At 73.5% G+C, this 57235-nt stretch carries 49 protein-coding genes and 1 tRNA gene (1 of these 50 cut by a window edge); 23 read left to right on the forward strand and 27 right to left on the reverse strand.

From position 1 onward, the window contains the following. Together AB4Y76_RS12775 and AB4Y76_RS12780 are read right to left on the reverse strand one after the other, a co-directional pair. Positions 1–835 (reverse strand): DUF222 domain-containing protein (locus AB4Y76_RS12775; protein WP_441925794.1); only part of this gene is annotated, 835 nt, incomplete at its 3' end. 179 nt (positions 836–1014) lie between these two features. Continuing rightward, the gene (locus AB4Y76_RS12780; protein ID WP_441925796.1) at positions 1015–1917 is read right to left on the reverse strand and encodes a LysR family transcriptional regulator; all 903 of its coding nucleotides are present in this window, start codon (positions 1915–1917) and stop codon (positions 1015–1017) included. Between the two features lie 77 nt (positions 1918–1994). Here AB4Y76_RS12780 and AB4Y76_RS12785 point away from each other — a divergent pair, with 77 nt between their 5' ends. After that, positions 1995–2903: a DMT family transporter gene (locus tag AB4Y76_RS12785; protein WP_441925798.1), complete on the forward strand. Its 909-nt coding sequence runs from the start codon at positions 1995–1997 to the stop codon at positions 2901–2903. Between the two features lie 34 nt (positions 2904–2937). On the opposite strand, the gene AB4Y76_RS12790 is transcribed toward AB4Y76_RS12785, so the two are convergent. Then, positions 2938–5289, reverse strand: a complete 2352-nt coding sequence (locus AB4Y76_RS12790) for a lysylphosphatidylglycerol synthase domain-containing protein (protein ID WP_441925800.1) — start codon at positions 5287–5289, stop codon at positions 2938–2940. Positions 5290–5390: 101 nt separating this feature from the next. Further along, positions 5391–8198, reverse strand: a complete 2808-nt coding sequence (locus AB4Y76_RS12795; protein ID WP_441925802.1) for an ATP-binding protein — start codon at positions 8196–8198, stop codon at positions 5391–5393. A gap of 201 nt (positions 8199–8399) precedes the next feature. Between AB4Y76_RS12795 and AB4Y76_RS12800 the strand changes: the two genes are divergently transcribed. The 5 genes from AB4Y76_RS12800 to AB4Y76_RS12820 are packed head-to-tail and all read left to right on the forward strand — an operon-like array spanning position 8400 to position 15641. Further along, on the forward strand, positions 8400–10556 hold the full coding sequence (locus AB4Y76_RS12800) for a beta-glucosidase (RefSeq protein WP_441925804.1): 2157 nt from the start codon (positions 8400–8402) through the stop codon (positions 10554–10556). A gap of 5 nt (positions 10557–10561) precedes the next feature. Further along, a complete protein-coding gene (locus AB4Y76_RS12805) occupies positions 10562–11437 on the forward strand; it encodes a bile acid:sodium symporter (protein ID WP_441925806.1) in 876 nt (291 codons plus the stop codon). Beyond that, positions 11434–12819: a GH1 family beta-glucosidase gene (locus AB4Y76_RS12810; protein WP_441925808.1), complete on the forward strand. Its 1386-nt coding sequence runs from the start codon at positions 11434–11436 to the stop codon at positions 12817–12819. Before AB4Y76_RS12805 ends, AB4Y76_RS12810 begins: the two co-directional genes overlap by 4 nt. Then, positions 12820–14625 carry a lipase family protein gene (locus tag AB4Y76_RS12815; RefSeq protein WP_441925810.1) on the forward strand — a complete coding sequence of 602 codons (1806 nt, stop codon included), beginning with the start codon at positions 12820–12822 and terminating at the stop codon, positions 14623–14625. Further along, on the forward strand, positions 14625–15641 hold the full coding sequence (locus AB4Y76_RS12820; protein WP_441925812.1) for a mechanosensitive ion channel family protein: 1017 nt from the start codon (positions 14625–14627) through the stop codon (positions 15639–15641). Before AB4Y76_RS12815 ends, AB4Y76_RS12820 begins: the two co-directional genes overlap by 1 nt. Here AB4Y76_RS12820 and AB4Y76_RS12825 read toward each other — a convergent pair. The 4 genes from AB4Y76_RS12825 to AB4Y76_RS12840 form a co-directional block, all read right to left on the reverse strand. After that, positions 15638–17968, reverse strand: a complete 2331-nt coding sequence (locus AB4Y76_RS12825; protein WP_441925814.1) for an enoyl-CoA hydratase-related protein — start codon at positions 17966–17968, stop codon at positions 15638–15640. The genes AB4Y76_RS12820 and AB4Y76_RS12825 overlap by 4 nt on opposite strands. A 90-nt stretch (positions 17969–18058) precedes the next feature. Continuing rightward, positions 18059–20803 carry a helix-turn-helix transcriptional regulator gene (locus AB4Y76_RS12830; protein WP_441925816.1) on the reverse strand — a complete coding sequence of 915 codons (2745 nt, stop codon included), beginning with the start codon at positions 20801–20803 and terminating at the stop codon, positions 18059–18061. Between the two features lie 56 nt (positions 20804–20859). Then, positions 20860–21405: a hypothetical protein gene (locus tag AB4Y76_RS12835; RefSeq protein WP_441925818.1), complete on the reverse strand. Its 546-nt coding sequence runs from the start codon at positions 21403–21405 to the stop codon at positions 20860–20862. Between the two features lie 10 nt (positions 21406–21415). Next, positions 21416–22153, reverse strand: coding sequence for a glucose 1-dehydrogenase (locus AB4Y76_RS12840; RefSeq protein ID WP_441925820.1), 738 nt, complete (start codon positions 22151–22153; stop codon positions 21416–21418). A gap of 60 nt (positions 22154–22213) precedes the next feature. On the opposite strand from AB4Y76_RS12840, the gene AB4Y76_RS12845 reads away from it, so the two are divergent. From AB4Y76_RS12845 to AB4Y76_RS12870, 6 genes are all read left to right on the forward strand, one after another. After that, on the forward strand, positions 22214–23302 hold the full coding sequence (locus tag AB4Y76_RS12845) for an NAD(P)H-dependent amine dehydrogenase family protein (RefSeq protein WP_441925822.1): 1089 nt from the start codon (positions 22214–22216) through the stop codon (positions 23300–23302). 46 nt (positions 23303–23348) lie between these two features. Beyond that, positions 23349–24062, forward strand: coding sequence for a flavodoxin family protein (locus tag AB4Y76_RS12850; protein WP_441925824.1), 714 nt, complete (start codon positions 23349–23351; stop codon positions 24060–24062). Between the two features lies 1 nt (position 24063). Next, positions 24064–24597, forward strand: coding sequence for a COG4315 family predicted lipoprotein (locus AB4Y76_RS12855; protein WP_441925825.1), 534 nt, complete (start codon positions 24064–24066; stop codon positions 24595–24597). A gap of 74 nt (positions 24598–24671) precedes the next feature. After that, complete coding sequence (locus AB4Y76_RS12860) at positions 24672–25376, forward strand: response regulator transcription factor (protein ID WP_441925827.1); 705 nt, start codon at positions 24672–24674, stop codon at positions 25374–25376. Further along, a complete protein-coding gene (locus AB4Y76_RS12865) occupies positions 25366–26487 on the forward strand; it encodes a sensor histidine kinase (RefSeq protein ID WP_441925829.1) in 1122 nt (373 codons plus the stop codon). The genes AB4Y76_RS12860 and AB4Y76_RS12865 overlap by 11 nt, the downstream gene beginning before the upstream one ends. A gap of 71 nt (positions 26488–26558) precedes the next feature. Then, positions 26559–26951, forward strand: a complete 393-nt coding sequence (locus AB4Y76_RS12870; protein ID WP_441925831.1) for a universal stress protein — start codon at positions 26559–26561, stop codon at positions 26949–26951. On the opposite strand, the gene smpB is transcribed toward AB4Y76_RS12870, so the two are convergent. The 13 genes from smpB to AB4Y76_RS12935 are packed head-to-tail and all read right to left on the reverse strand — an operon-like array spanning position 26948 to position 42851. After that, positions 26948–27427, reverse strand: a complete 480-nt coding sequence (gene smpB, locus AB4Y76_RS12875) for an SsrA-binding protein SmpB (protein ID WP_441925833.1) — start codon at positions 27425–27427, stop codon at positions 26948–26950. The genes AB4Y76_RS12870 and smpB overlap by 4 nt on opposite strands. A gap of 25 nt (positions 27428–27452) precedes the next feature. Continuing rightward, on the reverse strand, positions 27453–30203 hold the full coding sequence (gene ppc, locus AB4Y76_RS12880; protein WP_441925835.1) for a phosphoenolpyruvate carboxylase: 2751 nt from the start codon (positions 30201–30203) through the stop codon (positions 27453–27455). Continuing rightward, on the reverse strand, positions 30200–30802 hold the full coding sequence (locus AB4Y76_RS12885; RefSeq protein ID WP_441925837.1) for a LutC/YkgG family protein: 603 nt from the start codon (positions 30800–30802) through the stop codon (positions 30200–30202). The genes ppc and AB4Y76_RS12885 overlap by 4 nt, the downstream gene beginning before the upstream one ends. A gap of 32 nt (positions 30803–30834) precedes the next feature. Beyond that, on the reverse strand, positions 30835–32286 hold the full coding sequence (locus tag AB4Y76_RS12890) for a lactate utilization protein B (protein WP_441925839.1): 1452 nt from the start codon (positions 32284–32286) through the stop codon (positions 30835–30837). A gap of 10 nt (positions 32287–32296) precedes the next feature. After that, entirely contained in the window at positions 32297–33049 is a 753-nt protein-coding gene (locus AB4Y76_RS12895) for a (Fe-S)-binding protein (RefSeq protein ID WP_441925841.1), read from the reverse strand. Beyond that, entirely contained in the window at positions 33046–34497 is a 1452-nt protein-coding gene (locus tag AB4Y76_RS12900) for a rhamnulokinase (protein WP_441925843.1), read from the reverse strand. The genes AB4Y76_RS12895 and AB4Y76_RS12900 overlap by 4 nt, the downstream gene beginning before the upstream one ends. A 16-nt stretch (positions 34498–34513) precedes the next feature. Continuing rightward, on the reverse strand, positions 34514–36601 hold the full coding sequence (locus tag AB4Y76_RS12905) for a bifunctional aldolase/short-chain dehydrogenase (RefSeq protein WP_441925845.1): 2088 nt from the start codon (positions 36599–36601) through the stop codon (positions 34514–34516). A 4-nt stretch (positions 36602–36605) separates the two neighbouring features. Then, positions 36606–37769: an L-rhamnose isomerase gene (rhaI, locus tag AB4Y76_RS12910; RefSeq protein ID WP_441925847.1), complete on the reverse strand. Its 1164-nt coding sequence runs from the start codon at positions 37767–37769 to the stop codon at positions 36606–36608. 4 nt (positions 37770–37773) lie between these two features. Continuing rightward, a complete protein-coding gene (locus AB4Y76_RS12915) occupies positions 37774–38118 on the reverse strand; it encodes an L-rhamnose mutarotase (protein ID WP_441925849.1) in 345 nt (114 codons plus the stop codon). A 28-nt stretch (positions 38119–38146) separates the two neighbouring features. Further along, on the reverse strand, positions 38147–39181 hold the full coding sequence (gene rhaS / locus AB4Y76_RS12920; RefSeq protein ID WP_441925851.1) for a rhamnose ABC transporter substrate-binding protein: 1035 nt from the start codon (positions 39179–39181) through the stop codon (positions 38147–38149). A 21-nt stretch (positions 39182–39202) separates the two neighbouring features. Further along, positions 39203–40270, reverse strand: a complete 1068-nt coding sequence (locus AB4Y76_RS12925; RefSeq protein WP_441925853.1) for an ABC transporter permease — start codon at positions 40268–40270, stop codon at positions 39203–39205. Continuing rightward, positions 40270–41340, reverse strand: coding sequence for an ABC transporter permease (locus tag AB4Y76_RS12930; protein WP_441925855.1), 1071 nt, complete (start codon positions 41338–41340; stop codon positions 40270–40272). The genes AB4Y76_RS12925 and AB4Y76_RS12930 overlap by 1 nt, the downstream gene beginning before the upstream one ends. Continuing rightward, positions 41337–42851 (reverse strand): sugar ABC transporter ATP-binding protein, encoded by a 1515-nt coding sequence (locus tag AB4Y76_RS12935; protein WP_441925857.1) that lies wholly within the window; start codon positions 42849–42851, stop codon positions 41337–41339. Before AB4Y76_RS12935 ends, AB4Y76_RS12930 begins: the two co-directional genes overlap by 4 nt. 176 nt (positions 42852–43027) lie before the next feature. Here AB4Y76_RS12935 and AB4Y76_RS12940 point away from each other — a divergent pair, with 176 nt between their 5' ends. The 4 genes from AB4Y76_RS12940 to adhP all read left to right on the forward strand — a co-directional run bounded on the left by AB4Y76_RS12940 (position 43028) and on the right by adhP (position 46284). Next, positions 43028–44071: a LacI family DNA-binding transcriptional regulator gene (locus tag AB4Y76_RS12940; protein WP_441925859.1), complete on the forward strand. Its 1044-nt coding sequence runs from the start codon at positions 43028–43030 to the stop codon at positions 44069–44071. A gap of 128 nt (positions 44072–44199) precedes the next feature. Further along, a tRNA-Cys gene (locus AB4Y76_RS12945) sits at positions 44200–44270 on the forward strand. A gap of 56 nt (positions 44271–44326) precedes the next feature. Beyond that, the gene (locus AB4Y76_RS12950) at positions 44327–45157 is read left to right on the forward strand and encodes a universal stress protein (protein ID WP_441925861.1); all 831 of its coding nucleotides are present in this window, start codon (positions 44327–44329) and stop codon (positions 45155–45157) included. A gap of 110 nt (positions 45158–45267) precedes the next feature. Next, the gene (gene adhP / locus AB4Y76_RS12955; protein ID WP_441925862.1) at positions 45268–46284 is read left to right on the forward strand and encodes an alcohol dehydrogenase AdhP; all 1017 of its coding nucleotides are present in this window, start codon (positions 45268–45270) and stop codon (positions 46282–46284) included. A 147-nt stretch (positions 46285–46431) separates the two neighbouring features. On the opposite strand, the gene AB4Y76_RS12960 is transcribed toward adhP, so the two are convergent. Further along, positions 46432–47043, reverse strand: coding sequence for a hypothetical protein (locus tag AB4Y76_RS12960; protein ID WP_441925864.1), 612 nt, complete (start codon positions 47041–47043; stop codon positions 46432–46434). Positions 47044–47105: 62 nt separating this feature from the next. Next, a complete protein-coding gene (locus tag AB4Y76_RS12965) occupies positions 47106–47582 on the reverse strand; it encodes a pyridoxamine 5'-phosphate oxidase family protein (RefSeq protein ID WP_441925866.1) in 477 nt (158 codons plus the stop codon). Between the two features lie 171 nt (positions 47583–47753). Here AB4Y76_RS12965 and AB4Y76_RS12970 point away from each other — a divergent pair, with 171 nt between their 5' ends. After that, positions 47754–48248: a universal stress protein gene (locus tag AB4Y76_RS12970; protein ID WP_441925868.1), complete on the forward strand. Its 495-nt coding sequence runs from the start codon at positions 47754–47756 to the stop codon at positions 48246–48248. 4 nt (positions 48249–48252) lie between these two features. Here AB4Y76_RS12970 and AB4Y76_RS12975 read toward each other — a convergent pair whose 3' ends face one another. Beyond that, positions 48253–49974: a GAF domain-containing protein gene (locus AB4Y76_RS12975; RefSeq protein WP_441925870.1), complete on the reverse strand. Its 1722-nt coding sequence runs from the start codon at positions 49972–49974 to the stop codon at positions 48253–48255. 35 nt (positions 49975–50009) lie between these two features. After that, positions 50010–50609, reverse strand: a complete 600-nt coding sequence (locus tag AB4Y76_RS12980; protein WP_441925872.1) for a CBS domain-containing protein — start codon at positions 50607–50609, stop codon at positions 50010–50012. A gap of 145 nt (positions 50610–50754) precedes the next feature. Here AB4Y76_RS12980 and AB4Y76_RS12985 point away from each other — a divergent pair, with 145 nt between their 5' ends. Both AB4Y76_RS12985 and AB4Y76_RS12990 read left to right on the forward strand, forming a co-directional pair. After that, on the forward strand, positions 50755–51204 hold the full coding sequence (locus AB4Y76_RS12985) for a pyridoxamine 5'-phosphate oxidase family protein (RefSeq protein ID WP_441925874.1): 450 nt from the start codon (positions 50755–50757) through the stop codon (positions 51202–51204). Next, on the forward strand, positions 51201–52277 hold the full coding sequence (locus AB4Y76_RS12990; RefSeq protein ID WP_441925876.1) for a GAF domain-containing protein: 1077 nt from the start codon (positions 51201–51203) through the stop codon (positions 52275–52277). Before AB4Y76_RS12985 ends, AB4Y76_RS12990 begins: the two co-directional genes overlap by 4 nt. Positions 52278–52280: 3 nt before the next feature. Here AB4Y76_RS12990 and AB4Y76_RS12995 read toward each other — a convergent pair whose 3' ends face one another. Together AB4Y76_RS12995 and AB4Y76_RS13000 are read right to left on the reverse strand one after the other, a co-directional pair. Next, a complete protein-coding gene (locus AB4Y76_RS12995) occupies positions 52281–52925 on the reverse strand; it encodes a response regulator (RefSeq protein ID WP_441925878.1) in 645 nt (214 codons plus the stop codon). An 88-nt stretch (positions 52926–53013) separates the two neighbouring features. Then, a complete protein-coding gene (locus tag AB4Y76_RS13000; RefSeq protein ID WP_441925880.1) occupies positions 53014–53877 on the reverse strand; it encodes a universal stress protein in 864 nt (287 codons plus the stop codon). Between the two features lie 129 nt (positions 53878–54006). Here AB4Y76_RS13000 and AB4Y76_RS13005 point away from each other — a divergent pair, with 129 nt between their 5' ends. From AB4Y76_RS13005 to cydB, 4 genes are all read left to right on the forward strand, one after another. After that, the gene (locus AB4Y76_RS13005) at positions 54007–54900 is read left to right on the forward strand and encodes a universal stress protein (protein WP_441925882.1); all 894 of its coding nucleotides are present in this window, start codon (positions 54007–54009) and stop codon (positions 54898–54900) included. Between the two features lie 17 nt (positions 54901–54917). Next, entirely contained in the window at positions 54918–55439 is a 522-nt protein-coding gene (locus AB4Y76_RS13010) for a flavodoxin family protein (RefSeq protein ID WP_441925884.1), read from the forward strand. Positions 55440–55606: 167 nt separating this feature from the next. Next, the gene (locus AB4Y76_RS13015) at positions 55607–57040 is read left to right on the forward strand and encodes a cytochrome ubiquinol oxidase subunit I (protein ID WP_441925886.1); all 1434 of its coding nucleotides are present in this window, start codon (positions 55607–55609) and stop codon (positions 57038–57040) included. A 16-nt stretch (positions 57041–57056) separates the two neighbouring features. Continuing rightward, positions 57057–57235: the beginning of a cytochrome d ubiquinol oxidase subunit II gene (cydB, locus tag AB4Y76_RS13020; protein WP_441925888.1), read on the forward strand. 862 nt of this gene lie beyond the right edge of the window; the window shows 179 of its 1041 coding nt (coding positions 1–179); it begins with the start codon at positions 57057–57059; its stop codon lies beyond the right edge, outside the window.

Below are 57235 nucleotides of genomic sequence, written 5' to 3' on the forward strand. Positions count from 1 at the left end.
TCGTCATCGTGACCACGACGGTGGCGGCGATGCCGCCTGCTTTCGGGGCGTCGCGGCGGGTCTCGACGTACTCGATGAACGCCTGGCCCAGGCGGATCGGGCGGGCGACCTTCTCCCCGGCGGTGCCCTCGACCGCGGCCCGGTGCTTGGGAGCGGCCAGGGCTTCGAGGTGGCGGGCCAGCATCTGCCCGACCAGGACCGGGAGCTTGAACCGGCCCACCATGGAGCCGTGCCCGTCGGGGTTCATCGTCAGGGACGCCGTCTCCCGTGCCCGGCGCTCCTCGGACTCCAGCAGCTTGCGTTCGTGGTCTTCGGCGACCTCGGGGGCGACGACCTCCAGGATCCGACGGCCCAGGAACCGCAGCTCTTTGGGGTCGTGGTGCTCGGCCAGGGCGACCAGATGTGCTTCGGCTTCGGCCTTCGCGCTCGGCAACGCCTCGACCGCGTCGAGGATCACTGCTGCCTGCTCGACCGACACGGTCCCGGCGCTCATCGCGTCCGCGGTGGTGTCGTGAGAGTCCAGGCGACCGGCCAGCTTTACGGCCCGGTGCGCGGCGGGCTTGGTCGTACGGGTCGCGTTGGCCCACCAGCCCGCGGTGTTCGCCGCACCCAACGGGTCACCGACCTGGTGCCGGTCGGCCTCGGCCAGCAGCCGCAGTTCCAGGGCGTCCAGACGGCGCTTAGCGACTGCGAGCGCAGGCAGGAGATCGGTGAGGTCGGCGGGGGTCAGGGACCAGGTCGGAGCAGCGCCGTGTTCGTCGAGCAGCTCCCCCAGGGCAGAGACCAGCTGCGCCACCGGATGCGGTGGCGCAGAGGTCAGAGAGCCCGAGGTCATGAGTACAGATTAGGAACGAGCGTCGACAGTTTCGGACCGGTTTTCGCCCTATCCACAGGTGGTTTCGAGACAGGCGCTGCGCGCCTTCCTCAACCAGCGGCGGTGGGGGCCGGGGGTGGGGGCCGGGGGGTGGGTTTCGAGACAGGCGCTGCGCGCCTTCCTCAACCTCCGAGGGCACCTCACGCCTCCCGCGCCGCCTGCTGGATCGCCGCCGCGACCGCGTGCACCGCCGGCGTCGAGCTGCGTCGGGTGAGCACGTAGACGTCGCGGCCCACTGCTCCCCCGGCGGCCGGGCGGACCGTGACGCCGGCGGCCTCGTGGGCGCGGGCGAGCTGCGGGAGCAGGGCGGCGGCGCCGGTCGTGCGGACGAGCTCGAGGAGGATGACGAAGTCGTCGGAGGTGTAGCGGATGTCGGGTTCGAATCCGCCGTGCTGGCGGCAGACCCGCAGCTGCATCTGGTGATGCCCGGTGCCCGGCTGGCAGGCGGCCCACGGGCTGGTCGCGAGGTCGGCGAGCGCCACCTCCGGGCCGGCGGCCGCCGGGTGCCCCTCGGGCAGGACGACCATCAGCGACTCGTGGAGCAGGATCTCGCGGTGCAGGTCGTCGTGGACGGGGTGCGGCTGGTCGACGTACTCGTCGCCGAGGACCAGGTCGAGCTGCTGGAGCCGGAGCGCCGGCACGGACTGCTCGACCTCGGCCTCGGTGGCCTCGACCCGGATGTCGGGGTGGGTCTCGGCGAGGGCACGGATGGCCGGCGCGACGATCCGGAGCACCGCCGACTGGAAGGCGGCGACCCGGACGACGCCCGCGACCCGGCCGGCGGCGACCGCGGCGAGCTCTGCCTCGGCCGCCTCGACGCCTTCGAGGATGGTCGCGGCGTGGGCGACCAGGACGTCGCCGGCCGCGGTCAGCCGGACGTTGCGCCCGACCCGTTCGAGCAGCGGGACCCCGGCTTCGCGCTCGAGGACGGCGAGCTGCTGCGAGATGGCGCTGGGCGAGTACCCGAGGGCCCGGGCGGTGGCGTGCACGGTGCCGCGCTCGCGGACCTCGCGCAGCAGGCGGAGGCGGTGGAGGTCGAGCATCCGTTCAGATTACCTGAACGGATATGTGCATGAATGCGCGATGGACCTGAACGGTTGACGTCCCGCACGCTTGTCCCGTGGGTTCCCTCTACTGTCTCCTCTCCGCCGCCGGCTTCGGTGTGATGGCGATCTTCGCGAAGCTCTCGTACGGCGCGGGTGTGAGCGTCGGGGCCCTGCTCGTCGTCCGCTTCGGGCTCGCCGCGCTGATCCTCCTCGCCGTCGTGGCCCTGACCGGCGGACTGGCGCGGCTGGACCGGCGGACCACGCTGGTCGGCCTGGCGATGGGCGCCTGCGGGTACGCCGTCCAGGCGGGCCTCTACCTGGCCGCGGTCAGCCGGGTGGACGCGTCCCAGGTCGCCCTGGTGTTCTCGGTCTACCCGGTCCTGGTGATGGTGGCGGCCGTGCTCACCCGGCGCGAACCCGCCTCCCGGCGTCGCTCGCTGGCCCTGGCCGTGGCGATCGCCGGCCTGGTCTTCGTCGTCAACGGCGCCACCGCCGGATCCTTCGACCTCACCGGCGCGCTGCTCTCCTTCGCGGCCGCCGTCGTCTACACCGCCTACATCCTGGTCGGCGACCGGGCGACCGCCGGGACCGACCCGGTGCCGCTGACCGCGATGGTCTGCCTGGGCGCGTTCCTCAGCTGCCTGGTCGGCACCTCGCTCCTCGGCGGCGTCGACCTCGGGTTCGGGATCGAGGGCTGGTTCTGGCTCGTCGTGCTCGTCGGCGTCAGCACCGTCGCCGCGATCCTGCTCTTCTTCGCCGGGCTGGCCCGGGTCGGCCCGACGGTGACCTCGCTGCTCTCCGTCACCGAGCCGGTCGTGACGGTGGCGGTCGCGGCGCTGGTGTTCGCCGACGCGCTCAGCACGGTGCAGGTGCTCGGCGGCCTGCTCGTGCTCGTTGCCGTCGTCATCGTCCAGTGGCCGACCGCGGCGCGACTGCCTCAGATCGTGGAGCCCGACGACCGCGCGCTCGTGCCGACCGCCTGAGCGGCCCTCACCTCGGGGCACCGAAGAGCGACCCTCAGAGGAACCCGCCGGCGCGCAGCCAGCGCAGCGAGAAGTACCCCCACAGCGGGGGCAGGTAGTTGGTGCAGAGCCGGTGGGTGATCGCGATCGCGAACGCGGTCGAGTCGTCCACGCCGCAGGCGATCAGGCCGGCGGACAGGGTCGCCTCGGCGGCCCCGACCCCGCCGGGCACCGGGATCAGGCTGGCCAGGACCGAGGCGCCGACGTTGACGAGCACGAGCTGCGGCAGCGTGAGCGAGACGCCGTAGCCGAGGCAGACGGCGCCGAGCGCGAGGGCGAAGACGACCTCGCCGAGCAGGTTCCCGCCGAAAAGCTGGAGCCGCTTGGACCGGTCCCGGAGCACCCGCAGCGCCTCGATCCCGGACCGCAGCTGCGGCAGCACCTTCTCCCGGATCGCGGGGACCGCCACGACCAGGACCACGCTGACCACCACGGCCGCCAGGATGGCCACCACGAGTCGGCTGTCCGGGGCGCCGAGGTGGAAGCCGCCGGTGTCGGGGCGGACGTCCGCGAGCGGGAGCAGCAGGAGGACCAGCGCCAGCTGGACGAGCTTCTCGGCGAGGTCGTCGATCGCCCCCGACGCGACCGCCTCCGCGGACGTCCCGCCCTGGCGCTGGACGAACCGCACCGTCGCGGCGACCGAGCCCGCCGAGCCGGGCACGGACAGGTTGATGAACTTCATCGCCGACTTGAGCGCCACGCACGCCTGCAGCGGGAGCGGGGTCCGCACGGCACCGCGCAGGGACGCGGCCTCCGGCAGGAAGCCGACCTGGGCGAGCAGCAGCGCGACGAGCAGCCAGACCGGGTCCGCGGTGCGCAGGTTCCGCCAGATCGTCGCGAACCCGATGTCGGCGAGCTGGCTGATCAGCAGGTAGACGGAGAACCCGACCGCGGCGGTGACCAGGAGGTCGCGCACCCGGACCCGGCGCAGCGGCGCGATCTCGACCGCGTCGGACCCGGTGGCCTTCGCGGCCGCGCTCCGGAGCTCGTCGAGCTCGACCTCCGAGTGCCGCGCCGCGTCCCGGGTCGCCGGGCTCAGCGCGCCGCGCTGGAGGTACGGCAGCGCCGCGACCACGAGCTCGGGGCCCGCGCCCCGTACGGCAGCCGCGAGCGCGCGGTCGGCGCCGACGCGCACCGTCGAGGAGACCAGCAGCTCGGCCGCGTCGACCGCCTTCGAGGTCGCCGGCGCCCCGAGCGTGGCCGCGTGGAACCCGACCAGCTCGGGGTAGCCGTGCGCGACCACCACGTGGCCCAGGTGGAGCCGGCCGTGGGCGATCCCGGCGTCGTGCAGGCGTCGTACCTGGCGCCAGACCTCGACCAGCACCTCGTCGGAGGGGCAGTCGGCCTCGTCCAGGGTCCCGGTCCCGGGCCGCCGGGTGACGATCCCCGCGTGCCCGCCCTGCCCGAGCGCCGCGATCACCACCTCGGGGACGCGGACCCCGGCCTGCGCCGCCAGCAGCGTGGCGAGCGCCTCGTGCTCGACCTGCTCCAGCCGTCCCACCGGCGCGCTCCGCGGCGGGTCCCGGTAGGCGAGCAGCCGCCACCGCCGGGCGAGCCGCTGCGCGTCCTGGGAGTCGCGGCCGAGCACGCGGACGTGCACGACCCGGCCGTCCGGCTGAGTGCCCTCGTACGCCGACGCCCCCGGCTCCTGACGACGCAGCGGGTGCACCTCGGCGAGGGGTACGCCGAGCGCCTCGACCGAGGCACGGACGTCCGCCGACGGCGGGAACCCGGCCGCCGAGCCGAGCAGGACGCGCGTCGTGGTGCCGGCCGCGAGCCCGAGCGCGAGCGCCCCGAGAACCTCCGAGGGCAGCGCGGCACCGAGCGCGACCAGCCCGGCCGCCGATGCGACGACGGCCCAGCCCAGCGCCCGCCGGACGCCGGTGACCAGCTCGGCCCCGGCGACGACCGCCAGCGCCACGACCACGCCGAGCCGCTGGTCCGGGAAGCCCCAGCGGCCCCAGGGGGTACCCGCGGTCCACCAATCGTCCGCGACGACCCGGGAGAGCACGGCGCCGAGGCCCAGCAGCAGCCCGAGCGCGACGCCGACGTCCCGCAGCAGGAGCCAGCGGCGCTGCACCAGCGCGGCGACCACGATCGCCAGGCACCCCGCCGCGGTGCCCAGCAGGACCAGGTGCCAGACGGCCGGTGCCCAGCCGAGGACGGTCACGACGGCGTCGGCGACCGCACGGTCCTGCTCCCCCGCCCCGCGGGCGACCAGCGCCGCGGTCCCGGCCAGCACGGTCGTCGCGACGCCGAGCACGGCGTCCAGCGTCCGCCGGTTGCGCCGGCCGGACTCGGCGGTGAGCAGGATCCCGGGACGTACCGTTCGGCCTGCTCCGGCCACGATCCCTCCTCGGTGCGGGTGGGCGGCGAGCTCACAGACTCTCGACGTTAGGAGCCGCCCGGCACCGGTTGCACCACGAGATCGCGTAGTCCGCGGGCGCGTCAGCCGCCCGGGTGCCCGCCCGGGGGCCGGCCCGGGGGCCGGTCCGGATCGCGCAGCGCGAGGTGGAGCTGCGTGCGCGAGGTGACGTCGAGCTTCCGGAAGATCTTGCGCAGGTGGTAGTCGACCGTGCTCGCCGAGATGAACATGACCGTGGCGATCTCCGCGTTCGACAGCCCGGTGCTGGCCAGCTCGGCGATCCGTGCCTCCTGGGCCGACAGCCGCGCCCGGCCGTTCGCGTGGTCGCCGCGGGGCGCCCGGGCTCCGGTCGCGGAGAGCTCCCGCACGGCCCGCTCGGCGAACCCCGTCGCGCCCATCCCCGCGAACACCTCGTACGCCGCGGTCAGCTCGCGGCGCGCGTCCAGGCGGCGTCGCTGGCGGCGCAGCCACTCGCCGTAGACCAGCCGGCTGCGGGCGAGCTCGGCGCGCATCCGGCTGCCCTCGAGATGGGCGACCGACTGCTGGTACCAGTCCTCGGCCGTCTCCTCGTCCGCGAGCAGCGCCCGCGCGCGGGTCTCGATGCCCCGTGCCCAGCCGGTCCCGGACGCGGTGCACGCCGCGAGGCTCTCCAGCGCCGCGCGGCCCCGCTCGACCTCGCCGCAGCGCGCCGCGGCCTCGACCGCCTCGGACAGCGCCCAGCCGACGTACGGGACGCCGCGGGGGAAGCGGCTGGCGGTCTCGGCCTGCTCCAGCGCCTCGGCGTAGCGGCCGCGGCTGTTGCAGAGGACGGCCCGCGACCAGTGCACCATCGCCAGGCCGATGCCCTCGCCGCGCTCGCGGAGCAGCGGCTCCGCGGTCGCGTACAGCTCCTCGGCGGCGGCCTCGTCGCCGAACCAGGCCGCGAGGATGCCCGCCGCGTACTGCGGCGGCCGGATCCCGATCGACTCCCAGATCTGCTCGCCCTCGCGGGTCGCGCCGACGGCAGCGCCGAGGTCGCCGGTGAACGCGTGGAAGGCCGCGTGCGACGACAGCGTCGCCCCGAGTGCGACGAAGGAGCCGGACTCCCGGGCGAGCGCGCCGCCCCGGTCCAGCAGGGCGAGCCAGCCGTCCTCGTCGTAGGCGATGATCGAGAGCCGGCAGGCCAGCCACATCCAGCGCAAGGAGATCTCGGCCGGGACCGCGTCGTCGTCCAGGGCCCGGACCGCTCCCTTGATCGGCCCGGCCGCCGCCGCCGGCCCGAGGGCGAGCAGGGTCGCGAGCGCGTCGAGCACCGCGTCGGGCGCGGTGGCGTCGCCCGGGGCGGGGCGGGGGATCTCCAGGGCCGCGCGGGCGAGGCCGACGGCGCGGACACCCTCGGTCAGGTCCCCCATGAAGACCGCGGCGGTGAGTGCCTCGAGGTGGATCTCCCGAGCCCGGCTCGCGTCGTGCTCGGCCATCAGCTCGGCGGCCGCGAGCAGCTGCCGCGCCGCGCCCGGGCCACGTTCGACGGTGAGCGCGACCCGGCCGCGCAGGTGCAGGGCAGYGGCGCGGTCGGTCGCGTCGAGCGGGCTCGCCTCGGCGATCCGGACCAGCTCCAGCGCGGAGTCCTGCCCGCCCGCGAGGTCCTTGACCTGCGCGGCGAGGAGCGCGCGGCGACCGCGCAGCCGCGGGTCCAGCGTCAGGTCGACGGCCCGCTCCAGGAACGCCGCGGCGGCGAACAGTCCGCCCCGGGCCTGGGCGCGCGCCGCCGACCGCTCGAGCTCCTGGGCGACCTCCTCGTCGGGCCCGGCGGCCGCGAACGCCCGGTGCCACGCCCGGCGGTCGGGGTCGTGCTCCGGGTCGGTCGCCTCGGCGAGCGCCCGGTGCGCGGCGCGGCGCTCGTCCGGGGTGGCGACCCGGTAGGCGGCCGACCGGACCAGCGGGTGCCGGAACCGGACGAGCGAGGTGACCGCGATGAGCCCGTCCTCCTCGGCCGCGAGCAGCGACGCCGCCGGGATCTCCCGCAGCGCGGCGGCGCGCCACAGCAGCGAGGAGTCGCCGGTCGGGTCCGCCGCCGCCAACAGCATCAGGCCGCGCGCCTTCCACGGCAGCGCCAGGATCCGCTGCGCGAAGGTCCGCTCGACCGGGCCGACGACGGAGAGACCGCCCGCGAGGCCGAACCCGCCCGCGAGCACGTCCGGCAGCGCCCCGCGGGGCAGCTCGAGCAGCGCCAGCGGGTTGCCGTGCGCCTCCGCGACCAGCCGGGTGATGATCTCCTCGTCGAGACGCCCCGGCACCGCTTCGCGGAGGAGCGCGCGGGCGGCGTCGCCGTTCAGCCCCTCGACCACGAGCTCGTCCAGCCCCTCCGTCTCGTCGACCGCCGCTCCCCCGGTGCGGCGCGCGAAGACCAGGGCGACCGACTCCGCCCGCAACCGGCGGGCGACGAACGCCAGCGCCTGCACGGTCGCCCGGTCCAGCCACTGGGCGTCGTCCACGACGCAGACCAGCGGCTTCTCCCGGGCCACCTCGGCGAACAGGGTGAGGGCGGCCAGGTCCACCAGGTAGCGGTTGTGGCCGACCCCGGAGGTCAGTCCGAACGCCGCGCCGAGGGCGGCACGCTGCGGCTCGGGCAGGGCGTCGGTCCGGTCGGGCAGCTGGGCGACGAGCTGCTGGAGCCCGGCGTACGGGAGCTCCATCTCCGACTGGACCCCGGCGATGCAGGCGACGCGGCAGTCCGCCGCCGCGTCGACGAGGTGGTCCAGGAGCGCGCTCTTGCCGACGCCGGCCTCGCCGCGCAGCACGAGCGCGCCGCTGGTGCCGGCGCGGACGTCGGCGAGCACACGGTCGAGCACCGCGCACTCGTGCTCTCTCCCGAGCAGGACGTCCCGGTGGTCTGCGAGCAGCCGCTTCAACCTGATGTTCCCCCTGTGTCTTCACGCCCAGGACTGCCCGAGCGGAGCAGATGGTCCAGGACGCCGTCGACGCGTGGCAAGGGATCTGGTCACGGACTACGCGATCGCGGGATTCGGGTCACCGGCAGACGGTCCTACGTTCGTGCCGTTACGCCTGCCCAGACCGTTCCAGGGCCCGACCACGACGGAGCAGGTACTCCGATGAACCAGAGCGAACCGCACGATGCGGCCTCCCCCGACGCGCGCGCCGCCGCGATCGAGGAGCAGCTGACCGACGACGAGCGGTTCGGGCTGCTGGTCAGCATGATGGGCACGAACACGGTCAACCCGCACCGCGACCCGCGGATCCCCGAGGGCGTCCCGATGAGCGCCGGCTACGTGCCCGGTGTCCCCCGCCTCGGCGTCCCCGCCCTGACCATGAGCGACGCGAGCCTCGGCGTGACCAACCCCGGCTACCGCGAGGGCGACACCGCCACCGCGCTCCCCGCCGGGATCGCGCTCGGCGCCACCTTCAACCCCGACCTCGCCCGCGCCGCCGGTCACCTGCTCGGCCGGGAGGCCCGGGCGCGCGGCTTCAACGTCCAGCTCGCCGGCGGCATCAACCTGGCCCGCGACCCCCGGAACGGACGCAACTTCGAGTACCTCTCCGAGGACCCGCTGCTCAGCGCCGTGCTGGCCGCCGCGTCCATCGACGGCATCCAGGCCGAGCAGGTGATCTCGACGGTCAAGCACTTCTCGCTCAACTGCAACGAGACCAACCGGCACTGGCTGGACGCGGTCATCGACCCGGCCGCGCACCGCGAGTCCGACCTGCTCGCCTTCGAGATCGCGATCGAGCGGTCCCGGCCCGGGGCCGTGATGACCGGCTACAACAAGGTCAACGGCGAGTACGCCGGCGGCAACGCGCACCTGCTCCAGGACGTCCTCAAGGGCGCCTGGGGCTACCCCGGCTGGGTGATGTCGGACTGGGGCGCCACCCCGGACTGGGAGTTCGCGCTGGCCGGGCTCGACCAGGAGTCCGGGGTCCAGATGGACCGGCTGATGTGGGGCGCCGAGGCGTTCCCGGAGAACCTGCGGGCGGCGTACGAGGACGGGCGGCTCCCCCGCGAGCGGCTCGCCGAGATGGTCCGGCGGATCCTCCGCTCGATGTTCGACGTCGGGATCGACGCCTGGGCCGGGACCGGGACACCTGCCGACCCGGTCGACCGGGACGAGCACCACCAGGTCGCCCTGGAGACGGCACGCCAGGGCATCGTGCTGCTCACCAACGACGGCATCCTGCCGCTGGACGTGGCGGACCCGCCCGCGACGATCGCGGTGATCGGCGGCTTCGCCCAGCTCGGCGTCCCGCTCGGCACCGGCTCCAGCGCGGTGACCCCGGAGGGCGGCTTCGCCGGCGTCGTCCGGGTCGGCGGTCCCGGGATCATGGGCGCCTCGCGCAACCTCTACCTGCACCCGTCCTCGCCGCTGACCGCCCTGCGCGCGGCGTTCCCGGACGCCGAGATCGAGTTCGACCCGGGCATGAACCCTGCCGAGTCCGTCCTGCTCGCGCGCCGGTGCGACGTGGCGATCGTCTTCGCGCTGCGCCTCGAGGGCGAGAGCTTCGACCTGCCCGACCTCGCCCTGCCCTGGGGGCAGGACGCCGTCATCGAGCGGGTGGCCGAGGCCAACCCGAACACGGTCGTCGTGCTGGAGACCGGCAACCCGGTCGCGATGCCGTGGCGCGACCGGGTCCGGGCGATCGTCCAGGCCTGGTACCCGGGCCAGGCCGGCGGCCAGGCGATCGCGGACGTCCTCAGCGGCGCGGTGAACCCGTCCGGCCGGCTGCCGGTCACGTTCCCCGCCGACCTCGCCGACACCCCGCGCCCCGAGCTCCCCGGCCTCGGCACCCGGTGGGGCACACCCACGACGATCCGGTACGACGAGGGCGCCGAGGTCGGACACCGCTGGTTCGCCCAGCAGGGCCGCGCCCCGCTCTTCGGCTTCGGGCACGGCCTCAGCTACACCTCCTTCGACCATGCCGACCTCAGCGTCGAGGGCGGCGCGGGGGTGACCGCGACCTTCACCGTGACCAACACCGGGGACCGCGCCGGAACCGTGGTGCCGCAGGTCTACCTGACCGCCGCGCCCGACGGACCCCGCACCCGGCTGCTCGGCTTCGAGCGCGTCGAGCTCGACCCGGGCGAGTCCCGCACCGTGACCGTCGTGGCCGACCCGCGGCTGCTCGCCCGCTACTCGACCGAGGCCGGCGCCTGGGTCCTCACCGCGGGCCCGTACGACATCGTGCTCGCCCGGTCCAGCACCGACCCGGTCGCCACGGCCACGGTGCACCTCGACGGACGCACCTTCGGGAGCTGACCGCGATGGGGACCGGGGAGCTGCTGGGCCTGATGTTCCAGGCCAGCATCGTGCTGACCACGCTCGGCTACGGGCTGGTCGCCCGCACCGAGGACATCCTGTTCGTGTTCCGCGACCCGCGGCTGCTCGTGGTCTCGATGCTGGCGATGTTCGTGGTGATGCCGGCCGTCGCGCTCGCCCTCGACCTGTACTTCGACTTCCCCTACGCCGCCCGGGTCGCCCTGGTCGTGCTCGCGCTCACGCCGGTCTCGGCCGGCCTGCCGAAGCAGGAGATCGCCTCCGGCGGGCGGCAGTCCTACGCCTACGGCCTGTCCTTCGCGATCGCGGCCCTGGGCTGCGTGATCGTGCCGTTCCAGATCGACCTCCTCGGCCGGATCATGGACCGGCCGTTCCGGGCGCCGCAGGACACCCTGACGCTGCAGCTCCTCGGCCTCATCCTGCTGCCGCTCGTCGTCGGCCTGCTGCTGCAGACGGTGCTGCCGAAGGTCGCCGGGGTCCTGCGCGACCCGGTCGTGAAGGTCGCCGGGGTGCTCCTCTGGGTCGCGCTCGTCGTCGCCCTGGTGGCCGTCCTCCCCGCGGTCGTCGAGGTCACCACCTGGCGCACGGTCGCCGCGATGGCCGTCTTCATCGCCTCCGGCCTGGCCGTCGGTCACTTCATCGGCGGCCCGCGTCCGGACCACGCGATCGTGCTCGCGATCGCGTGCGCCAACCGCAACCCCGGCATGGCGATCGGCATCGCCGCGCTCAACTTCCCGGCGCAGAGCTTCGTCGCCACGATGGTGCTGTACGGCGTCCTCGTCGGCCTGGTCTCCAAGCCCTACATCGCCTGGCAGCTGCGCCGCGCTGCCCGCCCCGACCCCGACCGAGGAGCCCTCGCATGACCACGCCTCAGCGCGTCCCCCTGGCCGTCCCCCTGCCCGTCCCGGGGGCGCGCCCGTTCCCCGACGGCTTCCGCTGGGGCACCGCGACCGCCGCCTACCAGATCGAGGGGGCCGTCGAGGAGGACGGCCGCGGCCGGTCGATCTGGGACACCTTCGTCCGCACCCCGGGGGCGATGCTCGTCGAGGGCGACGCCGACGTCGCCTGCGACCACTACCACCGCTACCGCGAGGACGTGGCGCTGATGCGGGACCTCGGCGCGACGACGTACCGGTTCTCGATCTCGTGGCCGCGGATCTTCCCCGACGGCACCGGCAGGCCGAACAGCCGCGGCCTCGACTTCTACCGCCGCCTGGTCGACGCGCTGCTCGAGGCCGGGATCGCGCCGTACGCGACGCTCTACCACTGGGACCTGCCGCAGACCCTCGAGGACGGCGGGGGCTGGCGGACCCGGAGCACGGTCGACGCGTTCGGCGACTACGCCGGGTACGTCGCCGAGCAGCTCGGCGACCGCGTCGAGCACTTCTTCACCATCAACGAGTTCTCCAACATCGTCGACAACGGCTACGGCACCGGGGCGATGGCGCCCGGCCTCAAGCTCGACCGGGCCGCCGTCAACCAGGTCCGCCACCACGTCGTGCTCGCGCACGGCACCGCCCTGAACGCGATCCGGGCGGCGCACCCGGGCGCCAAGGTCGGCCTCGCCGAGAACGTCAACGTCCCGGTCCCGCTGAGCGACCGCCCCGAGGACGTGCGGGCCGCCTGCAACGCGCTGCGCGACCTCAACGCCGGCTACCTCACGGTGATGATGGAGGGCCGCTACCCGGACGCCTTCCTGGAGCGGGAGGGCGCGGCCGCACCGGTGCACACCGACGACGAGCTCGCCGTGATCGGGGCGCCGATGGACTTCCTCGGCGTGAACATCTACCGGGCGGCGGCGTACGTGCGCGCGGCCGAGGACCCGGACGGCTACGAGTCCGCCGCCTTCGCCGGGACGCACCCGCACGCCGCCTCCTGGCACCTGATCAGCCCGGAGTCCATGTACTGGGGTCCGGTGCTGTTGAACCACGTCTGGACCCCGGCCTCGATCTACATCACCGAGAACGGGTGCAACTCCCTGAGCGGCGCGGACGGGCACCCGCTCGACGACACCGACCGGGTCACCTTCCTGCGCAGCTACCTCGGGGAGCTGCAACGGGCCTGCGCCGACGGCGCCCCTGTCGCCGGCTACTTCCACTGGAGCGTGATGGACAACTTCGAATGGATCGCGGCGTACGCGAACCGCTACGGCCTGTACCACGTCGACTACGAGACCCAGGAACGCACAGCGAAGCTCAGCGCGGGCTACTTCCGCGAGGTCGCGACCCGGAACGCGGTGGTCTGAGTGAGCAGCCACGAAGCCAGGCACGACACCCGGCTCGACACCAGGCTCGACACCAGGCTCGGCGCCCGCAGCCGGGTGCTGGCGACCGTCGTCGGCGTGGCGTGCGTCGTCCTCGGCGCCTTCCTCGTCTTCAACCCCTTCGTCTCGGTCTCCGCCCTCGTCCTCACCCTGGTGCTGGCGCTCGGGCTCGCCGGTTTCAGCGAGCTGCTGGGCGCCCGTGACTCCGGGAACCGGACCGGGCAGCTCGTGGTCGGCGGCGCGTACGTCGTCGCGGCGCTCGCGCTCGCGTTCTGGCCCGGCGTCACCATCGGCGCGATCGCCGTGCTGCTCGGGGTGCTGCTGATCCTGGACGGCGCCACCCGGGCCTGGGACGCGTTCCGCGGCCGCGGCGACCAGCGGATCACGGCCCTGATCCTGGCCGCGGCGCTCCTCGTCCTCGGCGTCCTCGCCCTGCTCTGGCCGGACATCAGCGTCTTCGTCGTCGGGGTGATCGTCGGCATCCGGGTGCTCGCCTTCGGCCTCGGCCAGCTGTGGTCGGCCGTCCGCGGCCGACGCGCCCGGAGGCACGACGGCCCGGACGAGGACTCGGTCCTGGAGCGGTTCGGCCGCACCGTCGGCGCGGTCCTCGCCCTCGGCGTGGCCCTCGTCCTGGTGGCGGTCAGCTCGACGCTGCACGAGGGCGAGCCGGTGCCGGACGCGTTCTACGACGCCCCCGCCGCGGCGTCCGACGCGGCGTCCGACGCGGCGCCCGGCAAGCTCCTGCGCACCGAGCCGTTCACCCGGGACGTGCCGGCCGGCGCGAACGCGTGGCGGATCCTCTACACCACCACCCGCGGCAGCGGCGAACCCACGGTCGCGAGCGCCCTGGTCCTGCTCGCCGAGAACGCCCCGAGCGGGCCGCGTCCGGTGATCGCCTGGGCGCACGGCACCACCGGGTACGAGCCCGGCTGCGCGCCGACCCTGCTGAAGCACCCGCTGGCCGCCGGCGCGACGCCGGCGCTGGGCCAGGTCGTCGAGAAGGGCTGGGCGCTGGTCGCCACCGACTACATCGGCCTGGGGACCTCCGGCCCGCACCCGTACCTGATCGGGGACGGCCAGGCGCACTCGGTGCTCGACGCCGTGCGGGCCGCCCGCCAGATGAGCGAGCTGGACCTGTCGGACCAGACCGTGGTCTGGGGCCACTCCCAGGGTGGCAACGCCGCGCTGTGGACCGGCATCGACCAGCCGTCGTACGCCGCGGACGTGCCGCTGGCCGGGGTGGCCGCGCTCGCCCCGGCGAGCAACCTGCCGGGGCTGGTGAAGAACCTCGACGACGTCAAGGGCGGGGCGCTCTTCGCCTCCTTCGTCCTGCAGGCGTACGCCGACACCTACGACGACGTGAAGTTCTCCCGCTACGTGCGCCCGACCGCCCAGGTCCAGATCCACGAGATGGCGCACCGCTGCCTGGCCGAACCGGAGGTCTTCGTGTCGGTCGTCGAGTCGTTGCTGTTCGGGCAGTCGATCTTCGGTGACGACCCCACCACCGGGCCGCTCGGCAAGCGGCTGGAGGAGAACACCCCGACGGGCCCGATCAAGGTCCCGCTCCTGATCGGTCAGGGCGAGGCCGACGAGCTGGTGCTGCCCACCGCGCAGGCGGACTACGTGCGGCAGCGCTGCGGGTCCGGCGGCCAGGTCGAGTACCGCACCTACCCGGGCCGGGATCACGTCGGCGTCGTCGCGGACGACTCGGCGCTGATCCCCGACCTGGTGCAGTGGACCCAGGACCGGCTCGACGGGAAGCCGGCTCCGTCGAACTGCCCGGGCTGATGACGCCGCTGGCGCTCGCCGCTGTCGCCGTCGTCGTCGCGGCGGCGACCGGGCTGCTCCTGGTGATCGGGTTGCGGCGGCTGGCGCGACGGCTCGGGGTGACCGTGCTGCAGGGGCGCCTCTGGCAGTCCCCGGTCGTCGCGCTCACGGTGCTCGTCGTGCTCCGCGTGATCGTGCTCCGGGCCGACCAGGACTGGAGCCGGCCGGTCGACCACCTGCTCTGGGCCGCCCAGGTCGGCGCGGTCGCGTGGCTGTTGATCGTGCTGGTGCTCACCGTCGAGAAGGGCGCGCTGGCCAAGCACCCGGACACCGGGCTGGCGGCGGCCGGCTCCCGGCACGTCCGCACCAAGGTCACCCTGCTCCGCCGGGTCTCGGTCGCCGCCATCGTCACCGTGGCGATCGGGGTGCTGCTCTGGTCGATCCCGGAGGTGCGCTCGCTCGGTGTCACGGTGCTCGCCTCCGCCGGGGTGGTCGGCATCATCGCGGGCCTGGCGGCGCAGACGTCGCTGGCGAACATCTTCGCCGGCGTGCAGATCGCCTTCACCGACGGCATCCGGGTCGGCGACATCGTCGCGATCGAGGACACCTGGGGCCGGATCGACGAGATCACGCTGACCTACGTCGCCGTCGAGGTCTGGGACGGCACCAGCCTGATCCTGCCGTGCACGTTCTTCAACACCACCCCGTTCCGCAACTGGACGCACTCGGGCGCGGCCGTCCAGGGAACCGTGGCGATCGCGGCGGACTGGGCCGTGGACGTCCCGCGGGTGCGCCTCGAGCTCGAGCGCCTGCTGCGGGCCTCGCCCCGGTGGGACGGGCAGCACGGCACCCTGGTCGTGGACGACGCCGCCGGGCCCACCCTCACCCTGACGGCGATCGTGAGCGCCGCCGACGGCGACACCCTCGCCGCACTGCGCTGGGACGTCCGCGAAGGCCTGGTCCGGCACCTGCAGGTCGAGCAGCCGGCCGCGCTGCCCCGGGCGCGGCTGGAGAACGTCGAACCGCGGGAAACCTAGTTGCCGCGCCAGTACGGCGCGCGGCCCTCGGTGGTCGCGGTGTACGCCTCGGTGGCGTCGCTGGTGACCAGCAGCGCGTCCAGGGCCTCAGCGGTCCGGGCGGGTACGTCCGGGTCGCCGGCCTCGTCCGCGGCCAGGATCGCGAGCGTGCGCTCCAGCGCCTCGGGCGCGCAGGCGAGCAGGTCCGCGGCGAGCTCCCGGGCCGACTCCAGCGCTCCCCCGCGCGGTGCGACCCGGGCGACCAGGCCCCAGCGCTCGGCCTCGGCGGCACCGATCGGCCGTCCGGTGAGCAGCATCCGCATGCTCACCTGCCGGGGCAGCACCCGTGGCAGCCGGACCAGGCCGCCGGCGGCCGGGAGCAGCCCGGCGCGCGCCTGCGGGAGCCCGAGCCGGGTGTCCTCGTCGACGACCAGGAGGTGGCACGCCAGGGCCGCCTCGAACGCCGACCCCAGGAGGTCGCCGTCGACCGCGGCGATGACCGGCTTCGTCAGGGTCCGCGCGGTCAGCCCGGCGGTGCCCGTCGGCGGCAGCACCCGGCCGATGGTGAAGGCGGGCAGGGTGACCTCGTCGGCCCACCAGCCGCGGGCGTCCCCGGTCACGATCGCGACCCGGAGCGCCGGGTCCGCCTCGTACGCGTCGAGGACGCCGGCGAGCTCGTGGTGCGCGGCGGCCGGCAGCACGCGCCGGTCGTCGGTCCCGGTGATCCGCACCTCGAGCAGCCCGTCGGCGCCGACCGTGACGTCGAGGTGGTCGTAGGAGTCGCGCAGGCCCACCGGCGGAACCGGGGCGAGCTCGTCCATCCGGGCCTCGGTCAGCGTGACCCGGTTGCCCTCGGGCAGGGACCGGACGAACACGCGCGCGCCGGGACCGTCCTCGCCGAGGAGCAGGGCGCGGACCTCCTCGTCGGCCGGGAAGTCGTTGGCGATGAAGCGCTCGCCGGACGCGGTCCGGCCGATGACGACGGCCACCGGGAACGGACCCTGGTGCTTCACCGTCCAGGTCTCGACGGTGGCCCAGCCGTCCGGGTGCACCGTCACCGGGACGTCGGCCGGCGCGTCGAGCTCCGCCTGGAGCGCGGCGTCGTCGCCCTCGACCCACGGGCCCGGGGCGACCGAGTAGACGCCGACGGAGTACTTGCTCAGCATGCCCCCGTTGGCGCCGACCAGGCCCCAGGCCGCCGGGTCGCGGCGGCAGCGCTCGACGACCTCGACGATCGGGTGCAGCGAGTAGCCGTTGCCCGGTCCGCCGAAGAACGGCAGCCCGCCGGTGACGGTGAGCCGGCGCGGGTCCTCGGGCTGCAGCCCCAGCTCCTCGGCGACGACGCTGACGGCCACCGGGAAGCAGCTGTAGAGGTCGAGGTCGGTGACGTCGTCGAGCCCGATGCCGGCCATCTCCAGGGCGGCCCGGACGGCGGCCACCGACGGAGCCGACCGGCTCAGGTCGGGCCGCCGGGTGAGCTCGCGGTCGTGCAGGTCGCTGTGCCCGCGCAGGTAGACCCACTGGGAGCGCGGGATGCCGAGCTCCGCGGCGACCTCGTCGGAGGTGAGCACGACGGCGGCGGACTGGTTGACCTTCTCCCGCGCCACGACGGCCTTCGGGTACGGGTCGGCGATCACCCGGTTCGCCCCCGTGGGGCCCGAGGGGGTGGTCAGCTCCGCGCCGGTCGCGGCGGTGCGGACCGCGGCGTACGGGTTGGCGGCGGCGACCTCGGTGAACGGCGCGAACCAGCGGCCGATGTCGGCGGCCTGCTCGGCCCGGGTCATCCCGAGGCGGACGCGGCGGGCGTTCTCGAAGATCGCGTACTGGGTCGGCGCGTCGGTGAGCTGGTGGACGACCTGGGTCGCCGCGAGGATGCCCTCGAGGCCGACACCACGGTCCTCGTCACGCACCCCGGTGACCTCGGTGAAGTCCGGCCGCTCCGGCTGCCCGGACAGGTGCAGCACCGTCGAGATCGCCTCGGCCGCGGTCACCAGGGCGACCCCGAGCCGCCCGGCCGCGATCTCGCCGGCCAGCTCGGTGACCAGCTGCTGCGGCGAGTTGCCGCCGGCGGTCCCGTAGATGCAGCGCGCCGTGTCGGCGCCGAGGCGGTTCGCGAGCGCGCGCGGGAAGTTGTCCGGCCGGCCCAGCGCGGACGGGAGCCCCGGGACGGACTCGTCGAACTGCCGGGTGCAGGCGACCACGCCGACCCGGTCGGCCGGGATCCCGGCGTCACCGAGGGCGAGCCGGGCGGCGCGCTCGGCGATCGCGACCGGCGACAGCGCCTCGTAGCCGTCGTCCTCGATCCGCTCGGAGAACTGCCCGACTCCGACGAGCACCGGCGTGCCCATGACCCACCTCATCTCCCCCGCCGGGGGCCGACGGGCGAGGACACCCCATCACAGTTCGCCGGCGCGCGACGGCGTTGTCCAGAAGCGGGATCAGGTCCCGCGCCGGCCGTCGGCGCCGAGCACGAGGTGCAGCTGGGTGCGCGAGGTGATGTCGAGCTTCCGGAAGACCTTGCGCAGGTGGTAGTCGACGGTGGAGGCCGAGATGAACATCGTGGCCCCGATCTCGGCGTTCGACAGGCCGGAGCTGGCGAGCTCGGCGATCCGGGCCTCCTGGGTCGAGAGCTGGTCCCGCTCGCGGGGCGCCGCCGTACGGGCCGGAGCCCCGGTCGCGGCCAGCTCCCGAGCGGCCCGGTCCGCGAAGCCGGCGGCGCCCATCGCGACGAACAGGTCGTGGGCCGCGGACAGCTGCACGCGCGCGTCCTGACGCCGGCGCCGCCGCCGCAGCCACTCGCCGTAGACCAGGCGCGTCCGGGCCAGCTCGGCTTTCATCGCGGTCCGCTCCAGGTGCGCGACCGAGCCCCGGAAGTGCTCCTCGGCGTCCTCGGCGGCCACCAGCGCCCGGGCGCGGAGCTCGACGCCGCACGCCCAGTCGGTGGCGAAGGCGGACGTCCAGCGGCGCAGCCGCTCGTAGGCCTCCTCGGCGCGCTGCTGCTCGCCGAGCCGGGTCGCCGCCTCCACCGCCTCGGAGAGGCCCCAGGCCAGGTACTGCATCCCGGGCGGGAACCGGCCGGCCGCCTCCGCGTTGGCCAGGGCGTCGGCGTACCGGCCGAGGCTGTTGCCCAGGACGGCGCGCGCCCAGTGCACCAGGGCCAGACCCATCCCCTCGCCGCGCTCCGCGAACAGCTCCTCGGCGGCGTCGAGGACCTCGGCGCCCGCCACCGCGTCGCCCGACCACGCGGCGACGACCCCGGCCGCGTACGCCGGCGGCGCGATGCCGATCGCGGACCAGGCGTCGGCGGCCTCGTCGGCCGCGGCGGCAGCCGCGTCCAGGTCGCCGGCGAACGTGAGGTACGCGGCGTACGACGAGAGCGTCGCCGGGATCGCGACGAACGACCCGGCCGCGCGGGCCAGCACGCTGCCGCGCTCGGCGATCTCCCGCCAGGCCTCGTCGTCCCACGACATCGACGCCAGCCGGCAGCCGAGCCACATCCACCGGACGGCCAGCTCGACCGGGACCGCCTCGCCGCGGAGCAGCGCGACCGCGTCGGCGAGCGGTCCGGCCGCCGCCTCAGGCCCCTCGACGACCAGGGCGGAGAGAGCGTCGAGCATGCGGTCGGTCACGGGTCCGTCGGCGTCGGCGGAGCTCGCTGCCCGCGCCGCGTCGGCGACCTCGCGCACGCCGGGGCCCTCGCCGACGTCGGCGATGAAGATCGCCGCGGCGAGCGCCTCCAGGTAGACCCCGCGGCCCACCTCGGGATCGTGCGGGAGCAGCAGGCCGGCGGCCTCGAGCAGGAGCCGGGACGCGCCGCGGCCGCGTTCGAGGTTGAGCGCGACCCGCCCGCGCAGCCGGCGCGCGAGGGCGCGCTCCTCGTCGGCGAGCGGAGTGGCCTCGGCGATCCGGACCAGCTCGATCGCCGACTCCTGCCCTCCGGCGAGCTCCTTGACCTGCGCCGCCGCGAGGGCGCGGCGGCCACGCAGGACCGGGTCGAGGGTCAGGTCGACCGTGCGCTCCAGGAAGGCGGCGGCGGCGAACAGGCCGCCGCGGGCCTGCGCCCGTTCGGCCGACCGTTCGAGCTCCTCGGCGAGCTCCTCGTCCGGCCCGACCGCCGCGAGCGCCCGGTGCCAGGCGCGCCGGTCGGGGTCCTGGGTCGCGTCGGTCGCCTCGGCGAGCGCGTGGTGGACGCGCCGGCGCGCGTCCAGGGTCGCGACCTGGTACGCCGCCGCGCGCACGAGCGGGTGCCGGAACCGCACCAGCGGCCCGACGCTCATCAGCTCGTCCTCCTCCACCGGTCGCAGCGCGTCGGCCGGGATCCCCAGGATCGCGGCCGCGCGCCACAGCAGCGAGGAGTCGCCGGTCGGGTCCGCGGCGGCGAGCAGCATCAGGCTCCGCGACTCCTCGGGCAGGTCGAGGACGCGCTGCTGGAAGGAGTGCTCGAGCGGACCACGCATGGTGAGCGCCCCGGCCAGGCCGAAGCCGCCGGCGAGCGCGTCCGGCGACGCGCCGCGCGGGAGCTCGAGCAGCGCCAGCGGGTTGCCATGGGCCTCGGCCACCAGCCGGGCGAGCACGTCCTCGTCGAGACGCCCCCGCACGACGCCGGCGAGCACGGTCCGGGCCGCCTCCGGGTCGAGCCCTTCGACCACGAGCTCGTCCAGCCCGGCGGTCTCGTCCGGTCCGGGGTAGTCGAGCCGCCGCACGAAGACGAGCGCGACCGGTTCCGCCAGGAGCCTGCGGGCCACGAACGCCAACGCCTGCAGGCTGGCCCGGTCCAGCCAGTGCGCGTCGTCCACGGCGCACACCAGCGGGCGCTCGGCGCCGGTCTCGGCGAACAGGGTCAGGGTGGCCATGTTGACCAGGTACCGGCTCGGGGGCGGGCCGGCGGCGAGCCCGAAGGCGACCCGGATCGCGTCGCGCTGCGGCTCGGGGAGCCGGTCGAGCCGGCCAGGAAGCTGGCTGAACAGCTGTTGCAGACCGGCGTACGGGAGCTCCATCTCGGACTGCACGCCGGCGACGGAGACGACGCGGCAGCCGGTGGCCGAGCCGACCAGGTGGTCGAGCAGCGCGGTCTTGCCGATGCCGGGCTCCCCCCGTAGCACCAGCACACCACTCCGCCCCGCACGGGCATCCGAGAGCACCCTGTCGAGGACCGAGGTTTCGAACTCCCGGCCGTGCAGCACGTTTCGATACTAGGGCCAAAAGGGGCGTTCCCGGCGCGCGCGTCCACAACCGCCGCTCAACCGGTGCCGTGCACCTCGGCGATGCCGCGGACCAGCCAGTCCAGGGTCTCCTCGAAGCGCTCCGGGTGGTCCCACTGCCCCGGCGCCCGCAGGTCCAGGAGCGTGGTCGCGACGGTCCAGTGGCCGACGTTGCCGGCGACCTCGATCGCCGCGCGGCGGCGCAGTCCGTGCTCGACCAGGGCATCGACCAGGCGGACGACGTACGCGACCGTGGCGTCCCGGTCCGCCGGCGTCATCAGCGTGCCGAGGTAGGGCCGGGCGAGCAGCTCGCCGTGCAGCGTCCGGGCCCAGCCGCGCAGGGTGGTCGCCCAGTCCGGGCCGGGCCGGAACGCGAGGTCCATGTCGGCGAAGGCCAGGGCGACGATCCCGCGGACCATCTGCTCGCGGTTCCCGACCAGCTGGTAGAGCGTCTTGGTCGAGCAGGACAGCCGGGCGGTGAGGTTGCGGGCGTTCAGGCCGGGCAGGCCGTCGGAGTCGAGGACCCGGAGGGCCTCGGCGTAGACCTGGTCCGCGGTGAGCGGTCCGGTGCGCACGGCTGCCACGCCGGCGGGCTCAGATGTTCGTCGGGATGTGCATGACGGTGCCGCCGTCGACCACGAACTCCGAGCCGGTGGTGAAGGTGGACTCGTCGCTGGCCAGGAAGACCACGAAGGTGGCGACCTCCTCGGGGCGGCCGGGACGGCCCAGCGGGATCGGGATCAGGTTCTCCGGCATCTGGTCGGTCGCCGGGGTGCTGATCCGGCCCGGGTGGATCGAGTTGACCCGGATGCCGTGCGGGGCGAGCTCCATCGCGAGCGACTTGGTCAGGCCGGTGAGGCCCCACTTGGAGGCGACGTACCCGTGCGCCCACGGGGTGCCGCGCAGGCCCTCGATGGAGGAGGTGTTGATGATGGAGCCGCCACCGGCGGCGATCAGCGCGTCCGCGGCGGCCTTGGCGCCGAAGAACGCGCCGGTCAGGTTGACGTCGAGCATCTGCTGCCACTGCTCGGCCTTGTACCGCTGGAGCATGCCGCCGTTGAAGATGCCGGCGTTGTTGAAGAGCACGTCGAGGCGGCCGAACTCGGCGACCGTGTAGGCGACGGCGTCGGCCCACTCCTGCTCGGAGGTGACGTCGAGGTGGAGGTACCTGGCGTTCTCACCGAGCTCCTCGGCGAGCGCCTTGCCCTCGTCGTCGAGGAGGTCGCCGATGACGACCTTCGCGCCCTGCTCCACGAGCATCCGGGCACTGGCGCCGCCGATGTTCCGGGCGCCACCGCTGATCAGCACGACCTTTTCGTCCACACGTCCCATGCCGGGGACGATAACATCGTTTTCCACCAGGTAGAACACGTTCCAGATTCGGGAGAACCCATGGCTATTCGCGTCGCCCAGGTCGCCACCGGCAACGCCGGCATGCTCACGCTGCGCCAGCTGATCAGCGACGACCGCTTCGAGCTGGTCGCGGTCAGCACCTCCGACCCCGCCAAGGTCGGGAAGGACGCCGGCGAGCTCGCCCGGCTGGACGTGGTCACCGGGATCGCCGCGGTCGGCGACCTCGACGCGCTCATCGCCGCCGGACCCGAGTGCGTCGTCTACTGCGCGATGGGCGACACCCGTCCGGTCGAGGCCACCAACGACGTCCGCAAGCTCCTCGAGGCCGGCATCGACGTGGTCGGCTCCGCGCCCGGCACGCTGCAGTTCCCCTGGGGCACGATGCCGGAGAAGGTGATCGAGAAGGTCGAGCAGTCCGCCAAGGCCGGCAACGCCTCCCTCTACATCACCGGCGTCGACCCGGGCTTCGCCAGCGACCTGGTCCCGCTCGCGCTCGCCAGCACCTGCCAGCGCGTCGAGCAGATCACCTGCTACGAGCTCGCCGACTACGCGACGTACGACGGCGCCGAGGTGATGTTCGACCTGATGGGCTTCGGCCACCCGGTCGACTCCACCCCGATGCTCTTCCTGCCCGGCGTCCTCGGCCTCGCCTGGGGCACCGCGATCCGGATGATGGCCGCCGGCATCGGCGTCGAGGTCGACGAGATCGTCGAGCACTGGGAGGCCGAGCCCGCCCCGGAGACCTACGAGATCGCCGCCGGGACGATCGAGAAGGGCACCATCGCCGCGCTGAAGTTCTCCATCTCCGGCATGGTCGGCGGGCACCCCGCGATCGTGGTCGAGCACGTCACCCGGACCCGTGACGACCTCCGTCCGGACTGGGCCCGCCCGGCCTCCGGCGGCGGCGCCTACCGCGTCGAGATCACCGGCGAGCCGAACTACGTCGTCGACATCGTGCCGAGCAGCGAGCACGGCGACCACAACCACGCCGCGATCGTCGCCGCCTGCGGCCGGATCGTGAACGCGATCCCGGACGTGCGCGCCGCCGCGCCCGGCATCCGGACCACCCTCGACCTGCCGCTGCCGACCGGCCGCGGCACGTACGCCGCACCCGTCACCGCCTCGTAAGCAACGGGCTAGCCCGCGCGACGGTCCGGGCGGCCATGCTGGAGCGATGGACGAGACCTACGACTTCAGCGACCTCAAGGCGACCTTCATCAACTGCACCCTCAAGCGCTCCCCCGCGCTCAGCCACACCGAGGGACTGGTCGACGTCAGCGCCGCGATCATGATGAAGCACGGCGTCACCGTCGAGGTGGTCCGGGCCGTCGACCTCGACATCGCCACCGGCGTCTACACCGACATGCGCGAGCACGGCTGGGCCACCGACGCGTGGCCGGACGTGCACCAGCAGGTCATGGAGAGCGACATCCTGGTGATCGCCGGACCGATCTGGCTCGGCGACAACAGCAGCGTGACGAAGAAGGTCATCGAGCGCCTCTACGGCGGCAGCGGCGACCTCAACGAGCGCGGCCAGTACGCCTACTACGGCCGGGTCGGCGGCTGCCTGATCACCGGCAACGAGGACGGCGTGAAGCACTGCGCGATGAACATCCTCTACTCGCTGCAGCACCTCGGCTACACGATCCCGCCGCAGGCCGACGCAGGCTGGATCGGCGAGGCCGGTCCCGGGCCGTCGTACCTGGACGCGGGCAGCGGCGGCCCCGAGAACGACTTCACCAACCGCAACACCACCTTCATGACCTGGAACCTGATGCACCTGGCCCGGATGCTCCGGCAGGCCGGCGGCATCCCGGCGTACGGCAACCAGCGCTCCGCCTGGGACGCGGGGGCGCGCTTCGACCACGAGAACCCCGAGTACCGCTGACGTGCGGCGTACCGCCGCCCTGCTCCTGGCGCTGCTCGCGGTCCTCGGCGCACTGACGGCCGGGTGCGGCGACGAGGTCAGTCCCGTGAGCAGGCCGGCGGCCGAGTCCTCGACGTCCCCGACGCCCCCGACGCCGACAGCAGCGGCACCGTCCCCGACGCCCCCGACGCCGGCCGCGGGCACCTCCGTGATCGCCGCCGGCAGCAAGTACGGCCGGATGCTGTACGACGCCGGCGGGCAGCCGATCTACCTCTTCGACGCCGAGGAGGGCCGCGTGCCCGCCTGCTACGACGACTGCGCCAGGGCCTGGCCGCCGGTGCTCACCGACGGCACCCCGCAGGCCCGCGCCGGGGTCCGGCCGGCGCTGCTCGGCACCACCCCGCGCACCGACGGCACGACGCAGGTCACCTACGCCGGCCACCCGCTCTACTACTACGCGCACGAGGGCAAGTACCAGGTCCTCTGCCACGACGTCGTCGAGTACGGCGGCACCTGGCTGGTCGTCCGCCCCGACGGCACCCCGGCCCCCGGGTGACCCGAGGGGGACACGTCACGGTTTCGTCACCGGGGCCGTGGCCGCAGGGCGCGCCCAGCACCTAGCGTGGAGACGTGGCCAAGGTTCTTGTCGTCGACGACGACCACACCGTGCGCGAGGTGGCGGTCTCCTACCTGCGCGCCGGCGGGCACGACGTCGCCGACGTCGACTCCGGCGAGGCGGCGCTGCGAGCGATGCAGGCCGACCCGGCCGACCTGGTCGTGCTGGACCTGATGCTGCCCGGCATCGACGGCCTCGAGGTCTGCCGCCGGCTGCGGGCGCAGGGCGACGTGCCGGTGATCATGCTGACCGCGCTCGGCAACGAGGCGGACCGCGTCGTCGGTCTCGAGCGCGGCGCCGACGACTACGTCACCAAGCCGTTCAGCCCGCGCGAGCTGGTCCTGCGGGTCGACTCGGTGCTCCGCCGGGCCGGCGAGCGCAGCTCCCCGCGCGGCGAGCCGGTCACCGACGGCGACCTGGTCGTCGACGCGGCCGGCCACACCGCCACCCTGCGCGGGGTCCCGCTCGCGCTCACCGCACGCGAGTTCGACCTGCTCGGCTTCCTGATCGCCCACCCCGGGGTCGCCTACTCCCGCGACGAGCTGCTGCAGCAGGTCTGGGGCTGGTCCTTCGGCGACCACTCCACCGTGACCGTGCACGTGCGCCGGCTCCGCGAGAAGGTCGAGGACGACCCGACCACGCCGCGGCGGCTGGTCACCGTCTGGGGCGTCGGGTACCGGTGGGACCCCGCCGGGACGGAGCCGCCCGGTGACGCGTGACGAGGTCGAGATCGTCCTGATCGCGGCTGCCTGGACGGCCGGTGCCGGAGCGGTCGGCCTGGTCGCGAGCCGGCTGATCGCGCGGCGCTCGCTGCGCTGGCTGCTCGCCCTGGTCGCCCTGGTCGCCGTCGGCGGCGTCGTCGCCGGCGTGATCGGCACTGCGAACGCGATGTTCCTCTCCGGGCACGACCGCCAGGTCGTGCTGCTGGTCTGCCTCGTGGCCGGCCTGGTCGCCGTCTTCTTCGCCCTCGTCGTCGGCGCCTCCGTGGTCCGCGGGTCCCGGACGCTGCGCGAGGACGCCCGCAGGTTCGGCGAGACCGGCGAGTACGCCGCCAGCCCGGCGGGGCCGGCGGAGTTCCAGGCGCTCTCCACCGAGCTGGCCCGGACCAGCGCGAAGCTCAAGGAGTCCCGCGGGCGCGAGCAGGCCCTCGAGCACTCCCGTCGCGAGCTCGTCGCCTGGGTCTCCCACGACCTGCGCAGCCCGCTGGCCGGGTTGCGCGCGATGACCGAGGCGCTCGAGGACGGGATGGCCGAGGACCCGGCCCGCTACCACCGGCAGATGCGTTCGGAGGTGGACCGGATGGTGCGGATGGTCGACGACCTGTTCGAGCTCTCCCGGATCCACGCCGGTGTCCTCCAGGTCTCGCTGCAGAACGTCGACCTCGGGGACATCGTCTCCGAGGCCATCGCCGGCGCCGACCCGGTGGCCCGCGCCGCCGGCGTCCGCCTCGGCGGCTCCGTCGAACCCGGCGCCACGGTCACCGCCGATCCCGCCGGTCTCACCCGGGTGGTCGCCAACCTGGTCACCAACGCGATCCGGCACACGCCGCCCGACGGGGTCGTGTCGATCACCGGCCGGGTCGTCGACGAGGCCGTGGAGCTCTCCGTCAGCGACGCCTGCGGCGGCATCCCGGACGACGACCTGGGCCGCGTCTTCGACGTCGCCTGGCGCGGGACGAGCGCCCGGACGCCCGAGGTCGACCAGCAGCACGGCACCGGGGCCGGGCTCGGGCTGGCCATCGTGAAGGGAATCGTCGAGGCCCACCACGGCGTCGTGCAGGTGCGCAACGAGTCGCCGGGCTGCCGGTTCCTGGTGCGGCTCCCGGTCTGAGCGCCGCCCCACTGGCGTCCCGGGCGTCGCGGGGGCTGCCGCAACGGGACGTTCAGTGCCACGCTGGACCCATGAACATCGTCGTCGGCTACGTCCCGACCCCCGAAGGTGTGGCAGCGTTCGAGTACGCCACCGCCGCCGCGCAGCGCGACGACGCCACCCTCGTCGTGGTCAACACCGGCTACCGCGGTGACGACTCCGGGCCGTCGTTCGCCAGCCAGACCGACCTCGACGCGATCGCCGACCAGCTGGCCGCGCTCGGCGTCGCGCACGAGATCCGGCAGCCGGCCAACGCGGACTCCCCCGCCGACGAGGTGCTCAAGGCGGCCGAGGAGACCGACGCCGACCTGATCGTCATCGGCCTGCGCCGGCGCAGCGCGGTCGGCAAGCTCTTCCTCGGCAGCAGCGCGCAGCAGATCCTGCTCGAGTCCGTCTGCCCGGTGGTCGCGGTCAAGCAGCGCTAGCGGGTCCGGCCCTTCAGCCGCCGGCTGACCGCCTGCTCGGTCTCCCGCGCGGCCTGCCGCTCGGCCAGGGCGTGGCGCTTGTCCCAGGACTTCCGGCCGCGGGCGAGCGCGATCTCGACCTTCGCGCGGCCGTCCTTGAAGTAGAGCGTCAGCGGGACGACCGTCATGCCGCCCTCCCCGACCTTGCGGGCGATCTTGTCGATCTGGGCGCGGTGCAGCAGCAGCTTGCGCTTCCGCTTGGACCCCTCGGTGAGCCAGCGCGCCTGGGAGTACTGCGGGATGTGCACGCCGTGCAGCCAGACCTCGCCGTCCTCCACGTCGACGAAACCGCCGGACAGGGACGCCCGGCCGGCGCGCAGCGCCTTCACCTCCGGGCCGACCAGGACGATGCCGGCCTCCCACGACTCCCCCAGCTCGAAGTCGTGCGCCGCCTTGCGGTTGCGCGCGACCACCGGGTCCGTGGCTGGCTTCCTCACCCGAGGATCGTAGTCAGCCGGCGCCTCAGCCGGTGTTGCGCATCCCGGCGGCGATCCCGTTGATGGTGAGCAGCAGCGCCCGCTCCAGCTCCGGGTCGTCCTCGCCGGCCCGGCGCCGGGCCAGCAGCTGCACCTGGAGGTGGTGCAGCGGCTCCAGGTAGTTCTCCCGGATCTCCAGGGTGGTGCGCAGGATCGGGTCGCGGTCGAGCAGGCTGGTGTCGCCGGTGACCCGGAGCAGCTCGGTGACGGTGCGGGCGTGCTCGGTGGCGATGGTGTCGAGGATGCCGCGCAGGTGCTCGGGGACGAGGGCGTCGACGTAGCTGCGGGAGATCTCCAGGTCGGTCTTGACCAGGGTCATCGCGACGTTGTCGAGGAAGGTCCGGAAGAACGGCCACCCGGCGTACATCTCGGCGAGCGCGGCCTCCCCGTCGGCGTGCTCCCGGGCCGCGGCGAGCCCGGTGCCGACGCCGTACCAGCCGGGCACGATCTGCCGCGACTGCGTCCAGCCGAAGACCCACGGGATCGCGCGCAGGTTCGCCAGGCCGCCGCCGGCGTCCGGGCGCCGCGCCGGGCGGGAGCCGATGTGCAGCGCCCCCAGCAGGTCGACCGGCGTGGCGGCGAGGAAGTACTCGGCCAGGCCGTCGTGCTCGGCCAGCGCCGTGTACGCCGCGTGCGCGTGCTCGGAGACGAGGTCCATCACGCCGTCCCAGCGGGCCGCCTGCTCGGCCGTGCGCCGGTCGCGCCGGTGCAGCACGCTGGCCTCCAGGGTGGCGGCCAGCGAGAGCTCGAGATTCTGCCGGGCCAGCACGGGCAGGGCGTACTTGTCGGAGATGACCTCGCCCTGCTCGGTGATCTTCAGCTCGGAGTCGACAGTCCCCCACGGCAGCGCCATGATCGCGTCGTACGTCGGCCCGCCGCCGCGGCCCACGGAGCCGCCGCGGCCGTGGAAGAACACCAGCCGGACGCCGTGCGCGCGGGCCACGTCGCGGGCCCGGCGCTGCGCGCGCTGGATCTGCCACTGCGAGGTGGTGATGCCGCCGGCCTTGTTGGAGTCGGAGTAGCCGAGCATGACCTCCTGGACGTCGCCGCGCAGCGCCAGCACCCGCCGGTACGACGGGTCGCCGAGCAGGGCCTCGAGGATCTCGGTGACCTTCTCCAGCTCGTCGACGGTCTCCAGCAGCGGCACGAACCCGATCCGGGCGTACTGCTTCTCAGGGTCCGCGGCGGCGAGGTCGACCAGGCCGGCCTCGCGGGCCAGCACCACCGCGGCCAGGATGTCGTCGGCGTGGTGGGTCATCGAGACGATGTAGCTCTCCACCGTGCGCGGTCCGAGGGTGTCGAGCGCCCAGCCGATGACGTCGAAGGTGGCCGCGGTCCGGGCGCCGTCCTCGTCGAGCGGGAGCGGACGCGGCGCCAGCGGCCGGCGGCCGGCCAGCTCCGCGGACAGCACCCGGGTCCGGGCCGGCTGGTCGAGGTCGGCGTACGGGGCGTCCTGGTCGGGCGCGGACCGCAGCCGGTCGAGGAGCTGCCCGACGGCGTGGTGGTGCTTCCCGGAGTGCTCGCGCACGTCCAGGGTCGCCAGGGTAAGCCCGCCCGCGGCGACGGTCCGGACCAGCCGCTCCAGGTCGCCGCCGGCGACGAGCTCGCCCTGGTGGGCGCGCACCGATTCGTGCAGCAGCCGCAGGTCGTCGAGGAGCTCGCGGTCGTCGCGGTAGTCGCGGCCGGGCTCGTGGCCGCGCCCGCCGGTGATCCTGCGCTCGGTGAGCTGCAGCCGGAGGCCCACGCAGGTCAGGTAGAGCCGGTAGGGCTCCTCGGCGTTGAGGCGCAGGTAGCGCGGCTCGATCTCGGGGAGCACGGCGAGGCGTTCGTCGAGCCGGGCCAGCAGGGCGGGCGCCGCGGCGGAGAGGCGGCCGGAGACGGACAGGTCGCGGCGCAGGTGCTCGACGGCGGTGCGCAGCAGCCGGACGCCGTGCACGGCCTGCAGCTCGAGGACCTCCCGGGTGACCGCGGGGGTGACGTTCGGGTTGCCGTCGCGGTCACCGCCGATCCAGGAGCCGAACCGCAGCGGCCGGGCCTCCAGCGGCAGGCCGATGCCGCGGCCGGCGAGCTGGTCGCGGAGTTCCTCCAGGACGTCCGGGACGGCCGCGGCGGAGAGGCCTTCGAGGTAGTAGATCCCGTTGCGGGCCTCGTCGACCGGCTCGGGCGGTTCGACCCGGATCTCGTCGGTCTGCCAGAGCAGGTCGACCACCTCGGCCAGGCGCCGGGTGCGGCGCGGCGAGTCGGGCTCCTCCAGCAGCGTCGCGACCCGGCGCAGCTTCTCCAGCGTGGAGCGGCGCGCCACCTCGGTGGGGTGCGCGGTGAACACCGGCCGGACGGTCACGTGCGCGGCGCCGTCGGCGACCACCTCCGGCGCGGTGCCGGCGGCCTCGATCCGGGCGAGCGCCTGCTCGATCCAGCTGCCGTCCCGCGCGGCCTGCGCCAGCAGCGAGTGCCCGCGATGCACCTGCTCGGTCAGGTTGGCCAGGTGGAAGTAGGCGGTGAAGGCCCGGGCGAGCAGGGTCGCCGTGCCCAGGTCGAGGCTCGGCAGGTCGTCGAGGGTGTCCCGCTTCGCGTGCCCGCGGACGGTCTCGACGAGGTCGAGCAGGGCCTGCCCCTCGTTGCGGACCAGGGTCTCGCCGAGCAGCGAGGTGACCAGGCGGATGTCACGGCGCAGGTCGGCGGGGACGGTGTCGGGTTCGGTGTCGGGTTCGGGGACCTGCTCCATCTCCGGGGTCACCGGGCCGACTCTAGGACGACGACGTGCAGGGTGCGAGGCCCGTGCACCCCCTCGACCCGGCTGAGCTCGATGTCGGAGGTGGCCGACGGACCGGAGATCCAGGTCTGCGGGCGGCGGGGGTCGAGGCGGGCGATCGCGTCCGCGACGCCAGCGACGACCTGGTCGGCGGCGAGGACGCACACGTGCAGGTCGGGCACGAGCGAGAGCGCGCGGCGGCCCTGGCCCGGGCCGTGGTCGAGCACCAGGGTGCCGGTCTCGGCGATGCCGACGGTCGCAGTGGTGACGACGGCCGCGACCCGGTCGAGCTCGGCCGCGGGGAGGCCGGCGTCGACGACCATGCTGACCCCGTCCGGAAGGGCGTGCGGAAAGCCTTCGGGCACGAGGACCGACCGGCTGCCGAGGATCCCGGCGAGGACCGCGGTCACCTGCTCCGGCGTCGTGCGGTGGACCTCGGCGCGGTAGTCCGCGACCCGTTCGCAGAACAGCCCGACGACGTCGGCGGGCCCGGGGCTCTCGCGGTAGGAGCGGTCGACCTCGACCACCTCGGGGCGGGTCCGGAGAGCGTCCCGGACCGCGGCCAGCACGGTCTCGCGGCTCACGCCCCTGCTCATTTCCCTGCTCATTTCCGGGCTCATTTCCGGGCTCCCTTCCGGCCGCCGTCGGTACGACGCCACCAGGCCCGGAACGACTCGGCCGGTGCCGGGGGCAGGTCGCGGGCGCCGGTCCACTTCTTCGCGCCGGCCCGTCGTCCGAGCCCGAGACCCAGGCGGGTGAAGCGCTCGGCCAGGCCCAGGCGGCGCGCGGACCCCAACACCGCGGCGGCGCCCTTCATCGCGACCGCCTCCGGCGTGGGAAGTCCACCCGACTTCCTGGCCCGGTGGCTGTCGACGACCTGGGCGCGCAGGTCGACCAGCACGCTGGGGATGTCGATCGCGACCGGGCAGACCTCGTAGCAGGCACCGCACAAAGTGGAGGCGTACGGCAGCGAGTCGGTCTGCTCGTCGGTCCCGGTGCCCTTGAGCAGCGGGTTGAGGATCGCCCCGATCGGGCCGGGGTAGACCGACCCGTAGGCGTGGCCCCCGGTCCGCTCGTAGACCGGGCAGACGTTGAGGCAGGCCGAGCAGCGGATGCAGCGCAGCGCCTGGCGTCCGACCTCGTCGGCCAGCACCCGGCTGCGGCCGTTGTCCAGCAGCACCACGTGCACCTCCTGGGGCCCGTCGCCCGCGCTGGTCCCGGACCAGGTGGAGGTGTACGGGTTCATCCGCTCCCCGGTCGAGGACCGCGGCAGCAGCTGCAGGAACACGTCCAGGTCCCCCCAGGTCGGAACCACCTTCTCGATGCCCACCACCGAGACCAGCACCTCCGGCAGGGTCAGGCACATCCGGCCGTTGCCCTCGGACTCGACGACCACCAGGGTCCCGGAGTCGGCGACGGCGAAGTTGGCGCCGGAGACGCCCACCTTGGCGCGCAGGAACTTCTCCCGCAGGTGCGCGCGCGCCGCCGCCGCGAGGACCGCCGGTTCGTCGGTCAGGTCGGCCGGGGCAGGACGCCCCACCGCGCCCATGCTGCGCAGGAAGATCTCCCGGACCTCCGCCCGGTTGCGGTGGATGGCCGGGACCAGGATGTGCGAGGGCAGGTCGTCGCCGAGCTGGACGATGAGCTCGGCCAGGTCGGTCTCCCAGGCGGCGATGCCGTGCGCGGCGAGGTGCTCGTTGAGGCCGATCTCCTGGGTCACCATCGACTTGACCTTGACCACCTCCTCGGCCTGGTGGGCCTGGGCGATCCGGGTGACGATCGCGCACGCCTGCTCCGCGTCCGCCGCCCAGTGCACGGTCGCACCGTTGCGGGTCAGCGCCTCCTCCAGCGTCAGCAGGTGCTCGTCCAGCCGCGCGAGGGTGTTGTCCTTGATCGCCGCCCCGGCCTGCCGGAGCGACTCCCAGTTGTCGACCTCGCCGACGACGGCGGCCCGCTTGGCCCGGATCGTCGCGGTCGCGTGGCCGAGGTTGCGGCGCAGCTGGGTGTCGGCCAGCGCGGCCTTCGCGGCGTCGGGGAACGGCGGCATCCCGACGAAGGTGCCGGTCATGCTGTCCTCCTCATGTCAGGTCCCCCTCGGTCGAGGCGAGGATCTGCGCCAGGTGCAGCGGCCGTACGCCGGCCCGCTGGCGGGACAGCAGCCCGCCGACGTGGGTCAGGCAGCTGGAGTCGCCGGCGCAGAGCACCTCGGCCCCGGTCTCGCGGACGTGCCGGACCTTGTCCGAGCCCATCGCGATCGAGGTGTCGGCGTTCTTCATCGCGAAGGTGCCCCCGAACCCGCAGCACTCCTCGGCGCCCGGCAGCTCGACCAGGTCGATCCCGCGCACCTCCCGCAGCAGCGCCAGCGGCCGGTCCCCGACGCCGAGCATGCGCAGCGAGTGGCACGTCGGGTGGTAGGTGACCCGGTGCGGGAAGTACGCGCCGACATCGGTGACGCCGAGCACGTCGACCAGGAACTCGCTCAGCTCGTAGGTCCGCGGCGACACCGCCGCCACCGCCGCCTGCAGCCCGGCGTCACCGGACCGCCGGGCGACGATCGCGTGCTGGTGCCGGGCCGACCCGGCGCACGACCCCGAGGGGGTCACGATCGCGTCGTACCCCTCGAAGGCGCGGACGAACGAGCGCACCGCCGGCACCGCCTCGTCCAGGTAGCCGGTGTTCACCATCGGCTGGCCGCAGCAGGTCTGCGCGGCCGGGAATTCGACCTCGACGCCGAGCCGGCGCAGCAGCCGCACGGTGGCCTTGCCGACCTCCGGGTAGAGCGCGTCGTTGATGCAGGTGACCTGCAGGGCGACCTTGAGGGCAGCGCTCACCCGGCCATCCTGCCGTCCCGCGGCTGGTAGCGCACGACCTCGGTGCTCTGCAGCACCAGCCGGCGCAGCGCCTCCAGGTCCCCGGAGACGGCACCGGCCGCACGGCCCTGGACCAGGACGTTGCCGAGCGCCGTCGCCTCGACGGGCCCGGCGAGCACCACCCGGCCGCTGCGGTCGGCGACGGCCTGGCAGAGCAGGGTGTTGAGCGCTCCCCCGCCGACGAGGTTGATCGTGCGGACGTCGCGACCGGAGAGCGCAGCCGCCTGCTCGACCGCGTCGGCGAACGCCTGCGCCAGGCTGTCCACGACGGCGCGGACCAGCGCGGGGCGGGAGGCCGGCGCCGGAAGGCCGGCGTCGTCGTACCAGCCGGTGATCCTGGCCGGCATGTCGCCCGGCGCCACGAACGAAGGGTCCTGGACGTCGAAGACGTGCTTGGCCGGCGGCAGGGCGGCCGCGGCGCGGAGCAGGCTCTCCAGGTTCTCCGGATGGCCGGACCGGTCCCAGCCGCGCAGGCACTCCGAGAGCAGCCAGAGGCCCATCACGTTGGTGAGGAAGCGGACCCGGCCGTCGACGCCGCCCTCGTTGGTGAAGTTCGCGACCCGGGCCGCGGTCGAGAGCACCGGCTTCTCCAGCTCGACGCCGACGAGTCCCCAGGTGCCGCAGGAGAGGAAGGCCGCGTCGTCGCCCTGGAGCGGGACGCCGACCACCGCGGAGGCGGTGTCGTGCGAGCCGACCGCGACGACCGGGATCCCGTCGGCGCCGACGACCTCGGCGACGTGGGGCAGGAGGTACCCCAGCGGCGTCCCCGGGTCGACCAGGGTGCCGAGCAGCCGGGACGGGAGTCCGAGCCGCTCGGCCAGCTCCGTGTCCCAGGCACCGGTCGCCACGTCGAGGAGCCCGGTCGTCGAGGCGTTCGTGCGCTCCGTGGCCGACGCGCCGGTCAGCCAGTACCCGAGCAGGTCGGGCACCAGGAGCATGGTCTCGGCCGCGGCGACGAGCGGGTCGGCGGCGAGCTGGTACAGCGTGTTGAACGGGAGGAGCTGCAGCCCGTTGCGGGCGTAGAGGTCCGGGTGCGCGACCTGCTGGTGCACGGTCGCGACGCCGCCGGCGGTGCGGTCGTCGCGGTAGTGGTACGGCAGCCCGAGCAGCCGGCCGCCGGCGAGGAGGCCGTAGTCGACGGCCCACGAGTCCACCCCGATGCTGGCCAATCCCTGGCCGCGGGCGGTCGCCTTCGCCTGCGCGGACCGCAGGCCGAGCACGGCCTGGTGGTACAGCTCGACCAGGTTCCAGTGCAGTCCGTCGGGCAGCCGCACCGGGTCGTTGGGGAACCGCGCCACGGCCTCGGTGCGGAGCACCCCGGGGCCGACCTCGCCGAGGACGACCCGGCCGCTGGAGGCGCCCAGGTCGACCGCGGCCACCTGCACGGTGCGGTTCCTCGGGAGGCTCATCGGGTCGCTCCCCGGGTCACCGCAGGAACGCGGCCGCGACGCCCGCGTCCACGGGGATGTGCAGGCCGGTGGTGTGGCTCAGGTCCGAGGTGCAGAGCACGAAGACGGCGTTGGCGATGTTCTCCGGCAGCACCTCGCGCTTGAGGATGGTGCGCTGCGCGTAGAACTTGCCCAGGTCCTTCTCCTCGACGCCGTAGACGGCGGCGCGGTTGGCGCCCCAGCCGCTGGCGAAGATGCCGGAGCCCTGGACGACGCCGTCGGGGTTCACGCCGTTGACCTTGATCCCGTGCTCCCCGAGCTCGGCGGCGAGCAACCGGACCTGGTGGGCCTGGTCGGCCTTCGCCGCGCCGTACGCGACGTTGTTCGGGCCGGCGAAGATCGAGTTCTTGCTGGAGATGTAGACGATGTCCCCGCCCAGCCGCTGCTCGATCATCACCTTCGCGGTCGCCTTCGCGACCAGGAAGGACCCCTTGGCCATCACGTCGTGCTGCAGGTCCCAGTCCTGCTCGGTGGTCTCCAGCAGCGAGCGGGAGAGCGACAGCCCGGCGTTGTTGACCACCAGGTCGACCCCGCCGAACGCGAGCACGGCGGCGTCGACGGCGGCCTGGACCGCCCCGGCGTCGGAGACGTCGACCTGGACGCCGACGGCGACGTCGGCCCCACCGCCCACCTCCTGACCGATGGCGGCGGCGGCCTGCTGCGCCTTCTCCCGCGACAGGTCGGCGATGACCACACAGGCGCCGTTCTCGGCGAGCCGCTGCGCGGTCGCCCTGCCGATGCCGGAGGCGGCACCGGTCACGAACGCGATCCGGGTCGCCAGCGGCTTCGGCGCCGGCATCCGCCGGAGCTTCGCCTCCTCCAGCGCCCAGTACTCGATCCGGAACTTCTCGGCCTCGTCGATGGGCGCGTACGTCGAGAGCCCCTCGGCGCCGCGCATCACGTTGATCGCGTTGACGTAGAACTCACCGGCCACGCGGGCGGTCTGCTTGTCCTTGCCGAAGGAGAACATCCCGACGCCGGGGACCAGCACGATCAGCGGGTCCGCGCCGCGGATGGCCGGCCAGGAAATGCCGCTGTCCGCGGTGGCGTTGCGGTCGTAGTAGCCCTGGTAGTCCTCGCGGTACGCCAGGTGCAGCGCGCGGAGCCGGGCGACCGACTCCTCGACGCTCGCGTCCGCCGGCAGGTCGAGGACCAGCGGTTTCACCTTGGTCCGCAGGAAGTGGTCCGGGCAGGAGGTGCCGAGCGCGGCGAGCCGCGGGTGCTCGGCGGCGGCCAGGAAGTCCAGGACGACGTCGCTGTCGGTGAAGTGGCCGACCATGGCCCGCCCGTTCGACGCGGCGTCCTGCGAGGCGATCGAGCGGATCGTCGGCATCAGCGCCGCCGCCTTGGCGCGGCGCTCGGCCTCGGGCAGCGCGCCGTAGCCGGCCAGCGGCGGGCCGAACGGCTCGGCCCTGCTGTGCTCGGCGATGTACGCCGCCGCGGTGTCGATGATCCACAGCGAGTTCCGCTCGGACTCCGCGCTGGTGTCCCCCCAGGCGGTGATGCCGTGCCCGCCGAGGACGCAGCCGACGGCCTGGGGGTTCTGCCGCTTGATCTCGGCGATGTCCAGGCCGAGCTGGAACCCGGGCCGGCGCCACGGCACCCAGACGACCTTCTCGCCGAAGATCTCCTTGGTCAGCGCCTCGCCGTCGGCGGCGGTGGCGATCGCGATCCCGGAGTCGGGGTGCAGGTGGTCGACGTGCGGTGCGTCCACCAGCCCGTGCATCGCGGTGTCGATCGACGGCGCCGCGCCGCCCTTGCCGTGCAGGCAGTAGTCGAACGCGGCGACCATCTCGTCCTCGCGCTCCAGGCCCGGGTAGACGTCCACCAGGGCGCGCACCCGGTCCAGCCGCAGCACGGCCAGTCCCTCCGGCTTCAGCGTGCCCAGGTCGCCGCCGGAGCCCTTCACCCAGACGAGCTCGACGTCCTCGCCGGTGACGGGGTCGGTCCCGGTGCCCTTGGCGGAGGTGTTGCCGCCGGCGTAGTTGGTGTTCTTCGGGTCGGCGCCGAGCCGGTTCGACCGGCTGATCAGCTCGGTGACGGTCGGGTTGACGGGGTTGCTCATGAGGTCAGTTCCATCCAGCCTGCGCACCGCCGACGCGGTCCGCCTCGATCTGCTCCTGGTAACCGCTGGCGGCGAACGCGGCCATCGGGTCGGCCGGCAGCCCGCGGTCCTCGCGGTAGCCGGCCAGGTCGCGTCGTACGTCGGTGTAGAACGCGTCCATGAAGATCTGGTTCGCACCGAGGACGTCGCCCTCGGTGCGGGCCGCGTCGAGCGCGGCGGTGTCGAGCAGGAGCGCCCGGGCGAGCATCTCCTGGACGTTGAGCACCGACCGGATCTGGCCGGGGATCTTCTTCTCGATGTTGTGGCACTGGTCGAGCATCAGCGCGACCTCGCTCCCGTCGCCGTACCCGCCGCCGCGGACCACCTCGACCAGGATCCGGTAGAGCTGGAACGGGTCCGCGGCACCGACGATCAGGTCGTCGTCGGCGTAGAACCGGCTGTTGAAGTCGAACGAGCCGAGCTTCCCGAGCCGCAGCAGCTGGGCCACGATGAACTCGATGTTGGTGCCGGGCGCGTGGTGGCCGGTGTCGAGGCAGACGGTGGCCCGCTCCCCCAGCTCCAGGCAGTGCACCAGCGACGTGCCCCAGTCGGGCACGTCGGTGTGGTAGAACGCCGGCTCGAAGAACTTGTACTCCAGCACCAGCCGCTGGTCGCCGGAGAGCTGCGCGTAGATCTGCGCCAGCCCCTCGGCCAGCCACTCCTGGCGGGCCCGCATGTCGGCCTGGCCCGGGTAGTTGGACCCGTCGGCGAGCCAGATCTTGAGGTCGCGGGAACCGGTGGCGTCCATGACGTCGATGCAGTCCAGGTTGTGCTGCACCGCCATCGCGCGCACCTTCGGGTCCGCGTGGGTGAGGCTGCCGAGCTTGTAGGCGTCGTCCTGGAAGGTGTTGGAGTTGATCGTGCCGAGCCCGACGCCGAGGTCCTCGGCGTACCTGCGCAGGGCGCCGAAGTCGTCCACGACGTCCCACGGGATGTGCAGCGCGACGGTGGGGGCGAGCCCGGTGAAGCGGTGCACGGCCGCGGCGTCGGCGATCTTCTCCTCGATCGAGCGCGGGGTGCCGGGGGTGCCGAAGACCTTGAACCGGGTGCCGGAGTTGCCGTACGCCCAGGACGGGACTTCGATCGCCAGCTGGTCGAGCCGGTCGGTGATGGTGTCGAACGTGGTCATGCCGTCACTCGTTCTCTCGGTGGAGCTGGTCCTCGAGGTGGAAGACCTCGCGGAGCTGCAGGAAGCCGGTGTCGGGGCGTGCCTCGCCGAGGTCGTCGAAGAACTCGGCCATCTCGGCCTGCCACCGGGCGTTGACGTCGGTGCCGTCCATCCCGGCGAGGGCGGCCTGCAGGTCCGGCGTCTCGAAGTAGCCGATCAGCAGGCCGTCCTCGCGGAGGAACAGCGAGTAGTTGTGCCACCCGGTGGAGGCGAGCGCCGCGAGCATGTCCGGCCAGACCGCCCGGTGACGCTCGACGTACTCGTCGAGACGCTCGGGCCTGACCTGGAGCTGGAAGCACACTCGTGGCATCTCGCTCGCCTCCCCCGGGTGAGCCGGCTCAGAAGTTGAACTTGTCGATGTTCTCGGCGTTGAAGACGTACGGGTCGCCCAGCAGGACGGTCCCGTCGGCGCCGACCTTGAAGTCGCCGAGCTTGCCGGCCTTGAAGGAGTCGCCCTCCTTGCCGGTGATGTCGCCGTCGACCATGGCCTTGGCCGCGAACGCCGCCAGGTAGCCCAGGTCCTCCGGGTTCCAGAGCGCGAACTCCTTGACGGTGCCGTCCTTGACGTAGTCGCGCATCTGGTTCGGGGTGCCGAGACCGGTGAGCGCGACCTTGCCCTTGTACTGCGAGGTGGACAGGTAGCGGGCAGCCGCCGCGATGCCGACGGTGGTCGGCGAGACGATGCCCTTCAGGTTCGGGTGGGCCTGGAGGAGCGCCGCGGTCTTGTCGAACGAGGTCTGGTCGTCGTCGTTGCCGTAGACGGTGTCGACGAGCTTGACGTTCGGGTGGTTCGCCGCGAGGTCCTTCTTCATCAGCTCGATCCACGCGTTCTGGTTGGTCGCGTTGGCCGCGGCCGACAGGATCGCGATCTCGCCGGAGTCACCGATCTGCTTGGTGATGCTGTCGACCTGCGCCTTGGCGATGCCCTCGGCGGTCGCCTGGTTGACGAAGAGGTCACGGCAGTCCGGGCTGGTGTCGGAGTCGAAGGTGACGACCTTGGTGCCGGCCGACTGCGCCTGCTTGATCGCGTCGCAGATCGCCTTCGGGTCGTTGGCCGAGATCACCAGCGCCTTGACGCCCTGCTGGGCGGCGGTGTTGATGTACTGCACCTGCGCGTCCGGGCTCGCCTGGTCGGGACCGACCTGGGCGAAGGTGCCGCCGAACTCCTTGACCGCGGCCTCGCCACCCTTGCTGCTGGTGTCGAAGTACGGGTTGCCGAGGTTCTTCGGGAGGAACGTCACGGTGGTCTTGCCACCGGAGCTGCTGCTGCCGCCGTCGCCGTTGTCGTCGGAGGAGCCGCAGGCGGTGAGGGCCACGGCCGCGCTCAGCGTGAGTGCGACGAGCGCGGCGGCCCGCTTGGAGCGGAACTTCATGGGTTCGTACCTTTCTCTGGGTCAGACACCGGCGGGCGCCGCGTGCTGCGGAGCGGGTGGAGCGGGTGGAACGGACGGGGGCCCTGCGAGGGGCGCGCTGCGACGCGCCCGGAGCTGCTGGAGCCCGGCGAGCAGGCTCGGCGCGATCACCGACGCGACCAGCAGGCAGCCGATGATGATGTTGGTGACGTTGACGGTGATGCCCTTCAGGCGCAGCGCGCTGGAGATGACGCCGATCAGGACGACGCCGGCGAGCACGCCGTGGTACTTGCCGCGGCCACCGAAGATCGAGACGCCGCCGAGGAGCACCGCGGCGATCACCTGGAGCTCCAGCCCGGTGGCGTTGTCGCCGCGGGCCGAGCCGAACCGGAGGGTGAAGAAGATGCCCGCGAACGCCGAGACGGCGCCGGAGAGCACGAACAGGATCAGCTTGGTCCGCTGGACGTCGACGCCGGTGAAGTGCGCCGCCTCGCTGTTGAGGCCGATGTCGTAGACACCCCGGCCGAAGGTCGAGAAGTGCAGCAGGGTGATGAAGATCAGCGCCAGCACGACGAACGGGATCATCACGTTCGGGTAGCTCCCGCCGCCGATCGTGTTGTTCGCCCAGTCCCGCCAGCCCTGCGGGAAATCGGTGATCGCCTTGGTGCCCAGCAGGCCGACGGCGAGGCCGCGGTAGAGCGCGAGGGTGCCGATGGTGACCGCGAGCGACGGCAGGCCGACGTACCCGACGAGGAAACCGTTGACGAAGCCGCAGACGACACCGGCCACGATCGCCGCCGCGGCGGCGGCGGCGATCGGCCAGCCGTGGTCGACCAGGGTGCCGAGGAGCGCGCTGGACAGCCCCACCACCGAGGCGACGGACAGGTCGATCTCCCCGGTGATGATCACCATCGTCATCGGCAGCGCGATCAGCAGCACCGGCGTGATGTCGAGGAGCAGGAAGCGCATGGTCAGCGGGCCGTCGAAGTTCGGCACGTTGTAGAGCGAGTAGAGGACGACCGCGAGGGTGAGCGCGATGATCCCGGCCTCGCGGGTCAGCAGGACGCGCCGCCACAGCGGCTCGCTCCAGGAACGGTAGGTGCGGTTCATCAGTCCCTCGCTTCGATGAGCTTGCGTTCGCGGCGGGCGGAGAGCACCCGGTCGAGGACGACGGCGCTGAGGATCAGGGCGCCGACCACGGCCTGCTGCCAGAAGTCCTGGATGCCGACGATCGGGAGTGCGCTGTTGATGGTGACCAGGAGGAGCGCGCCGATGGCCGCGCCCCACACGGTGCCGCTGCCGCCGGAGATCGCGACGCCGCCGATGACCACGGCCGCGACGGCCTGGAGCTCGATGCCGTAGCCGGCGTTGGAGGAGACGGTGCCGTAGCGGGCCGCGAAGACGACGCCGGCGAGACCGGCCAGGGCGCCGGAGAGCACGAAGGCCGACAGCACCCGGCGGCGGACGCGGAGTCCGTAGAGGACGGCGGCGTCGGGGTCGGAGCCGATCGCGTAGAGCTCGCGACCGCCGCGCGCGGTGTAGAGGTAGTAGCCGACGGCGGCCAGGACGACGACCGCGATCAGCGTCAGCACGGGGATCCCGAGGACCGAGCGGGTGCCGAGCGCCAGGAAGTCGTGCGGCATGTCGCCGGCGTTGATCCGGTTGCTGCCGGCCCAGGTCAGCACGATGCCGCGGTAGATGTAGAGCGTGCCCAGGGTGATCACCAGCGCCGGCACCTTGCCGTAGGCCACCAGTGCTCCGTTGACCAGGCCGAGGACCGCGCCGGCCAGCATGCCGATCGCGAAGACGGCGACGATCGGGAGGCCCGGGTGGTCGACGAAAACCCGTCCGGTCAGGTACGCCGTCAGCCCGAGCACCGAGCCGACGGAGAGGTCGACGTTGCGGGTGATGATCACGCAGGCCTGGCCGGTGGCGAGCAGGAGCAGCAGGGCCGGGTTGAGCAGCAGGTTGCGCCAGCCGTCGGAGCTGAACACGAAGCTGTTCGTCTTGAACGTGGCGACGAGCACCACGGCGACCAGCACCAGGAAGATGGAGAACTCCCGCGAGCGCAGGACGGTGTTGAGGATCCGCCGCCCGCGCGGCAGCTCGCTCGGCTCGACCAGCAGGGTCTCGGCCACCGACGCCTCGGTGGTCCCGTCCTGCTCGAGGGTCTCGTTCATCGGGCGGACTCCAGGTGGTGGGTGGCGGCGCGCATGACGTTCTCGGGCGTGGCCCGGTCGCGGTCGAGGTCGGCGGTGATCCGGCCCTCGCAGACGACCAGGACGCGGTCGGCCATGCCGAGCACCTCGGGCAGCTCGGAGGAGATCATCAGGATCGCGAGGCCCTGGCCGGCGAGCTCGGACAGCAGCCGGTGCACCTCGGCCTTGGTGCCGACGTCGATGCCCCGGGTGGGCTCGTCGATGATCAGCAGGGTCGGGTCGGTCGCGAGCCACTTGGCGATCACGACCTTCTGCTGGTTGCCGCCGCTCATGGTGGCGGCGTTCATGTCCAGCGCGTTGGTCTTGACCTCGAGCTTGGCCGCCCACGGTCCGGCGGCCCGGTTCTCCGCGCCGGCCGTGATGAGTCCGAAACGAGCGAGCCGGTCGCGGATCACGCCGACGACGTTGCGGGCCACCGAGCTCTCGACGACCAGGCCCTGCCGGCGGCGGTCCTCGGGCACGAAGGCCATCCCGGCGCGGATCGCGGCGCGGGGGTTCCCCGCCGGCACGGCCCGGCCACCGAGGCGGACGGCGCCGGCCTCGTAGCCGTCGACACCGAAGACCGCGCGGGCGATCTCGCTGCGGCCGGCGCCGACGAGACCGGCGAGACCGACGATCTCCCCGGCCCGGACGGTGAACGAGATGTCGTGGAAAAGCCCGGTCGAGGTGAGGTTCTCGACCTCGAGCACCGGGTCGCCGAGCTCCGCCGGCGTCTTCGGGAAGAGGTCGCCGACCTCGCGGCCGACCATCTCGGCGACGACCGCGTCGACGTCGGTGTCCGCGGTGCGGTGGCTGGCGACGTAGGCGCCGTCGCGCATCACGGTGATCTCGTCGCAGAGCGAGAAGACCTCGTCGAACCGGTGCGAGATGAAGACCAGGGCGCGGCCCTCGTCGCGCAGGCTGCGGGCGACGGCGAAGAGCCGCTCGACCTCGACGCCGGAGAGCGCCGCCGTCGGCTCGTCCATGATCAGCACGCTGGCGTCCAGCGAGATCGCCTTGGCGATCTCGATGATCTGCTGGTCGGCGATGGAGAGCCCGAGCGCGGGGCGGCGGGGGTCGATGTGGACGCCGAGCCGGGTGAAGAGGCGTCGCGCCTCGGCGTACATGGCGGCCCGGTCGATCCGGCGGCCGCGGCCGAGGAGCTGGCGCCCCATGAAGATGTTCTCGGTGACCGACAGGTCGCCGAAGAGCGTCGGCTCCTGGTAGATCACCGCGACGCCGGCGGCCTTGGACTCGGCGGTGGAGCCGAAGTCGGCGTCCGCGCCGTGCAGCCGGAAGGTGCCGCCGTCGCGGCGGTGCACCCCGGCGACGATCTTGACGAGCGTGGACTTGCCGGCGCCGTTCTCGCCGACCAGGCCGTGGATCGAGCCGGACCGGACGCTCAGGCTGGCGTCGCGGAGGGCCTGCACGGCACCGAACGACTTGGTGACCGCGGCCAGCTCCAGCGCTGTCGCGCCTGCCGTTCCCGTCATGCTCGTCCTCCTGCGTTGAAAGGTTTCAATAACGGGACGCTAAGTGAGCCACATCACCAAGGTCAAGGATTTGCGAAGAAAAAGTTTCGGCGCGGTGAACATCGCCTCACACCTGTCCCGCGGAGTACAGTGCCCCGACTGAACCGTTTCATGTGTGAGGACGACGAGGAGGCGACGTGGAGACCGACGAGGCCCGGACCGGGACTCCCCCGCGCTCCGCGGGCGTGAAGGAGGTCGCCGCCGAGGCCGGGGTCTCCCTGGGCACCGTGTCCAACGTGCTCAACCGGCCCGAGCGGGTCAGCGAGGCCACCAGGCACCGGGTCGAGGACGCGATGCGCCGGCTCGGCTTCGTCCGCAACGACGCCGCCCGGCAGCTCCGCGCCGGCAAGAGCCACACCCTCGCCTACGTCATGCTCGACGCCACCAACCCGTTCTTCACCGACGTCGCCTCCGGCATCGACGACGCCGCCGAGGACGCCGGGCTCTCGCTCTTCCTCTGCAACAGCGACAACCGCCGGGAGCGCGAGGCGACCCACCTCGCCCGGCTGGAGGAGCAGCGTGTCCAGGGCATCCTGGTGACGCCGGTCGACCCCGACGACCCGAGCCTCCTCGAGGTCGCCCGACGCGGTACGGCCGTGGTGATCGTCGACCGGATCCCGTCGCGCGACCGGTTCTGCTCGGTCTCCGTGGACGACCACCTCGGTGGCCGGCTCGCCGTCGAGCACCTGGTCGAGCGCGGCCACGAGCGGATCGCCTTCATCGGCGGCCCGCTCTCGATCGGCCAGGTCCGCGACCGCCTCGCCGGTGCCCGCGAGGCGTGGGCCGAGGCGGGCCGCGAGCCCGACGCGCTCGTGGTCCTGGAGACCGAGGCGCTCACCGTCGCCGAGGGCCTGAGCGCCGGCGAACGCCTGGAGGGCATCACCGGGGCACGCCGGCCCACGGCGGCGTTCTGCGCCAACGACCTGCTCGCCCTCGGCCTGCTCCAGCAGTCCCTGGCGACCGGGCTCCAGGTCCCCGGCGACCTCGCCATCGTCGGGTACGACGACATCGACTTCGCCGCCGCCGCCGCGGTCCCGCTCACCTCGGTCCGGCAGCCCCGCCAGGAGCTCGGTCGCCGCGCGACCCAGCTGGCGCTGGCGGAGACCGAGGACGGCCACCTGCACCAGCGCGTCATCTTCGAGCCCGAGCTCATCGCGCGCGCGTCGACCCGCCCGGCCTGACCCCTGAGCCCGGCCCCTGGCCCCGGCCCCTGATCCCGGCCCCTGACCCGACCCCCGGCTTCCGGACGCACCGGTCGACGGTGTATTACTGAACCGACCCCTCCCGGAACTGAAAAGGTGCTGGTTCCGCTGGGGTGGCCGAGTGGCGAGGCTACGGCACGCAATGCCGTACACGGAGGTTCGATTCCTTCCCCCAGCTCGGACCACCCGTTCCGGTGGGTGTGCGAACGGCGGCATCGCGCGCACAATCGACCCATGGACATGAGCGGACCGATCGTCATCGGCTACGACGCCAGCCCCGACGCCGACCTGGCGCTCACCTGGGGGATGCAGACCGCGGAACGGATCGGGGCCGCCGTCCGGGTGCTCGTGGCCTCGCCGGACGGGAAGCGGCACGGGGACGAGGCGCGCGCCCAGCAGGCGGCTTCGCGGGCCCGCGACGCGATCACCCGGGACGAGTCCACCCCGGCCGAGGTGGTCGTCGCGCACGGCGAGGCCCTGCCGCTGCTGATGGCGGAGGCCCCCACGGCCCGGTTCCTCGTCGTCGGCAGCCGCGGGCACAACCGGATCGAGGCCCAGTGGCTCGGGTCCGTCAGCCAGCACCTCGCCGGGCACGCGGACTGCCCCGTCGCCGTGGTCCGGCCGACCAACAACCCCCGCTCGCGCCAGGTCCTGGTCGGCGTCGACGGCTCCGCCTCCAGCGAGCGCGCCCTCGCGTACGCCGTCCGCCGCGCGTCGCGGACCGGCGAGGAGGTCGTCGCCGTGCACGCCTACCAGCTGCCGAACTTCACCGAGGGCGGCCGCACCGGCGCCCGGTCCGCCGACATCGACACCACGCTGATCGACGACGCCGAGCGGGTCGCTGCCGAGCTGGTCGCCGGGGTGAAGGCCGACAACCCGGAGGTCGATCTCCGCAGCACCGCCGTGGTCGGCCGGCCCGGACGGGTCCTCGCCCGGCTCTCCGACGACGCCTGCCTGGTCGTGGTCGGCTCCCGCGGGCGCAACGCGGTCCAGGAGCTCGTCCTCGGCTCGGTCTCCCAGGAAGTCCTCTACCGGGCCGAGTGCCCGGTCGTCGTGGTGCGCTGACCCGGGTTCCCGGGACCTACGACTCTGCTCCCCGGGCCCGTCGCCCCTGTCCCGGGCGGCCGCACCGGCGTGTCCTGGTGGTCATGTCACCGCCGAGGGAGGAAAGCACGATGAGAGCAGCAGTCGTCACGAGCTTCGAGGCTCCGCTGGAGATCCAGGACAGACCGGTCCCGACCCCGGGACCCGGTCAGGTGCTGGTCCGGATGGAGGCCTGCGGACTCTGCCACACCGACATCCACGCCGCGCACGGCGACTGGCCGGTCAAGCCGACGCCACCGTTCGTGCCCGGCCACGAAGGGGTCGGCGTCGTCACGGCGCTCGGCGACGGGGTCGCCGCCCGCGCCGTGGGCGACCGGGTCGCGATCCCGTGGCTCGGCCACGCCTGCGGGCACTGCGACCAGTGCGTGCGCGGCTGGGAGACCCTCTGCCTGGAGCAGCAGAACAGCGGCTACTCCGTCGACGGCGGCTTCGCGGAGTACGCGGTCGCCGACGCGGCGTACGTCGTCCGGGTGCCGGACGGGGTGACGTCCTTCGACGCGGCGCCGCTCACCTGCGCCGGCGTCACGACGTACAAGGCGATCAAGGTGGCCGAGGTCCGGCCCGGCGAACGCGTCGCCGTCTTCGGCATCGGCGGCCTCGGGCACCTGGCGCTGCAGTACGCCCGCCTCGTCGGGGCCGAGGTCATCGCCGTGGACGTCACGCCGGAGAAGCTGGCCCTGGCCCGCGAGCTCGGCGCCGACCACGTCGTGAACGCCGCGGAGACCGACCCGGTCGCGGCCATCGAGGAGCTCGGCGGAGCCGACGTCGCTGTCGCCCTGGCCGTCTCGGAGCGGTCCTTCGAGCAGGCCTTCGCCTCGCTGCGCCGCGGCGGCCGCCTGGTCTGCGTGGCGCTCCCGCCGGAGCGCGAGGGCGTGATGCCGCTGCCGATCTTCGACACCGTGATCAAGGGCATCAAGGTGATCGGCTCGATCGTCGGCACCCGCCAGGACCTGGCCGAGGTCTTCCGCCTGCACGCGCTCGGCCGGACCAAGGTCGTCGCCCAGGGGTGCAAGCTCGACGACGTGAACCAGGCGATCGCCGACGTGCTCGCCGGCACGGTGGACGCCCGGCTGGTCTTCGAGTTCTGAGCACCGGGCGCACGACGAAGGCGACGCAAGAAGGCGACGCAAGAAGGCGACGCAAGAAGGCGACGCCGCCCTCGCCCCGGGGGAAGGGGCTCGGGCGACGTCGCCGACCCTGCTGGTCGTGCGGCTCACGTGCCGGCGCGGTGGAGCTCAGCGGAGGAGCGGAACCTTCGCGACCAGCGTGGAGGAGGCCCAGCGCTTGCCGAGGCCCCACACGGTTCCGGCGTTCGCGAGCGTCAGGGCGACCAGGCTGATCGCACCGAGCACGTGCTCGTCGAGGACCGGGTTGTTCGCCGGCGGGAGCGCGACGCTCCACATCATCAGGTAGAGCACGGCGCCGCCGAAGCCGGCCAGCCGCATCCCGATGCCGAACGTGAGGGCGACGCCGATGCCGAGCAGAGCCAGCATGAAGGCCCAGTCGACCCAGGCCGCGCCGGCGATCGAGCGGTAGAAGTCCGCGAACGGACCGTCGGCCCCGAACTTGAGGAAGCCCTCGGTGGGGCTGCCGCCGTGGATCCAGGCGGCGTTGCCGAAACGGTCGACGTTCCCGGCGTCGTCCCGCCCGGTGGCGTAGCCGAGCGCCAGGAGCTTGTCGAAGAACGCCCAGAGGAAGGTGAGACCGAAGGTGATCCGCAGGAGTGCGAGGGCCTTGGCCGCCGCCTCCGAGATGATCATCGGTCCACCGGAGCCTGCGGCCTTCGTGGTCGGGTCCGTCGTGGTCGGGTCCGTGCGGTGCCGGTGCGGCACGTGGATGGTTGCCATGATTTCTCCTTCGTCGCCTCCACGTTCCCGCCGCCGGGCACGGCGGGGTCAGGGCCGATCGGTCACCACGGGGGTCCGTTGGGCCCTGGTGCGGGGGACCATTGGACGCCGGGCCCGAACCCGTGCTCGCCGGGGTCCGGCCGCTCCCCCACCTGCCGGCCGGACAGCTGCGCGACCTCGAGGCGGAGGTACAGGTTCCGGGTGCCGTCCGCCCAGGGGGCCGGGTCCCAGATCCTGCGGATGTGCGCGATCAGCCGGCTGTCGACGACGACGCTGGTGCGGCCGCGGACCTGGACGCTCCACCCGGTGCGGGACCGGTCGTGCAGCTCGTCGACCTCGAAGGCGACCGCCGCGTCCCGCCCGTACGTCGCCAGCACCGTGGTCGGGTGGGTCCGGAAGACGACCGCCTCGTCGACCAGGGCGAAGTTCACCGGGACGACGTGCGGCCCGTCCGGCGCCACCACGGCGACCCGGCCGACGGACCTGTCGGCCAGCAGCGCACGGCACTCGCTCGGGCTGAGCTCCACGAGAACACCCATCGTGGTTCCTCCTGCGTCGTGCGGTCCCCCGGTTCCTGGTCGCACCAGCCTCCGCCGGCCCGGGCCCGGACACGAGGGCCGATGGTCCCGAGACCTGCGGACCCATGCCCCTCCCCGGCCGCCGCGCGGGTCCGCACCGTGGAGGCAGGACGCCACGAACGGGAGTGCGAGATGGACGAGAAGCCGACGACGAGCCGGCCGGTGGTCGTCGGGCTCGACGACAGCCCCGGTGGCCGGGCCGCACTGCGGTTCGCCCTCGAGGAGGGCCTGGCCCGCGGGACGACGGTCGAGATCGTGACCACCTGGATCATGGACACGATGATCCGCGAGGACGTCACCGACCAGATGGCCCGGGACGAGGCGCACGTCGTCCGGCTCCGCCAGGAACAGATCCTCGCCGAGGTCGCGGGCGACCTGCCCCGGGTGCCGCCGGTGGCCCACCTGGTGCTGCACGACTCCGGCGGCTCGCCGCTGGTGGAGGCCGCGGCGGACGCCGCGATGCTCGTCGTCGGCAGCGGCCGCAAGGGTCCGATGGCGCGCGCCTTCCTCGGCTCGGTCAGCGAGTTCTGCGTCCGGCACTCGCCCGTGCCGGTGGTGGTCGTGCCCGACCCGTCCAAGGTCGCCGAGCACGTCGCGCACGATCTGGTGGCGAGCCGGCCCGCCTGACCGGTCAGGCGCGGAAGGGCACCACCCAGAGCACCACCGTGCCGGTCCCGGTGGCAGGCACGCTCAACGTGAACGAGCCGCCGCGCCGCTCCGCGCGCGTCGCGAGGTTCTCCAGCCCGCTGCGCCGGCCGGACCCGCTCACCCCGCGGCCGTTGTCGGCGACCCGCACCTCGATCCGGTCGGTCGACGCGGTCACGGCCACCTCGGCCCGGGTCGCGCCGGCGTGCCGGGCGACGTTGCTGAGCGACTCCCGCACGACGGCGAGGACGTCCTCGCCGACGCCCCGGTCCACCAGGGTGTCCACCGGGCCCGCGAACCGGACCTCGGGGTCGAAGCCGAGGACGCCGCAGAGCCCCTCGACCAGCCCGAGGACGCCGGCGCGGACGCCGGTCCCGTCGGTCGCGTCGTGGTCGTGCAGCTCGAAGATCGAGTTCCGGATCTGCCGGATGGCCACGTCCAGGTCGCTGACGACCTGCTCGATCCGCGCCGCCAGCTCGCCGTCCTCCAGGCCCATGGTGATGCTCTGCAGGTTCAGCCCGGAGGCGAAGAGCTGCTGGATGACGTGGTCGTGCAGGTCCCGGGCGATCCGGTCGCGGTCCTCGAAGAGCTGCATCCGCTCCTTGTCCTGGCGTGCCTCGGAGAGCTCCAGCGCGACGGCCGCGTGGTTCGCGAACGAGGCCGCCAGCTCCAGGTCGCTCCGGCCGAACGGCTCCGCGCCGACCAGCCGCCCCACCACCAGCGACCCGGTGGTCTCCCAGCGGCCGGCCAGCGGCAGCACCATCGCCGGACCGACCGGGACCAGGTCGCGCAGGTGCACCACCTTGTCGGGCAGGTCCTCGGGTCCGGCCACCGCGACCGGCTTGCCGGAGCGGAGGACGTCCTGGGTGACGGTCCCGGCCATCGGGTAGCTGCGCCCCTCGAGCTCGTCGGCCCGGTTCCCGACCGCGACCGCGACCGCGAGCCGGTCGCCGCCAGGCTCCGGGAGCACCACGGTCACGACGTCGGCGCGGGCGAGCCGGTGCACCACCTCGGCGACGCTGCGGAGCGCCTCCAGGCCGGGTGCGGTGACCATCTGGACGGCCACGTCGGCCCCGGCCTGGGACCACGCCTCCCGGCGCTTGGCCTCGTCGTAGAGCCGGGCGTTGTCGATGGCGACCGCGGCCGTGGCGGCGAGCGCGGAAGCCAGCTCGACGTCGGACTCGGAGAAGTCGCCGCCGCCCCGACGCTCGGTCAGGTAGAGGTTGCCGAAGACGGCGCCGCGGATCGTGATCGGCACCCCCAGGAAGGTGTGCATCGGCGGGTGCTCGGCCGGGAACCCGACCGAGCGGTAGTCCTCGCTGAGCTCGTGCAGCCTGATCGGCTCGGGTTTGTCGATCAGCGCGCCGAGGACGCCCTTGCCCTGCGGCAGGTCCCCGATCCGTGCCACCGTCTCGTCGTCGAGCCCGACGTGCACGAAGCGCTCCAGCCGGTCACCCTCGGGCGCGACGACGCCGATCGCGCCGTACTGCGCCTCCAGCAGCTCGCAGGCCGCCTCGACGATCCGGTGCAGCACGGTGTCCAGCGACAGGTCGGTGATGATGCTCTGGTTCGCCTTGAGCAGGCCGCGGAGCCGGTCGTGCGCGGCGCGCACGTCCTGGGCACGGTCGATCAGCTGGCTGAGCAGCTCGTCGAGCTCCAGCGCGGGCACGAACCCAGCACCCTGGCTGTGTTCCTGGCGTGGACCCATGCGGTCACGGTAGCCACCGGGGGCACCGCCGTCACTCACCCCCGGCGCTGGTCCGGGAACCGGAGGCCGAGGACGCCGGGGACGCTGCCGACGAGGACCTTCGCGATCGCCCGCTCGTCCGCGCGCGACGGACCGTCCAGGAGGACGACGCCGTCGTCGACCTCGGCCGTCCAGTCGTACCCGGAGGCGCGGACCAGCTCGTCGACCTCGGCCTCGATGGCCGCATCGCCACGGGCCAGGACCGCGACCAGGTCGCGCCGGCTGATCATGCCGACCAGGCGGCCCCGCTCGATCACCGGCAGGCTCTTGACCGTGCTGCCGATCATCAGCGCCGCGGCCTCGGCGACCTCGGCCGCCGGCGGCACGGTCAGCAGGTGCCTGCTCATCACCTGCTCGACCCGCGTCGAGCCGGGTCCGGGGCCGGGCTCGACCGGGCGCTCGTGCGCCCGCTGGTCCGGGACGACCGTCTCGGCCAGCACGTCGGCCTCGCTGACCACGCCGACCAGCCGACCGGTGTCGTCCAGGACCGGCAGCGCCGTGACCCGGTGCTCGGCCAGCAGCGCGAGCACCTGCTTCAGGGTCGTCCCCGGGGACACCGACACGACCGACGACGTCATCACCTCACGTACCAACATGGCTTCCTCCTCCATCCCAGGCTCGCCCACCGCGCGCGGCAGGAGCAGGGCCCTTCGGCCGAGGTGCACAGGACCAACGGCACCTGCTCCGCGTTCCCCGCGGGAGGCAGCATCGGAGGAAGACGAACCACCTGGGAGGTGCGCCATGCTCGAGTCGTACGAGCTCAACCCCGACGAGTGCGTCCAGCTCCTCCGGGCCGGTACGTTCGGCCGGATCGCGGTGACGACCCCCGACGGCCCGCACATCGTGCCGATGAACTACGCGTTCCACGACGGGTCCGTGGTGATCCGGACGACGCCGTACAGCCAGCTCGGCTCCTACGGTCCGGGAGCCCAGCTCTGCTTCGAGATCGACCACGTGAACTACGAGTACTACTCCGGCTGGAGCGTGGTCGCGCGCGGCGTCGGCGAGGCGGTCACCGACCCCGCCGAGCTCGCGAAGCTCACCTCCGCGTGGGGTCCCAAGCCGTGGGCCGCGGGCTCGCGGACGCTGTACCTCGGGATGCGCTGCGACGAGATCAGCGGCCGGCGGCTCGGCCCGAAGATCGACTGGAGCCGCGACGTGCCGACGACCCGGATGGCGCCGAGCACGTGACCGCGCCGCGCGCCCTCCTGGACGCCGTCACGGCGCTCTCCGGCACGCTCGACGTCCGTCGCGTCCTGACCCGGCTGGTGTCCTCGGCCACCGCGCTGACCGACGCGCGGCACGGCACGCTCACCGTGGTCGGGGCCGACGGGGTGCCCACCGAGATGGTCACCAGCGGTACGCCGACCGCGCCGGGCGGGCCTGCCCTCGGGGTCCCGGTCCGGATCCGCGGACGCGTCTTCGGCCACCTCTCCCTCTGCGGGAGACCCGGGGACGAGCCGTTCACGGCGGAGGACCGCAGCCTCGTGGAGGCGCTCGCCAACGCGGCCGCGCTGGTCCTCGAGAACGCCCGTTCCTACGAGCTCGGCGAGCGTCGGCGCCGGTGGCTGGAGGCCTCGGCCCTGCTCACCGACGACCTGCAGCCGCCGATCGACACCGGGGACGCGCTGCACGCCGTCGCCGTCCGGGCCCGCGGCGCCTCCGGAGCCGCCACCACCGCGGTCGTCCAGGTCCCCGTCGACCGGCCGCCGGCGGTCCGCGCCGTGGCCGGCGGCGCCGGCGCCGATCTGGTGCCGACCCTCCACGGCGTGGTGAGCGAGGCCAGCGCCGCCGTCCTTCCCGCCGACGGGCCCGACGCGACCACCTACGCGGTCGAGGTCGACCTCGGCGGGCGGTCCGCGCTCGTCGTCCCGCTCCGGGCGCACCTGGTCCCGGACACCGTGCTGGTCGTCCTGCACGACCGGCCGGCCCCGGCCGTCGAGCACGAGGACCGCGACCTGCTCGCCACCTACGCCGACCGTGCCGGGCTGACCCTGGACCGGGCCCAGGCGGTCGCCGACCGGGAAGAGCTCGCCGTCGTCGAGGAGCGCGAGCGGATCGCCCGGGACCTGCACGACGTCGTCATCCAGCGGCTGTTCGCCACCGGGCTGACCCTCGAGGGCGCGCGGACGAGCACCGACCCGGCGGCCTCGGAGGCCCTGCTGGCGACCTGCGTCGCCGAGCTGGACCGGACCATCACCGACATCCGCTCGACGATCTTCGACCTGCGCCGCGGGGCTGTCGCGAGGGCCGTCGCGACCTAGCCCTCAGGTGTGGTCGAGCAGCCGGGCGGCCAGCACCGCGGCCTGGGTGCGCCGCTCGACACCGAGCTTGGCGAGCACGCTGGAGACGTAGTTCTTCACGGTCTTCTCCGCCAGGAACATCCGCTCGCCGATCTGCCGGTTGGTCAGGCCCTCGGCGATGAAGCCGAGGAGCTGGAGCTCCTGGTCGGTCAGCTCGGCCAGCTCGGGGGCCTTGGTGACCGGGTTGCGGACCCGCTCCAGGACCCGTGCCGTCAGCGCCGGGTCGATCAGCGACTGCCCCGCGGCGACGTGCCGGATGGCGCTGAGCAGGTCGGAACGCTTGACCTCCTTGAGCACGTACCCGGAGGCGCCGGCCATGATCGCGGCGAACAGCGCCTCGTCGTCGTCGTAGGAGGTGAGGATCAGGGCGTTGATCGACGGGTCCACCGAGCGCACGGCACGGCAGACCTCGATGCCCGAGCCGTCGGGCAGCCGGGCGTCGAGGATCGCGACGTCCGGTCGCAGCGCCGGGATCCGGTGGGTGGCGTCGACGGCCGAGCCGGACTCCCCGATCACCTCGATGTCCCCGGACGCCTCCAGGAACGTCCTGATCCCCTGCCGGACGATCTCGTGGTCGTCGAGGAGGTAAACCCGCACCTTGTCGCTCATGTGTCCAGCCTGTCACGCCCCGGCCCGCGGGGTCACGGACCTTCGGGCACCCCCGTGGGACCATCGGCCCTGCCGGGGGTCGCTCTCCTCACCGGACGACCAGGACCGGGCAGCACGCCCGGCGCAGCGTCTCCTGGGACACCGAGCCGAGCAGGATCTCCTGGACCGGGGTCCGGCCCCGGGAGCCGACGACCACCAGCGAGGCGTCCTCGGAGAGCCGGGCCAGGACGCGGCCCGGGTGCCCGGCCACCGCGGTGCTGCGCAGCACCACGTCCGGGTGGTCCACGACGACCCCGGCGACCAGCTCGGCGGCGAGCCGCTGGGCCGCGTCGGCGACCTCGGTGTCCAGGTCCGTGGGCAGCGCGCCGATCGCACCGCCGAGGGCGCCGCCGCAGGACAGGCCCGGGTACTGGTAGGCGTGCACGGCCAGCACCGCCTCACCGGTCCGCTCGGCCCGCTCGGCGGCGTACGCGAGCGCCCGCCGGCTGGCGTCCGACCCGTCGACGCCGACGAGGATGTGCTCCGACCGCCGGTCGTCCGCGGCGCGGACCACCGCGACCGGGCACTCGGCCTGCGCCGCCAGGTGCTGGCTGACCGAGCCGAGCCAGTAGCCCTCCAGCCGGCCGTACCCGCGCGACCCGACGACCACCATGGCGGCCTCGAGCCCCTCCCGCGCGAGCACGGCGAGCGGCCAGCCCCGCTCCACGATCACCACCGACGGCACCCCGGTGCGCGAGCGCACCAGGTCCCGGGCCGCGACCGCGGCGCTGTGCGCGAGCTGCTGCTCGTGCTCGACGATCCGGCGCGGCAGCCGCTCGTCCGCCGTGGAGGCGATCACGACCCGCACCGGGTGGCCGGTCGACGCGGCCGTGTCCAGCGCCCAGAGCAGGGCGTCACCCGCATCCGGCGACCCGTCGTACCCGACGACGATGGGATCGGAGATCGTGGTCATGCCACCAGCGTGCGCCGCCCCGGCGGACGGGAGGAGTGCCGGTCGGTCCTGGTCCGGAGGGCCGACGGTCCCGCCCCGGAAGGACGTACGCCCCTGATCGGCGCGGTCGCTCGCGCGCACGCTGGAGACATGAACATCAACGAGGTTCCCGTCGGCGCGGTCGTCGTCGGCGTGGACGGTTCCCCGGAGTCCCACCACGCCGTCGAGTGGGCGGCCCGGCACGCCGCCCAGGAGGGCCGCGAGCTCGTGCTGCTGCACGCGCTCGCGGAGAGCACGGCGGCACTGGGCTGGATGGCCTCCAGCGGTGTCGACCCGTCCGCGTACCTCACCGAGGCGGGGGTCACCGGCCAGGGGATCCTCGACGCCGCCCTGACCGTGATCGCTCCGGACCGGCTGAGGCGGCCAGCACAGACGCTCGTCGTCCGCGGCGACCCGCGGACCGCACTGCTGACCGCGTCCGCCGCGGCCAGCACGGTCGTGGTCGGCTCGCGCGGTCGCGGGACCGTCCGGACCCTGCTCCTCGGCTCGGTCAGCGCCGCGGTGGCGCGGCACGCGAGCTGCCCGGTCGTGGTGGTCCGGCCGCACCACCCGGGCACGGTGCGCCGGGGCGTGCTCGTCGGCGCCGACGGCACCGAGGGATCGGTCGTCGTCCTCGAGTTCGCCTACCGCCAGGCCTCCGAGCTGGGCCTCCCCCTCACCGTGGTGCACACCGTCTGGGACGCGCTCGCCGCGGCCGGCGACCCGCACCTCATCTCCCCCGACGACCCGGAGTACGCCCCGCGCTCGGTCGCGCTGGCCGAGACCCTGGCCGGCCTCGAGGAGAAGTACCCCGACGTCCGGGTGACCCGGAGCATCGTCCGCGGCGCTCCCACCGAGGGCATCCTCGCGCTGGCCGACGCCATGCACCTCGTCGTCGTCGGGCACCAGCAGCTGGACCGGGTCAGCCGCGCACTGTTCGGCTCGATCGCGCTCGGCGTGCTCGAGCAGGCCGCGACCGTCGTCGCGGTCGTACCGGAGGAATGACCGAAGGGGTGACAGCGATGAAGGTCGTCGTGATCTGCGAGTCGATGTTCGGCAACACCGAGCTGCTGGCCTCCGCCGTGGCGAAGGGGCTCACCGCCGAGGGCGCGGAGGTGGCGCTGCTCGACGTCGGTGACGCGTACGCCGGCCACCCGGACCTCGACTGCGACCTGCTGGTCGTCGCGGCACCCACGCACGCGCTGACCCTCAGCCGCCCGGAGTCCCGGGCGCAGGCGGTCGAGCGCGGCGCCGACCCGCGGCGCCAGGCCGTCGGGGTCCGGGAGTGGCTGTCCACGCTGGCCGAGGCGCTGCCCCCGGACGGCCCCCGGCCGCCGGTCGCCGTCTTCGACAGCCGGGTCCTCCAGGCCAAGCACTGGCCCGGCTCGGCCGCCCGCGGAGCCGAGCGCCGGCTGCACAAGGCAGGCTTCCGGGTGCTGGAGCGCGCCAGCTTCTACGTCGACACCGTCGAGGGCCCGCTGTCGGAGGGCGAGGTCGAGCGCGCCCTGGCCTGGGGCCGGCAGCTCGCGAAGCCGCACACCTGACAGGACCGTTGTCCCACGGGCGAGGACCTTCGGCCCTGAAGGAACCCACGGCGCTCACGCCAGGGTTCAGGCATGGACATCCTCTCCCCGGTGGACGCCAGCCGACCGGCGCGCGGGGCTTCCGCACCGGTCCTCAGCACCCCTCACCCGACCCCCGGGAGCCCCTCGTGGACGCACTAGACCTCGCCCGCTGGCAGTTCGGGATCATCACCGTCTACCACTTCCTCTTCGTCCCGATCACGATCGGCCTGTCGGCGATCGTCGCCTGGTACGAGACGGCGTGGCTGCGGACCCGCAACCCGGAGTGGCTCCGGCTGACCCGGTTCTTCGGCAAGCTGTTCCTGATCAACTTCGCCATCGGCGTCGTCACCGGCATCGTCCAGGAGTTCCAGTTCGGCATGAACTGGTCGGACTACTCGCGCTTCGTCGGTGACGTCTTCGGCGCCCCGCTCGCGATCGAGGGCCTGCTCGCGTTCTTCCTCGAGTCGACGTTCCTGGGCCTGTGGATCTTCGGCTGGGACCGGCTGCCTCCGGTGCTGCACAACGCCTGCATCTGGCTGGTGCACCTCGGCACGCTGTTCTCGGCGTACTTCATCCTCGCGGCCAACTCCTGGATGCAGCACCCGGTCGGCTACCACTACAACCAGAAGACCGGCCGGGCCGAGATGAACGACTTCGCCGCCGTGCTCTTCAACAAGGTGCAGCTGGTGACGTTCCCGCACACCGTGCTGGCGGCGTACATGACCGGCGGCGCCTTCGTCGTCGGCGTCAGCCTGTGGTCGTTGATGCGCCCCAAGAACGCCGGTGACACCTCCGTCTACCGGCGCAGCACCCGGCTGGGCGCGGTGGTGATGCTGGTCGCCGGCCTGGGCGTCGCGATCTCCGGGGACTTCGCCGGCAAGGTGATGACCGAGGTGCAGCCGATGAAGATGGCGGCCGCCGAGGCCCTCTACGAGACCGAGTCCTCGGCCGGCTTCTCGCTCTTCACGATCGGCACCCTGGACGGCAAGTCCGAGACCTTCTCCATCAAGATCCCCGGGTTGCTGTCGTTCCTCGCGACCGGTTCGTTCAACGGCACCGTCGAGGGCATCAACCCGCTCAGCGAGCAGTACCAGGAGACGTACGGCTCCGACCCGGACTCGCCCGCCTACTCCCCCGGCGACTACACGCCGTACATCCCGGTGACCTACTGGACCTTCCGGCTGATGATCGGCCTCGGCGTGCTCGCCGCGGCCCTGGCCGCGCTCGTCCTCTGGATCACCCGCAAGGAGCGAACGCCGCGGTCCCGCTGGTGGCGGTGGGCGGCGATCGCGCTGCCGCTGCTCCCGGTGGCGGCGAACTCGTTCGGCTGGATCTTCACCGAGGTGGGCCGCCAGCCGTGGAGCGTCTTCGGCCTGCTGACCACTGTGAACGCGGTCTCGCCGACCGTGAGCGCCGGCTACGTGTGGACCTCGCTGCTGTCGCTGACCCTGCTGTACGGCGTCCTCGCGGTCGTCGAGGTCGGCCTGATCCTGAAGTACGTCCGCGCCGGCGCCGAGCCCGACCCGGTCCCGCACGAACGGTCCGACGACCCCGACCGCCCGATGGCGTTCGCGTACTGAGGGAGGAGGAGACGACATGGAGCTCACGACCGTCTGGTTCATCCTGATCGCGGTGCTGTGGATCGGCTACTTCGTCCTGGAGGGGTTCGACTTCGGGGTCGGCATCCTGCTGCCCGTGCTCGGCCGCACCGAGCGGCAGCGGCGGGTCATGATCAACACCGTCGGTCCGGTCTGGGACGGCAACGAGGTGTGGGT

It is taken from the genome of Marmoricola sp. RAF53, assembly GCF_052114005.1.
Classification (GTDB): domain Bacteria; phylum Actinomycetota; class Actinomycetes; order Propionibacteriales; family Nocardioidaceae; genus Marmoricola.

Excerpts from the sequence above, each read along its gene's own strand:
- AB4Y76_RS12780 (WP_441925796.1), bottom strand. The coding sequence starts at position 1,917 with ATGCTCGACCTCCACCGCCTCCGCCTGCTGCGCGAGGTCCGCGAGCGC.
- AB4Y76_RS12800 (WP_441925804.1), top strand. The coding sequence starts at position 8,400 with ATGAACCAGAGCGAACCGCACGATGCGGCCTCCCCCGACGCGCGCGCC.
- AB4Y76_RS12805 (WP_441925806.1), top strand. The coding sequence starts at position 10,562 with ATGGGGACCGGGGAGCTGCTGGGCCTGATGTTCCAGGCCAGCATCGTG.
- AB4Y76_RS12810 (WP_441925808.1), top strand. The coding sequence starts at position 11,434 with ATGACCACGCCTCAGCGCGTCCCCCTGGCCGTCCCCCTGCCCGTCCCG.
- AB4Y76_RS12820 (WP_441925812.1), top strand. The coding sequence starts at position 14,625 with ATGACGCCGCTGGCGCTCGCCGCTGTCGCCGTCGTCGTCGCGGCGGCG.
- AB4Y76_RS12825 (WP_441925814.1), bottom strand. The coding sequence starts at position 17,968 with ATGGGCACGCCGGTGCTCGTCGGAGTCGGGCAGTTCTCCGAGCGGATC.
- AB4Y76_RS12840 (WP_441925820.1), bottom strand. The coding sequence starts at position 22,153 with ATGGGACGTGTGGACGAAAAGGTCGTGCTGATCAGCGGTGGCGCCCGG.
- AB4Y76_RS12845 (WP_441925822.1), top strand. The coding sequence starts at position 22,214 with ATGGCTATTCGCGTCGCCCAGGTCGCCACCGGCAACGCCGGCATGCTC.
- AB4Y76_RS12850 (WP_441925824.1), top strand. The coding sequence starts at position 23,349 with ATGGACGAGACCTACGACTTCAGCGACCTCAAGGCGACCTTCATCAAC.
- AB4Y76_RS12870 (WP_441925831.1), top strand. The coding sequence starts at position 26,559 with ATGAACATCGTCGTCGGCTACGTCCCGACCCCCGAAGGTGTGGCAGCG.
- AB4Y76_RS12890 (WP_441925839.1), bottom strand. The coding sequence starts at position 32,286 with ATGACCGGCACCTTCGTCGGGATGCCGCCGTTCCCCGACGCCGCGAAG.
- AB4Y76_RS12900 (WP_441925843.1), bottom strand. The coding sequence starts at position 34,497 with ATGAGCCTCCCGAGGAACCGCACCGTGCAGGTGGCCGCGGTCGACCTG.
- AB4Y76_RS12905 (WP_441925845.1), bottom strand. The coding sequence starts at position 36,601 with ATGAGCAACCCCGTCAACCCGACCGTCACCGAGCTGATCAGCCGGTCG.
- rhaI (WP_441925847.1), bottom strand. The coding sequence starts at position 37,769 with ATGACCACGTTCGACACCATCACCGACCGGCTCGACCAGCTGGCGATC.
- AB4Y76_RS12915 (WP_441925849.1), bottom strand. The coding sequence starts at position 38,118 with ATGCCACGAGTGTGCTTCCAGCTCCAGGTCAGGCCCGAGCGTCTCGAC.
- rhaS (WP_441925851.1), bottom strand. The coding sequence starts at position 39,181 with ATGAAGTTCCGCTCCAAGCGGGCCGCCGCGCTCGTCGCACTCACGCTG.
- AB4Y76_RS12925 (WP_441925853.1), bottom strand. The coding sequence starts at position 40,270 with ATGAACCGCACCTACCGTTCCTGGAGCGAGCCGCTGTGGCGGCGCGTC.
- AB4Y76_RS12930 (WP_441925855.1), bottom strand. The coding sequence starts at position 41,340 with ATGAACGAGACCCTCGAGCAGGACGGGACCACCGAGGCGTCGGTGGCC.
- AB4Y76_RS12935 (WP_441925857.1), bottom strand. The coding sequence starts at position 42,851 with ATGACGGGAACGGCAGGCGCGACAGCGCTGGAGCTGGCCGCGGTCACC.
- AB4Y76_RS12950 (WP_441925861.1), top strand. The coding sequence starts at position 44,327 with ATGGACATGAGCGGACCGATCGTCATCGGCTACGACGCCAGCCCCGAC.
- adhP (WP_441925862.1), top strand. The coding sequence starts at position 45,268 with ATGAGAGCAGCAGTCGTCACGAGCTTCGAGGCTCCGCTGGAGATCCAG.
- AB4Y76_RS12960 (WP_441925864.1), bottom strand. The coding sequence starts at position 47,043 with ATGGCAACCATCCACGTGCCGCACCGGCACCGCACGGACCCGACCACG.
- AB4Y76_RS12965 (WP_441925866.1), bottom strand. The coding sequence starts at position 47,582 with ATGGGTGTTCTCGTGGAGCTCAGCCCGAGCGAGTGCCGTGCGCTGCTG.
- AB4Y76_RS12970 (WP_441925868.1), top strand. The coding sequence starts at position 47,754 with ATGGACGAGAAGCCGACGACGAGCCGGCCGGTGGTCGTCGGGCTCGAC.
- AB4Y76_RS12975 (WP_441925870.1), bottom strand. The coding sequence starts at position 49,974 with ATGGGTCCACGCCAGGAACACAGCCAGGGTGCTGGGTTCGTGCCCGCG.
- AB4Y76_RS12980 (WP_441925872.1), bottom strand. The coding sequence starts at position 50,609 with ATGTTGGTACGTGAGGTGATGACGTCGTCGGTCGTGTCGGTGTCCCCG.
- AB4Y76_RS12985 (WP_441925874.1), top strand. The coding sequence starts at position 50,755 with ATGCTCGAGTCGTACGAGCTCAACCCCGACGAGTGCGTCCAGCTCCTC.
- AB4Y76_RS12995 (WP_441925878.1), bottom strand. The coding sequence starts at position 52,925 with ATGAGCGACAAGGTGCGGGTTTACCTCCTCGACGACCACGAGATCGTC.
- AB4Y76_RS13000 (WP_441925880.1), bottom strand. The coding sequence starts at position 53,877 with ATGACCACGATCTCCGATCCCATCGTCGTCGGGTACGACGGGTCGCCG.
- AB4Y76_RS13005 (WP_441925882.1), top strand. The coding sequence starts at position 54,007 with ATGAACATCAACGAGGTTCCCGTCGGCGCGGTCGTCGTCGGCGTGGAC.
- AB4Y76_RS13010 (WP_441925884.1), top strand. The coding sequence starts at position 54,918 with ATGAAGGTCGTCGTGATCTGCGAGTCGATGTTCGGCAACACCGAGCTG.